The sequence below is a fragment of the Microcoleus sp. MOSTC5 genome (genome assembly GCF_036701825.1).
Classification (GTDB): domain Bacteria; phylum Cyanobacteriota; class Cyanobacteriia; order Cyanobacteriales; family Microcoleaceae; genus Microcoleus; species Microcoleus asticus.
Map to the genome: position 1 here is coordinate 1 of NZ_JAUBRK010000047.1, position 57,671 is coordinate 57,671.

The window sequence follows — 57,671 nt, forward strand, 5'->3', positions numbered from 1 at the left end:
AATATCTACCAAAATGGAATTATCGTGCAGTTCCGACTATTTAGCAGACGCTAAAGTTATTAAATTTTCATTCCTAAAAACGACAGCCGCACCCCCCGGATGCGAGAGAAGCAGTTCAACATAAACTCTCGCCAACATAATCCATCAATTAAGATAGGTTCATCAAGCCTTTCTAAAGTTGTTTCTAAATTGTTGTCATCCCAACCTCTCCTTACTCAATCTCATCTTAATTAGATCTGCGTTTATTGGCGCTCATCTGCCTGCATCTGCGATCGCAATCCTATCTACTTTCCCAAAGTTCCCTTGTACTCGTCCGGTACAAATTCCGTAACTACTTGACCGCCGCCACCGTCGCCTTTGACAATCACAGTTTGATTTTTCAACTCTCCGGCCGCCCTCGGTCCAGTCAAATTAAACACCGGATTTAGTTGCTTGTAAACCACATTTCCTTCTGCGTCGAAAGTCTGGTTAGTTAAATACCACGTTACTCGATCGGTATTTAATTGAGCTTGACGTTTTTCCCCGATTCCTACCACATTTCCCGTCAAATAAAAGATTTTTTTCTCTAAATCTCCCCGCCCCGTATCCCCAGTCATCGTCACCTTTTCCACGCGGTGAAATACCTTCACAGGCCCGGGCGATATCACAGATTGCGCCGGAAAATTCCAACTCATCAAACTGCTTTCTATTTGCAGCGGCGGGTCTGATGGCATCAACTGAGCATTTTTCGTCAGCGTCGCAATCTTGGTTTTTAAGTCTACATCTACTTGGTCGGCAAAACCGCTGTCTGTGACTTTTTTATCTTTGTATTTGTCAATTTGAGTCGGTTTGTCGCTGTTTACCTTTTGTTGTTCCACAAACCACACTAAGTGCTCGGTTCGCAATTGCAAAGCCGGATCTTTAACATTCGCCACCACAGATCCGAATAACTCCATCCTCTTAGCCCTACTGAAAACCCGCGCTTCCTTCGCTGAAGCCGTCACCTGTTTGTTCTCTCCCGTCAAATTGTTGCGAACAACTAAGACATCTTCCTTCGGCCGCCACTCCAACTCATTTCCCCGCAATACCACTCCATTTTTAAGGTCAGTAGCGACTATGTTACCTTTGAGAAAAACTTGATTTCCTTCCTGAAATACCTGCCCCGTTTCTCCCTGAATGTCGTAAATTTCTTTGCCGTCCTGAAACAATTTGCCCACAGGCTTCTGAATGTTAACTATCTTTTTGTCTTTGCTGTAAACGGCATTTTGCGAGTTTACTTTCCAGAACGTCTCGCCCTTTTCGTTTGCTTGCTCTAGAGTTACTTTGTTCAAAGTTAAAGTGCTGTTTGACTGTTGAGCAGTTTTGAGATCCTCAGCTAATTTGTTCTTTTGAGTTTCTTGCGGAGCCCCACAAGCACCAACCCCCAAAATCAGTGCTGCTAAAAATAGCAGCATCAATTTTGGGGATTTGAGATTGGGGATTTGGGATTTGAGATTAATCATTGGCAAATGGGAATTGGTAATAGGTAATTGGGAATTGGTAATAGGTAATTGGGAATTAATAATTGGGTCTAGAAAAACTATTAATCAAAAATTAAAAATGTGTCATGCTTTGTCTAAATTTTTAACTTTTAATTCTCAATGATTTAACCCATTAACCATCACCCATTACCCGTTATCCATTACCCATTACCCATTACGAAATCCCTATCTGTCGTCGTGTTCGTCCATCAAGCTCAGACCCGACAAAGGGCGGTAAGCATAATTAGGGCGCGATGTTTTTTGGATGTCGTCCTTAATCATTTCCAAATCGATATAGCGATCGGCTACATTAATCAAACTGTCGCTCGTCATCGATCGTAAACTCACCACCTCAACCCGCACACCGCGATAGCTCACAGCATCTACAGCATAAGCCAAATCGCCGTCACCGCTGACCAAAACCGCCGTGTCGTAAGACCCCACTAAAGCCATCATATCCACAGCGATTTCTACATCTAAATTCGCCTTCTTAGAACCGTCCGGCAACTGTACCAAATCCTTAGAAATAACCCGGTAGCCGTTGCGGCGCATCCACAGCAAAAATCCTTGCTGTTTTTCGTTAGTGCGATCGACACCCGTGTAGAAAAAAGAGCGCAGCAGCCGCGAACCCGCAGTTAAACGGCACAGCAGCTTAGTGTAATCAATCTCAATTCCTAACTGCAAAGCCGCGTAAAAAAGGTTAGAGCCGTCAATAAAAATTGCTACTCGACCCCGATTTTCTAGCACCTGTTCCGGCGTAAAAAGGTCATTGCTTTCTATTCTATTCAACATGATTCTTATGCCTCAATTTTTATGAAAGATTGGTAAGGAAATAACTGCTAATTCGTAGTCTGTCACAGCACCTCAAGCGCTGGCTGCCAACTATGAAGGTACTGTTTCAAGCAGTTCGAGCCGCTTAAAAACAGGTTGAGGTTCCCCCAGAGTTTGGTTTGCCGGCAAAGCGCCCCAGGCAGCATGATCTGCAAAATGCGCTAAACTGTTAACTGTAACCCGATCGTTAAAGTCAATTGAAAAACCTAGCTGTTGATAGATAGCGTTGCTGATATTGGGAATAATCGGCGATAAAAGGTAAGATGCTAGTCTAACAGATTCCAGAACAGAATATAGCACTTGTTCGACACTTTCTATCTGTCCCTGCTTGTACAAACTCCAAGGTGCTTGCACGTCAATAAACTTGTTCCCGGCTCGCACTAATGCAAGCACGGCTTCGCAAGCCTTGCTAAAAGCCAACTCTTCGTAAAAACCCGCTACTCGATCGCCCAAATCCAGGCTCATACCCTTGAGAAGGTTGTCGCCGTCAATGTTTTCGCCCGACACATTTGGCACGCAGCCACTGCAATATTTGCGAGCCATGTTTAACGTGCGGTTAAGCAAATTTCCCAAATCATTTGCTAGCTCAGCATTCAATATATTGATAAACCGAGTTTCGTTAAAATCGCCGTCCTCTCCGAACTCAATTTCTTTGAGGAAATAGTAACGCACTGCATCAGGGCCGTATTTCTTGACCAATTCGACGGGATCTAAAGTATTACCCTCCGTTTTCCCCATTTTTTTGCCATCTTTGGTCAAAAACCCGTGAGCGAAGACCCCGCCCGGCACCGACATACCCGCTGACAGCAGCATTGCCGGCCAGTAAACTGCGTGGAAGCGGAGAATATCTTTGCCGATCAAGTGCAGGTCAACCGGCCACCATTTAGATAAAGCATTCTCCAACGTCGGGTCGCTGTCCGGATCTACCAAGGCGGTGACGTATCCCAGCAAAGCGTCAAACCAAACGTATATGGTGTGACTGGGGTCAACCGGTATTGGCAGACCCCATGCCAGATTCACTCTAGAAATCGAAAAGTCTTGCAGTCCAGAGTTGACGAAGCTCAGCACTTCGTTGCGGCGACTTTCCGGCGCGATGAAGTCGGGACGTTCTGCGTACAAGGCCAGCAGTTGGTCTTGATACCGCGACAGGCGAAAAAAGTAATTTTCCTCGTCGCGCCACTCAACTTCCTTGCTGGTGTGGACAGAGCACCGATTTCCTGGCAACAAATCCCGTTCATCTTTGAATTCTTCGCAGGAAACGCAGTACCAGCCTTGTTGCTGGTTCAAGTAGATGTCACCGGAGTTCCAGACGCGCTGGAAAAATTCTTTGACAATGTACTCGTGGCGCCGCGAAGTTGTGCGGATGAAGCGATCGTACTGGATGTCGAGTTGCTCCCAAAGCGCCTCAAACCCAGGAACCACTATGTCGCAATGAGCTTGGGGCGATCGTCCCAAACTCTCGGCTGTCCGCTGAATTTTCTGCCCGTGTTCGTCAGTCCCCGTCACCAGTAAAACTGATTTGCCCCGCAGCCTCTCAAATCGGGCTAGGGCATCGGCTGCCATAGTCGTGTAAGCGCTGCCAACGTGAGGTAAATCGTTTACATAATACAGAGGTGTTGTGATCGCAAAGGTATTCTTAGTTTTATCGGTCGATTTCATTGAATGCTAAAAGAAAATTCCCTAAATCTCGTTTCGATCTTAACTCAGCGGTTAAATTTTTTATGAAGTGGCAATGAAGCCAAATATACTGCAAGTTATTTGCAATTGTTTAACCCGGGCTATTCCCAAAAGAAATATCGCTTTCATATCAACACTAATCTTTTTTAGTTCTTTTTGACAAACTCTCTAAAATGTCTTAATATTTTGACATTTTGCTGGATTCGGGTTCCGCGCGATCGTCGCTCCCGCGTCCTCAATTCATTTTTCGCCGCCATCCATAGAGTCGGCGATCGCGCACCCGGTTTGTACCAAAACTCCTCACTTGAGCCGCTAAACCCGCCGTTCGACTGGACGCAGAAACCGGGTTGTTTACAAAACTCTCTCGTCAAGCGCAAAGCTTTAGTTTCTTGTGTCAAAAAGAGTATAAAAGCCTAGGTTTTTTCTCACAAAACCCGGTTTATAAAGGTTGCGAGTGCGTCCACAGATAATAAAACCCCAAGCCAGTTAAGCTTGAGGCTATCAAATTAGGGTGCATCTAACAAGGGATTATCCGATCGCCCTTGCTCGCCATCAGGAAAACTAACTCGATTTCCGCCAATAGCTTCTGACAAATAATCCGCCGCAGCTTCCACCACCGCGATCGCATTTTCGTAAACCATCCGCGTCGGCCCCAAAACCCCAACGCTACCCACCGGCACCGATCCCCGGCGGTAAGTCGAAGAAATCAGAGTACAGCCACGTATTGGTTCTAAAGAATTTTCCGAACCAATACGCACTGTTACCCGCTTCCCGGGGGTGTCCAACTCAGGCGATTCAAAAATCAAAGGCCAAAGCAGTTCTTGCTCTTGTTCGAGCAGTTGCACCAGGGTTTGAACTTGCTGCAACTGCGAAAACTCAGGCAAGCGCAGCGCTTCTGCCAAACCGCCGATCAGAATCCGCGTGTAGGTTGGATTGCTTTGGCGGCTGCTCAAAGCAGTCAGCATCGTTCCCATCCACTCAGCGTACAGTTCAAAGTCCCGGTCTAACTCGCTCCAGTCTACAGTCGAGAGTTCCGAGAGCGATCGTCCCCGCAACTTGGTGTTCAAAAAATTAGACAAAATCTGCAATTGGCGATCGACGATTTCGACATCAGGCCTGTTACCTTCTGCGTCCCTTGGCAACTGCACCAAAACCGACTGAGTTTCGTAGGCATCCGTCACCACGATCAGCATCACCTTTCCCGGCTCTAGCTGCACCAGTTGCAAGTGGCGCAAGCAAGCCATATTGGTTTGCGGTATGGTGATCATCGCTATGTAACCGCTGATAGTTGCCAGGATTTGAGCAGCGCCGCGGAGTGCCGCGTCCATGCGACCATCCGACCAATTGAGCTGGTCGAGTACCTGTTCCACCTTGCGGGCCAGCGTATCAGACGGCTGAATCAACTGGTCTACGTAAATTCGGTAGCCGGAGTCAGAGGGGACTCGTCCTGCCGAAGTGTGGGGCTGATAGAGCAATCCAGCTTTTTCTAAAGTCCCCATCGCATTGCGAATTGTAGCTGGGCTGACGCTGAGGTTGAATTCGTCAGCCAAAGCTTTTGAGCCAACGGGTTCCGCTGTTGCTATGTAGTGGCGAACCGTTGCCCAAAGGATGTGTTGTTGCCGATCGGTGAGGTTAACGCGCACAGATATTTAAGCAGAATTAGTATTGAGACAATTTGCCACTATCGAGTCAGAAGCTCTGTCCTTAAGGGCGATCGGGCAGAGTTATTTATTTAAGATAACAGATTTAGGCTTCGGTGAGTTCAGCAACGGATTGTGTACGGGATTTTACGGATTGTGTACGTGATTTTACGGATCGATGTTGAGGGAATTAACAGGGAAAAATGTTTTAACTTTTAACTTGTAACTTTCTATTTGGGAAGATTCGCTTTCCCGAACCGGATCTCTGCCCAATGCCCCATTCCTCGGTTTCGCTTTACGCAATGCCCTTTAAGTGTGTTCTTTCAGGATATTTTGCAGGTAACTAGCCACTGCATCCGGCTGTTCCACCATTGCCAAATGGCCGCAATCGGGTAGCTGAAGGACATTCTCGCCGCAACCTTGGAACATCCAGTGAAAGCTAGCCAAATGCAGCACGTATTTGGGTTCCATAATTTTGTCTTTAGTGCCGGCAATAAAATAAACAGGCTGCTTTAGTTGGGACACAATTTGTGGCAAGAGGTGAATTTCCGGTTCTGTGGTCGAGTCCAATAAAGCCCCCAAAGCTGCCTCTGGATGAGCTCTCACGAAATCTCTCAAGCGCTGCCGTCCCCAGGAGCGACCGATCGAGCGGGCTACAGAATCCCGGCCAAACACGAAATCTGCTAACGGCAAGTGAGACAGCCAGCCGGGACGCATTTTCACTAGCTGCTTGCCGACCGCTCGAAACCGCTCGAATTCTTCCTTAAGATAGATGCCGCCGCCTGCATTCATGCAGACGACACCTTTAACGCGATCGGACAATTGGCTGGCTCCCCAAAGAGCGATCGTACCGCCCAGAGAATGTCCTACCAGCCAAGCACAAGAAATATCGAGTTTTTCTAATAAAATTGCCAAATCGCGAGCGTAAGCTGCGGGAGTGTAGCAGGAATTTAGCGGTTCCGAAGGCTCGGTATAGCGGCCTCCGTCTGATTGAGAATCGCCAAACCCCCGCAAATCGTAGGTTAGGCACTGATAGTTTGGTGCCAAGCGATCGGTCAAAGGTTGCCAGTAGCGACGGCTTAACAGCCAGCCGTGGACAAATACCAGAACCGGAGAAGTTGCAGTCGGAGTCGTCAAATCGTAAGCGTGCCGAACCCCTAGGATGTCGATTTTTGCCATAATTTTATTTTATCCGCTATCTAATACCTATGTAAACCTATGTAAATAAGTCAAAAAGACTCAAATCTATCGATTTACCGCTTACTTCCTGCTTCAACCCGGTCTTAAGCTGACGCTCAAGATGTTTGTCCACTTCACAGGCAATCTTGGCATAGCTTGCCATTTTATCCGAATACCCTGTAATAAATATTCCTTCAAACCAGCGTTGTATGTTTTTTGCAGCATTCAAACCTATGTCGGGTGTATTACCGGGAACATAGATAAACGCAATTTTTCAAGAGCATTTTGTGGTGATTATCTCCACAATTTTAGCATATTTGAAAACAGGAAAGCCATCTGTATATCAGTCTTAATAGAAAGCAAAATTTTGCTGTTTTTTATTATAGTTTAGTTTTGAATTTATACATTCAATACTCGGCTATTGTACCGCTAATTTGTAATTATTTAAATCGGTTTTAGTCGCTCATTTTTCTGTTTTTACTTGGTCGCGGTTTGTGGCTACGTAATACGTAAGTTTATGAGCGCATTTTTGCGGATATTTACGACTTTTGCGTGTAGTTTAGCCAGCTTATTTAATGAATTTGTACGGCGGTTATAACATCGGATTTTACGACTCACCGCCGCTGTTGGCGCTTCAACTTTTTGCTCATCTTTCGGTAAGCTTTGGGGCTACCAAATACTTGACTGTTAGAGCAAACACCGAGTTCTTTAATACCGATATAAACGCCCACAGACAGTCGTTCTACCTCGAATATGGGCGATTATATCTCATATCTTACCGCTATCAACCATCGGTCAGCGGTGCGACTAATTACGCAATTGTGTACGGTTGTAATGGGTACGTTTCGCACAGTCTAACCCAACCTATTTTATGGAGCTTGATACGCTTACCATCGTTGCTAATTCTTGGTTGAGATTTTGTACCTTGCTCTATAAAAAAAACACATTAATCAGTTAATGCTTGCTGTGATGATAGTTTTTAACTCTTGTAATACCACGGGTAAATACTTTGAATTTCAGCTACAAAACGTTTTGGTAATTTGATAGGTTTAGGAATTTTTACGGTTTTATCTGTTGCTCGCAACGCCAATACTTCTAGCATTATCCCGTTCGCCCAATTGTAAGCGTGTCTTGCTACTCTACTATGTTGACGGAATAGAGCCACCTGTTGATTATTAGGTTTTAATTCTGTCTTAAACGAAAGTTGCACTTTTTAAACTCCCGTATTGAGTTCGCACGTCTTTTGTATTATGGCGGTTCTTTGGTAGATGAGGTACGCAATCAAACTTAAAAAGCTTGACAACACGATTGTTTAGGCGTATCCCATTTTTATGAGAACCGCTATCTCTACTCGTTTGTACGAACAATCTTGCCGAGCTTTTAACCCTATGTCACTGGAAAACTTCTGCAAACTAATGTCTACTTATGTAAATTTAGTTATTTAGAACTCGGCAGCTTGCCCTAAAATCGCTCGCCCAGCAATCTTTGTCGTACCCCCTCAGCGATTTTCTGCCCCAGATACTCGGGAATTAAACTTTCATTTGGCCCCAACAAGTAGAGAATCAGGCGAGTTCGCCCCCGCCAAACCAGCAAATTAGCATTTACCACCAACAAATCTTCTTGCCAGATGGCATACATAACTTTGTAAAAAAGTCCCGGTTGATTATCTGCTTCAATGAGCAAAGCTGGCAAGTGGAAAACCGGATCGACGTAGAATTCAGTTGCCACATCTTCCAAACCTGCGTCTAAATTAAATTCAACCGCCAACATCTCTTCAACCTCAAAATGCCCCGCCAATGCCTCTCGAACGGCTCTACAGACGTTTTCTGCTGTTTTATCTGCCAGTACCTTGCCACCGCGAGATACGACCAATTTGATAAATACCAGCATGGGCGGGTAAATTTGACCGTACAGACTCAGACTGTGAATCGTGAGTCCGTAGGCCGCGAGCACTCCAAAAATATCGCTCAGTAGAAAAGACTGGTTCCGGTAAGCAAAATGCAGGGCACTTTTGTTACCTTCGGCTCGGATTTCGATGACTGCTTGCCGAGTTTTGTAAAGCTGGTAAGCTAATTTGAGGTTTTGCAACTGGATTTCGCTGCTGACAAATTGCTCATAAAACTGCGGAAACGCTCGGTTAAAGCGCTTGAGAAGTTCTAGTGTAGATGGTTTTAAACCCGAAGCCATAATTGAGGAGAAGGTGCGGGAAATATAATAGGTATTGACTCTTCCATGCCTTATGGCAATGGGATTTTCGATTCGACGATTCGACTTAAATTGTGCCCGTCTCCTCACTAAAAGCAAAAGTCAAATCTGTCTGAGAACTTATCACGAGAATGTCACCGTTGCGCCATTCCAGTGGTATTTCCCACCAAGGGTATAAGTTCCGGCGCGATCGGCGGCACTCTAAAGAAGCATTTCCCAAAATGCCTCTGTCCTGGTTCGGCAACAAATTTTACCTTAAAAGCGGGTTGTCCGGGCACTGGCTAGCAGAACTGTTCTACCAAAATTGACAGAATCAAAAAAGCGCAGACTCAATGTTGGACGACAAATCCCTGTTTTCGGCGTAAGATGAGTGTACCGTAAACTGTTCCTCAAGAGGCTACCGGCAATTGATCCTACGCCGATCGGAGTGGGCTTATCTGTCTGGTTCTCTTTCTCGTCGTCCAACTTCTACTACCTTAACCGCGCCTGCATGGGTTTTTGGAAAAACTTATTTAGTAGTTCTGAGTCTGCCTCTGTACCCCAAACAGCGGATTTTGAGGAAGATGTGGCTGTTGGGTTAGGCGATCCGCTTTCCCCAACGTTTCGCAAACCCGCCAGCGGCAACGCTCGCATCTTTTTCAGTTGCGATCGGGACATTGACCTCTACGAACTCGAAGAACTTTGTAATGCAGTGGGTTGGTCCCGCCGTCCCCTGCGTAAAGTCAAAAAAGCTATTCAGCACAGCTTCCTAGTCGTCTCTATGTGGGAGATGCGGGGCAGCCAGCGACGGCTGGTGGGTTTCGCCAGAGCGACTTCAGACCATGCTTTTAATGCCACGCTTTGGGATGTGGTAGTTCATCCTGACTACCAGGGCAAAGGCATGGGCAAGGCGCTGATGAAATACATCATTAAAAAACTCCGCAGTGAAGATATCAGCAACATTACCTTATTTGCTGACCCTCAGGTGGTGGATTTTTACCGCAATTTGGGCTTTATGTCCGATCCAGAGGGGATTAAAGGTATGTTTTGGTATCCAGATTAGCCCAGAGGTGCAGGTCGGCGTTGATTTGTTGAGGAAATACCATACAATATTAACGCTGCCAACACCGACTGCACCTGTGCGTTGCGGTCAGTTACGCTTGGATGTATCCCGGCAGCAGGGCAGTTATGAAGCTGTGCAACTATTGTCAGTCGATTTGAGATTTGAGACTTCGGCGTGAGACTTCGGCGAGACGTTCGGCGATCGCGACTCGACCGTGACCGCTGAGTCGAACTATTTGAGATTTGAGATTTATTCCACAGATGAATCTGGGAGCTTGAACAAGAGTCTAAAATTGTGGGCGGCTCACGAGAGAAGTACGTGGCACGGTATCCGTTTTTGGGTGGGGTCAAACCGCACAACCTGAAAAAAACTTCGCCTTAGCTGCATCAAGAGCTAAATATTTAAAAAAACTTGACAAGCTAGCGATTTTGTGCGTTAATTGTTAGAGGTTAGCTAACTATAACACCGGGATGTAGCGCAGCTTGGTAGCGCGCCTGCTTTGGGAGCAGGATGTCGCAGGTTCAAATCCTGTCATCCCGATCGAATAATGTTAAATAATAGATTGAAGCAAAAACTGCCTCTGATGTTTACATTTGGTCAAAATGAAAACGCAGGCAGTTTTTGCCGATCGTGTGAAAGCGCGAGTCTTTGCGTTAATGTGTTTCAGGATCGTTCCTGATGGAAAAAACATGAAATCATTAGTTCGTTTGGGCGCAATATTGGGAATTGTCGGCAGCGCTCTGCTGGGCCCCTCCCCAATTGGCAAGATGTCGGCACTGGCACTGCCGGAACCGCAAATTTTGGAAAAATTGCGATCGGTGCCGGTATTTACGATTACAGACGCTCAGGGTGCGCCCCTGATCGCTTCTGTTCCCAAGCAGGGTCAGGGTCAAACTGGTAATGCTTCCGTGGCGGGAATTTTCATCAGCCAGAAAGATGCTCAAGCTTTTGTCGATCAACTGAAAACCAAAAATCCTCAGTTGGCGGCGTCGGTGCGCGTGATGCCCGTGTCGCTGGGGGAAATTTATCAGCTCACTCAAGCAAATAAAGGCAAGCCGGAGGAGGTGCAATTTGCTTTCGTTCCGGCTCCGGTGCAGGTGCAGTCGGCTAAAACTGTACTTCAGCAGACTGGTCAACAAGTTAACGAGTTCAACGGTGTACCTCTGTTTTTGGCCAGAGGCGGCGCGGAAAATGGTTATTTGACGATTCAGCGGGGTCAACAAGAGGTGATTCCCTTGTTTTTTAACAAGGAGGATTTGCAAGGAATGGTCGATCGTTTTAAGCAGCAGCAGCCGAACGTGACTGCCGCAATTAAGATTGAGGTGGTGAACTTGGAGAGCGTTTTGGAAGCTTTGCGCACTGAGAACGACCCGTTTTTGACCCAAATGATTTTGATTCCCTCGCGGGAGTCGCTGGAATTTGTGCGATCGCTCCAACCTGCCGGTGCGGGCCAAAATCCACAGCTTGCTCCGAATCAAACTCGACCGGCTCCTGCCTCTCCGGCTCCTGCTCCGGCTCCTGCTCCGGCTCCTGCTCGACCGACTCGCTAATAGTTAGCCAGCAGTCATCAGTCATCAGTCATCAGTCTTTAGTTAGTAGGTTGGGTTTCTCGATTCAACCTACTATTTATCAATTCTACTTATTAATTAGAATTACCAATTGCCAATTAGTAATTAGCAATTACCTGTTACTAAAAAGTCCTATGTTTGTTTCTGGTTTAGAGCTTTGGCAGTGGGTGAATCAAGCTAAGGCGGAGGCAATCGCCTCTGACATTCCCCTAGCAGAAATCGACTGGCTGCTGCAAGAGCTGGCTGCTTTGGATAGGTTGGCTCTACGTTTGGAGTCGTTTAAAGATTTGCCAAAAATTGAATTAAAGTTGTCTTTATCTGAACTTACTCTATTGTGGCAGCGGCGCTTGCAGGAACGGGTGCCGGTGCAGTATTTAACGGGAGTTGCACATTGGCGGCATTTTTCGCTCAAAGTAACGCCTGCGGTGCTAATTCCGCGTCCTGAAACGGAATTGCTGATCGATTTGGCTGTAGAAGCTCTTAAAAGCTCTTGTATCAATCCAAAATCGCATTGGGTGGATTTGGGGACGGGCAGCGGGGCGATCGCGATCGGCTTGGCTGGTGCGTTGACAAATGCTCAGATTTATGCGGTAGATTGCAGTTCAGAAGCTTTGGCAGTTGCTCGACTGAATGCTGAAAATTTGGGTTTTGGATCGCGAGTTAATTTTTATCAAGGTTTGTGGTGGGAACCGTTAGCATTTCTCAAAGGTCAAGTCAGCGGCATGGTGTCTAACCCCCCTTACATCCCCAGCAGCACGGTGCTGACTCTGCAACCGGAAGTTGTCCAACACGAACCTCATCTGGCCTTAGACGGCGGTTTAGATGGGTTAGAGTGCATCCGGCATTTGGTAGAAACGGCTCCCGATTATTTAGAATCCGGGGGAGTTTGGCTGGTTGAGATGATGGCTGGACAAGCTGAGGCGGTAGCTGATATGCTGCAAAGTCACGGGAGTTACCGTGAAGTTCAGATATTTTCGGATTTAGCAGGAATCGATCGGTTTGCTTTAGCCTATCGGCGGTAGGGAGCAAGGCTAGCAAAGAGAGAATTTCTCGAGTGTGCATACTTGCTTAATTTTGAGAGATTATAGTTGGGGTAAAAACTGCGATCGCACTCAGCACCCAAGAGGTATCACTGTGAAGCTGGAATACCAGTTTACGTTCAAAGAATATTTAGAAGCTAGTAGAATGTCCCCGAAATTCGATCCTTTCGAGACACTCGAATTGTGGAGTCTTGCTGTCGTTCTTGCAGGGTGGGGAATTGTCAATATTATCGCTGGCCAACATCCCGTCTGGGGTTATTTCATTCTAGGTTTTGGCATCTGCTACATTCCTATTGTGAAGTTCCTAGAGTGGCGCAATATCAGCTCGTTCGATCGGTTTTTCTTTTGGTATATGCTTTTTTTCCCGACGATTAAATTTGTTGGCCTCGAATCTGAAATTTCAGTGGGGCCTTTTTTGTTAATATGGGCAATTTTACAACTTCTTCATTGGATATCTCAATTTTTGAGACTCCTTTTACTCTCTCCGTGGAGACAGAGAACTAATATTTGGCACGAACTTATTATTTTAAAAATAACTGAATCTGGACTGGAGTTAGAAACTGAAAAGGTTAGCATCAAACTCAAGTGGCTATTTTACTCGCACTTGTTAGAGACAAAAAGTTTGTTCGTTCTCTATCTTGAGGAGTCTTCCAATATACCGCATTTTTTTCCAAAAAAACCATTTAATCGAGAGCAGCTTCAAGGTTTTAGAGAATTGCTATACAGCAATATTCCGCCAGTTCCTCACGTTGTTGATATGAAAGCCAGGAAGTTTGAGTTTCAACTGAATTTTAAAGATTTCATAGAAGCTACTAATGGGGATACAGCACACACCTCAAAATCTATCAAGAGAAAATTAAATAGAAAATTGGTGAAAGTGGAATTACTAATAGGAGTCTACTTTTTGGTGATAGCAATTATCTTGAAACAAATCTACTTGTTAATGGTGGGCGTTGTTTTTGTAGCCCTGCTAGTCTTATTGAGTAAAATTTTAGATATTTTTTTGGTGAAGCCCGGTGGCATAAAGATAAAGATGCCGATGAGCGTCATGCAGATGAACTGGGGGGAACCTACGACGGTGGAAGTGATAGGAGATCGGCTGGCACTTAAAACTCCTAGTTGGGAAGCAAACTTTAAATGGGAAGCTTTTAAAGTATTTATTGAAACCAGAAATTTATTATTAATTTATCCTGTACCGTCTCTCTATCCTGTGTCAAAAATATCGCACTTTATACTTCCCAAGCGTGCATTTAGCGGTGAAGAGGAATTGTCTGATTTCAAAAAATTGCTGCACAACAATATCGGGAAAAGCCGCTATAATTATTTCAAGAAAATGCAGGCACAATTGCTCAATCTAAAATCTAAAATCTAAAATCTAAAATCGAATGGCTCAAGTTTCGATCGCCTCCTTGATTCAAGGGGCAATTTCAGGAGATTATATTGTAAGCTTTCCCACAGATACTGTACCCGCTTTGGCTGCACGTCCAGATCGCTCGGAGCTGATTTTTGCAGCTAAACGTCGCAGTCAAGACAAACCGCTGATTTTGATGGCAGCATCGGCCCAGGCTTTGTGGCCTTACGTGCAGGGAAGTCCAGCAGAGTTAAAATTGTGGCAGCAAGTGGCCGAATCCTATTGGCCGGGGGCGTTAACTTTGGTGCTGCCGGCTTCGCCAAAAGTCCCGGCGGCGATGAATCCCATCGACCCGAGTACAATCGGAATACGAGTACCTAACCTTCCCCTTGCCCTAAAGATTCTAGAGCAGACAGGCCCTTTGGCTACTACCAGTGCTAATTTATCCGGGCAGCCGCCTCTGGAATCGGTGGCAGAAATTGAGGCTCACTTTCCAGAAGTCTTGACATTAGTTGCTTCTGAATTAGCAACAGCGACAACAGCTTCGAGTTTGCCTTCCACTGTGGCTAAATGGACGGGCAGCGAGTGGGAAATATTGCGACAAGGCACGATCGAGTTAGAATGCTAAAAGCTAAACTCCAAGGCAAAGCAATATGGCGCCGATCGGCTGGAGCGACTTGATATATTTAGGTATGGGACTGGGGTTGGGTTTGGGAAGCAGTTGGATTTGGCGCCTGCGGCAAAAAAGGTCGCAACCGCCCGAACCTGCGCCCAAAGTGCAGCCACCTCCTCAAGAAATTCACTTAGAGAAGTTTGATGCCCTTTCCGAGCAACTTAAGCAAACTCAATTGGCTTATCAGATGGCATCGGAGATGAGCCAATTTAAGGCGGGTTTTTTGGCTCGAACTTCTCACGAGTTGCGATCGCCCCTGAGCAGTATGATTGGTACGCTGCAATTAATTCTGTCGGATCTGTGCGACGATCCTGCTGAGGAACGAGAGTTTGTCGAGCAAGCTCACCTCGCCGCACTCAAGCTGGTGAAATTGATAGATGAAATTATCTTTGTTGCTAAAACTGAACACGGCACTGAAACGATGGATATTGAGCCGATTCAGTTAGCTGCGATTTTTGATGAAGTAGATGATTTAACTTACTTGCAAGCTGCAAATCGCAGCATTCGTTTGGAGATATTACCGCCAGATCCCGGAATTTATGTATTGGCAGATTTGCCGAGGTTTAGACAAGTTTTAGTCAATTTGGTAGATACGGCTGTTGCTCAGATGGAGGAGGGGAGTATTTCTGTTTCGGCGCATTCTTCGCCGGAATCTGGATACGTTCACATTTGGGTTGACGATCAGCGTTCCGTGAGTGCTTGGAGCGAGTCTTGGGATTTGCTTAAGCACGATTTGGAGTGTGATGCTACTAAGAGCAGCGATAATTCTAAGGTGTCTTCTGGAATGAGGTTATTGATGAATCAGACTCTTTTAAGTTTGATGAACGGAAAGTTGGAGGTTCTGGCTGTGCCTTCTGAGTCCGAAGAGTCCAATTTTAACCGGACTCAGTGTTCTATTCCTTTGGCAAATTCGTGAAGAAGGAAGAAGCGAATGGATTGTTTAACGGATTAAGGGATGGAGGGAAGAAGTCAAGCGTCAAGATGAAAGAGTGAAGAAGGAAGGAAGAGGGAAATTATCGATCGGGAGTAAGGTGCGCAATGCGCACCTACATTTAAGAGATTTTGAGGCAATTTGGGTGCAAGTTTTCTGCTTATTTAACAATTAGCCTTTAGCAATTCGCCGTTGCTAATTTCTAATTCGAGATTCTCTTCTAGAAGCTGATTTTCAAGTACCATGGTGGTGCTAGCGTTTTTCTGAAAACCGATGCGCTCGTAGAAGCTTTGTTTGTAAGTTGTCATCAGATAAACTCGCTCTACTCGGCACATTCGAGGGTGACTCAAGACGGTTTGCACTAATTTGCGGCCGAGTCCTGCACCTTGGTAATCCGGGTGAATGGCGACATCCCAGATGGTGGCTCGATAGATGCCGTCTGAGGTGGCCCTGGCAAAGCCGATCGCCCGTGAGCCGTCCCACACTGTAACAATTGGTTCGCTGTTGGCGATCGCAATTTCCCAATCTTCTATCTTGCGTTCCCTCGCCCAAAAGGCGGCGGCTTTAAATAGTTCTTGGATCTGTGCGATGTCTGCGCGATCGCGACCTATACAAAATTGAATGTGACTGGAATCCCTAGTCGTTGATGTCATGCTCAATCTGCCTTCAAGTTGTATCTAAACTGTGTGACTTTTACTGTTTTACAGGAGTGAAAGTTGATTTTGCTTGGGAACGATCAATGGTTGAATTCCCCATTTACAAAACTATTTTTATTGATACATATTTTCTAAGTAATTTCGGTGATGATTAATACTTTTTGGGGTAAATTTTGTAAAAAAGTCTTTGACTCAAAATTCTCAACTTATAACTCATACCATTTGAGATTTTAGATGGGAATGACTGATTTTTTAGGGGTCTGGAGTTTGTCTGCAGAGAAACCGAGTTTTTTCATAGCAATACTTCGTTACAGCCCACTGAAACGGTAAAAACCCGGGGTTTCGAGGCGTCGTCCATCGGTAAGCGTAAGCGATAGCTTGTGTGCTACCTAATTGCTCAAAAATCATCTATCGAGAGAGGTATTGACTCCACGAGAACACCCGAAAATTGTGCTGTGGAGTCAATTCTTTAATCTCTAATTTCTAATCGAGTGAATCAGTTTTGCAGCCAGCGGGCGGCGTCTTTGGCGTGATAAGTCAAAATCAAATCAGTACCAGCACGCTTGAATCCTGTCAAAGTTTCCATCACTACTCTTTCTTCGTCTATCCAACCGTTGAGGGCGGCGGCTTTCACCATCGCATATTCTCCAGAAACGTTGTAAGCAGCAACTGGCAGATTAGTTGCTTCCTTCACGCGCCAGATGATGTCCATGTAAGCTAAAGCGGGTTTAACCATGAGCATATCTGCGCCTTCGGCAATGTCGAGAGCTATTTCTTTGAGAGCTTCCTTGCCGTTTCCAGGGTCCATTTGATAGGTGCGCCGATCGCCAAATTGCGGAGCAGAATCGGCCGCATCCCGGAACGGGCCATAATAAGCTGAGGCGTATTTTGCGGCGTAAGACATGATGGGAATATCTTCAAATCCAGCGGAGTCCAATCCTTGGCGGATTGCTCCGACAAAACCGTCCATCATTCCCGAAGGTGCGATAATATCTGCACCAGCTTTAGCTTGAGCAACTGCGGTTTTCTTCAGCAATTCTAGTGTGGGATCGTTCAAGACGCGGCCGCTTAAATCTCCGACTTCCAAATAGCCGCAGTGACCGTGACTGGTATATTCGCACAGACAAGTATCGACCATGACGATTAAATCCGGTACGGCTTTTTTAACTGCTTCCGTCGCTTGTTGGACGATGCCGCAGTCGTGCCAAGCACCTGTAGCATCTGTGTCTTTATCTGCGGGAATGCCGAATAAAATAATAGCCGGAATGCCGAGGTCGTAGACTTCTTTTGCTTCTTCTACTATTTTGTCTACCGATAGCTGGTAAACTCCCGGCATCGATGTGACTTCTTTGGCAAAAGCTTCCCCCGGTACGGCAAATAGGGGGTAAATTAAATCGCTGGTTGTCAAGATATTTTCGCGTACCATCCGGCGGAGTTGGGGATGGTTGCGGAGGCGGCGGGGGCGGTGAGTTGGAAACATAATGTTTTTTTTACGGTAGATAAATGCCTGTTTTCTAGGACTCGCGGGGTTTCTTTAAAAGTCTAGAGCTTATTGTTGGCCGATCGCCCTGTACTTAAGTAAACTTCTGTAAAACCCGCGATGTCCATTGTTCGCAGTCAGGAATGCAAGTCCTTTGTAGCCTTTCCCTTTCCCAGACACAGCCTTAACGCTGCTTCTCGGATCGGTTAGTACGGATATCTCGCTGGCTTCACACCTGCAACCAGGGTGCCCAGAAGCGAGAATAGACGGTAAATTATAAATGTATCGAATAGTAACGGTCTTATGTACAAGCAACTAATTTCAAAGATGAAACCGCTTTTGAAACCACTATTCGCGATCGGTCTGGTACTGACGCTAGCCCTCGGTAACGCTGACGGAGCTCTGGCAGCCCGCAGCGGAGGACGCATCGGCGGCGGATCTTTTAGAGCTCCGGCGCCCAGTTACTCATCGCCGAGCCGCACTTACGCGCCGTCGGGAGGCGGTTACTACCCGGGCGGTGGCTTTGGCGGCGGCTTCGGTTTCCCGTTCTTACTGCCGTTTTTTGGCTTTGGGGGCGGGTTTGGCGGCCTGTTCTCGATTTTGATTTTTATCTCGATCGCTAATTTCCTCGTCCAAAGCTTCCGCCGCGCCGGAGGCGGAACTGACGAACTGGGCAACAGCGCTCCCACTACCACCGTATCTGTCGCCCGCTTGCAAGTTGGTTTGCTAGCAGAGGCTCGCGGTTTGCAAGCCGAACTCGACTCCCTAGCGCGCAAAGCGGATACCGATACAGCGGCCGGTCGCGCTCAAGTGGTGCAAGAATCTACTCTGGCGCTGCTGCGGCATCCTGAATACTGGGTTTACGCGGGCGCTGAATCTGTGCAAACTCGCTTAGAAGCAGCCGAAGCTAAGTTTAATCAACTTTCTTTGGCAGAACGCAGTAAATTTACTGAAGAAACGCTCTCGAATTATAACAATCAGCTCCGCCAAGCAGGGAGCAGCAATATCCTGCCAGGTTCGCAGGAAAATGGCGCGCTGGTTGCTTCTGATTTGAATTCAGATCCCGGGGAATTTATTGTGGTGACGGTGCTTGTCGGTACTCAAGGCAAATTGCAATTGCCAGCAGTGAAAAACTCTGAAGATTTGCGCCAAGCTTTGCGCCAGATTGGCGGAGTATCGAGCGAGCAGTTGCTGGCGGTTGAGGTGCTGTGGACTCCTCAAGCGAACGGGGACACTCTGACTGCTGACGATATGTTGGCCGGCTATCCTGATTTGCGATCGATTTAGTGAGCAAGACTGGGCGCGGAGCATTTTCTGCCGCGCCCCATCCCGCCCCAAAACTGTGGGGGCGAACCCAATTGCCTTTGAGACGGGCATTTCGCGGGATTTTGTGGATGCCGATCGACTTAAAAAAGATTGTTTAACAAATGCTACTATTTAGAGATTATGATTCAGTTCGATCGATCTTCTGCTATGGGCAAGGCTGACCCGAGAAAAGTTTGGCGAAGAAGTTAGGCAGGATAAAAAAAACTGATTGAGTCAGGAGTTACTGCTTCGGAAGAAGTTGCAACCGGGTGTACTCTAAATTTTATATAAGAAAAAAGAAACATCGGGAGCTAAACTTATGGCCGACAGCAGCAGAAAAAAAGCACTTTTCATTTTGAGCCAGTTAAATAATGACGATATCAACTGGATCGTCCAAAAAGGCAAAAAGGAAGTTCTAGATCCGGGCGCGATTTTGATCCATGAAGGGAGACAGATCGATGCGCTATACATTGTTTTGGATGGGAGTTTAAGCGTTTTGATCGAGGCTGAGGCGACTAAAGAACTTGCTAAAATAGCCAGCGGAGAACTGGTTGGAGAAGTCTCTTTTATTGACGCTCGCCCTCCTCTGGCAACGGTGAAGGCGATCGAAGAAACTCACTTGCTGGCAATTCCCAGGCGGCAGTTAGTAATCAAACTTCAACAGGATATGGGCTTTGCTTCCCGGTTTTATTATGGAATTTCACTGTGTCTGGCAGACAGGATGCGCGGTACGATCAGACATATAGAATACGGGCGCAATATAGAATTAGATAAACCAGAATTTGAACGGGAGGATATCAATCCTAACGTCCTGGAAAATTTGGCGCTAGCTCAGGCTAAGTTTAATTGGCTGAAGGAAAATGTTAGGGCTTGAGTAATTTTAAGGCGTTTTTGAGTTTGTGCTGTGAAAACAGACCAATACAGACGGTAATTTATCGATGTAAACTCTCAAATCTAAAAACAGAAGTCTCCAGCAAGATAGGGGCGGGTTTTACCGGAAATATCGATCGATAACTGCCGGAACTATAACAACCCCCCCTTTGCTTTACAGTTGCAACCTCGCGCGCCCAAATGCAACTACCAACCACACAATCTAGATAATTCCCGGCCCTTTGCCGCGGGTGTCTTCTTCATCGGTTAGTTTTCCTTCCTCGCCTTTTTTATCTTTGACTTCTGCGAGAATTCGAGCGCGTTCTTGGGCTTCGGCTTCCTCTTTTGCTCTCAAATCGCCCGGTTCGTTGACGTACATTTCCGGTTCGATCGCGTAATTGTTAACTAGACCTTCTTTGTCTACTGTATAACCATCTGTAGTGTGAATGCTTTCGTCATCGGTTTGGTCATCAGTTTTTGCACCTTTCTGCTTCCCTTCGGTGGTAGGGTGCATGAAGTTAGCGCCTTCGCGTTCTTGCCGCGCTGCTGTCTCCGCAGGAGTAATGCCCCTGTCGTAGTGCGGGGCTTCCATATTAGCTTCGATTTGTTCGTCGGCGGGTGTTGATTTGCTAATTTCTTCGTCGGGCGGTGTTGGTTGGCGATTAGTCATGATTTATTCCTGAGTTATCTTTTCAAAAAGATGTTTGGCTTATGTTTAAATATTAAGGCCAAGCTAGCTCATTCACAAACTATCTTTGGTTATAGTTTTCGAGAACTTGCTTTTATAGCAGATGTTGAAGGAACAAGGAAGAAGCAAAAAGGTTTTAGTTATCTACGAGAAAAGGAAGAAGCAATCTTCGGCAAGGGTTTCAGGAATTAAGAACGTGCTAACCGTCAGGGCGGTTGCTATATGAAAAATACATTTATTGAGTCTTCCTCAAGACTGATAAAATTATCTCTACATTGCCGCTTTCACAGCCTGCGAGTATTTGACATCTATCTAAAGGTAGATAATTGGGAATGGGAAATTGAGAATGGGTAGTTGGGAGAATGACTGATGACTAATCATTAATGACTGATCGCTAATCACTAATGACTAATCACTAATGACTTCTTTTATGCTTCTTTATAGAAGCGGATGATTTCGCGGACGTGGTTGAGAAACTGTCCGTCATCGGTGAGTTGGGCGATCGCACTTTCTGCATCTCTTCTGAGTTTAGTGTGTTCTGCCTGATTTGTAGCTTGCAAAGATTGTAGAGATGCGGATAAATTAGTTAATTGTATTTTGATGGCCTGTTGCTCCCGATTTTGGACAGCCACCCACGAATTCGGATTGTCTGAACTTAATTGATTGCTCAAATCTCTAACTGTAGATTCTAATTCTGCAAAGCGGCTGCGGAGTTCGACAATATCTTCGCGGGGGTGCAAAAATTGGCGGCGGATAGTTGTCAGCCGCTGGACTAAATAATGATAACCTCGGATAGCTGGACGCATTACAGTTAACAGCAGTGCAGCAGCGGAACTGAGATAGCCAATAGCACTAATTCCAGCGGCGGCTAGGGCGTAAAGCGCGATCGCGCTAAACAGGTGAAGTGCGATCGCCACAAAGAGCGATCGGCTAACTAATACAGTAACGTATTTGACTTGTTCCTGATCGACAGCAATATTTTTTTTGGTAGATTCTGCAGCTTGCGCTAAAACTTCTTTAGCTTCAAAATGGATATTCCAGGGAACTGTAACTATCAGCAACAGCCATTCAAAAATAGCAATGGCAATTACCCAATCAATAAAACTGCCAGCGGAAACGTGCAGCCATTGCAGAATGGCAAAAACTAACAATAAAAATATGCCCGTCGCCGCACCGAAACCTGCAAAACTGTAATACATAACTATCGCCTTGGTAGAATCTTGTTTTGATTGTGGGTAGGTTGTTTAAGTATGGAGGAATAAACTGTGACAGTTAAGTAATCGTCCTATTAAACCCAGTTTATTCGTTATGAGTAATAGTGCGGGTCAAGGGTTGATAGGAACCAAGTTTTTTCCCACAAATACTTGCTATACCTAAATCCTGGAATGTTGTGCTGATTGTGGATAGGTTGTTTAGGTGTGCAGGAATAAGCTGTGACAGTTAAGCAATCGTCCTATTAAACCCAGTTTATTAGTGATTAGTCATATTCCGCGACACCAGGGTTTCCAGGCCCCTGCTTTGTTCCAGGAAAATACACCGGCTTTAACCCATCAATAAGAGTTAAAAGAAACGGTTTGTTTTTTGAGAGTGCGTAACTTCTCAATAATTAGTCATTGGGATTAAGTAGAGCGACACGCAAAAACTTGACCATGTAACAAAATGTAAACTAATCACAACCTGTGCGATTGCTTCATTTCACTCGCTTTTGACTACTTATGCTTTTCGCAGTTCATCTATTTAGCGATCGGGATGAAGTCAATCGATTTTAGATTTTAGATTTTAGATTTTAGATTTTAGATTAAAGAATTGAAGCATTGACCCCACGGATAAATTCGGGGGCTCCTTTATCGGATACAGGTTTTTTATTTATCCACGGATGAATGCGGGGGCTTGTATCCTAGATGCTTTCGGTCACATTCTACCCAACTCATAGCATTTGAGATTTGAGACTTGAGATGAGCAATGGCAGATTATGTATGGGTTTGCAGCTTGTCCACAGTTGCATTCATCTTTTGAACTGGTATCACTAACGGCGTTACGCGGTGCTAGTGCTAGGAACGCCGCCATCTCAAAACGCTCCCCTGTATCGATTTTTCTTTTCCAGAGCTGCTAAATCACCTGTGGCTGAGATAAACTGGTTTGGAACTACGATCGTGCGTTTTGCAAGTTGCCTCTCCATAACCGAGACACTGCTACTGCAACCTGTCATCAGCCACAGCAAAATAGGTGCCAAATTTAACTCTACAGTCTCCGATTTCCATTAACTGCGCGTCTACAATCTCAAATAAAAAGTCAGCAGGAAGGACAAACCGATGGCGAACTCAACTCTTGGCCTAGAAAATCAACTTTACGATTATCTGTTATCTATTTCTCTGCGGGAACCCGATATTCTCGCTTCCCTACGGGAAGAAACTGCTAAGCATCCTAGGGCTATGATGCAGATTGCTCCCGAACAAGGTCAGTTTATGGAGATGCTGGTGCAGCTTATGGGAGCGACCAAAACCATAGAAATAGGGGTTTTTACTGGTTATAGCTCGCTGTGCGTAGCTTTAGCGCTGCCTCCTAACGGTCAAATTATTGCTTGCGATGTCAGCGAGGAATATACTGCGATCGCGCGACGCTATTGGGAAGCTGCGGGTGTCGCCAACAAGATTTCTTTGCACTTGGGCCCAGCAATAAATACTCTTGACAAGTTAATAGCTGAAGGACAAGCAGGAACCTTTGATTTTGCCTTCATCGACGCCGATAAAGAAAATTATGAGGCTTATTTTGAGCGATCGCTGCAACTTGTACGCAATGGCGGTTTAGTTGTAATTGACAATGTTCTGTGGTCAGGACGAGTTGCTGACCCTCAAGTACAAGACGAAAGTACCCTCGCCATTCGTACTTTTAACGACAAATTGCGCAACGATCCCAGAGTTACTCTCAGTGTTGTCCCCATTGGTGACGGGCTGACTTTGGCATTGAAACGCCGCTGGGCTACTATGATGGAACCTGAACAGGATAATTAAAGAGTTGTTTGCGGTTTGCGGTTCATTTTAAATTGCCACAAACTGCTAATTATTCAAGAATATACAAGTCAGTTTTATATAGAGTCAGGTGCGCATTGCGCACCCTAGAAACTCAAAACTATAGAGTAAGGTGCGCATTGCGCACCCTACAGAATGATGTATTGTTCAGTTAATCAGAGGCGCAAATGCTGGGTTCAAATTTGCAGGTAAAATTACCGATTCACGAAACTTTTCAGTGTACTGTTCAAGGCGAAGGTTACTGGACGGGGACTTTAGTGGATTTTATCAGATTGGCAGGTTGCCCTGTGCGATGTCCTTGGTGCGACACCGGTTACGCCAATGGGGGCAAAGGTTTGCCGTCTGCGCCACAGTCGATCGCACAATTGCTAGCTCAATTGCAGTCTCCGAGAGTTGTCATTACTGGCGGCGAACCTTTTATACACCAGAATTTGCCTGAGTTAGTTGAAGCTTTGTTAGAAGCTGACAAGCAGGTGAGTATTGAAACTTCCGGTGCTTGGTGGCAGGATGTTTCGCCGCAGGCTTGGATTACTCTTTCTCCTAAGGAACACATCAACCCTAAATATCCGGTGCAAGAGCTTTTTTGGACTAGAGCTAATGAAATTAAGTTGGTGGTTAGCACTGGCGAAGAAGTTGAATTTTATCACAAGCATTTGGCAAGTAATGTGAATATTCCGGTTTTCTTGCAACCAGAATGGAACTCGAAAGATTCCGCGATTCCCATAATATTGGAATTGCTCAAACAAAATCATAGTTACAAGTTATCTTTGCAAACTCACAAGTTTATTGGCGTGCAATAATTTGAGAAGTTAGTCAGAGTTATTCGTCAGGTGGGCGGTGCAAAGTGGGAGTATATCGCCCTACAATATGTGGAAATATGTGCTAAAATTAAAGCAGAAATTTATGATAATTTGAACGTAATGGAAACAACTACGGAAACCCCAATGGGAAAAGTTATCACAACTCTAGTAATTACGAATCGGCTGGACGAAGGGAAAGCAGAAGATGGTCTGATTCCAATGGAGCAAGTCAGGTCTGTTATTCTAGAAAATGTTTTGGTAGATACGGGCGCGACAACTTTGTGTTTGCCTAAAGATGTCATTTCCCGACTGGGTTTGAAAATTCTCAAGCAAGTAGTTGTGGAAACAGCCACGGGTATTAGTGAGGCGAGGATTTTTCAAGATGCCAAGATTTCTCTGTGCGGACGCGAAGGGACTTTTGAGTGTTTGGAATTGCCAGAGGGGAAAACGCCACTTTTAGGCGTGATTCCGATGGAAGCGTTGGGAATTGAAATTGATTTGAAAAATCAAAGATTGAAGGTTTTGCCCGACGGGCCGACGGAAACCTATTGGACAATTCTTTGATATTCTTGAGTTTGGATGCCAGCTATTCGATCTGCAGCGCTAAGATGGTTAAGCACTGTTTTGCACTACTCTCATGTCCCAACGCGCCGAAACCTCAAACAGCCAGCCAAGTGCATCCCGCAACGGGCATAATGTGACGCCTTCTCACTCCAACAGCCAAAATACAATTCGGATTCGCGGTGCGAGACAGCACAACCTCAAAAATATCGATCTGGAACTGCCGCGCGATCGTCTGATAGTTTTTACGGGTGTCTCCGGTTCTGGTAAGTCTTCCCTCGCTTTCGATACAATTTTTGCCGAGGGACAGCGCCGCTACGTGGAGTCTCTCAGCGCCTACGCGCGCCAGTTTTTGGGACAGTTGGACAAACCCGATGTGGACGCGATTGAAGGCTTGAGTCCGGCTATTTCGATCGACCAAAAGTCAACGTCTCACAACCCGCGATCGACTGTTGGCACTGTTACAGAAATTTACGATTATCTCAGATTGCTCTACGGCAGAGCCGGCGAACCGCACTGTCCGATTTGCGATCGCTGCATTGCGCCGCAGACAATTGATGAAATGTGCGATCGAGTCATGGCACTTCCCGACGGCACTCGCTTTCACCTTCTGGCACCAGTTGTGCGCGGAAAAAAAGGCACTCACCGCAAATTATTGTCGAGTATAGCTGCGGAAGGATTTATCCGCGTCAAAGTTGACGGAGAAATTTTAGAACTTTCGGAAAATATCGAATTAGATAAAAATCATACGCACAATATTGAGATAGTTGTCGATCGGTTAATTAAAAAACCGGGTTTAGAAGAACGTTTAGTTGATTCTCTGGCAACTTGTTTGCGCCATTCAGAGGGAATTGCGATAATTGAAGAGTTACCGAGTGATGAAAATTCCCAACCACAGGGGCCGATCGTATTTTCCGAAAACTTTGCTTGTCCCGAACACGGCGCGGTAATGGAAGAACTTTCCCCCAGGCTATTTTCTTTTAATTCGCCCTACGGCGCGTGCCAGAACTGCCACGGTTTGGGGAGTTTGCGGACTTTTGCGCCGGAGTTGGTAGTTCCCGACGAGAAAGCACCTCTTTATTGTGCGATCGCACCTTGGTCTGACAAAGACAATTCTTATTATCTTTCTTTGCTGTGCAGTATTGCTGATACTTGCGGGTTTGATATCGACACTCCTTGGTATCGATTAAAGCCCGAACACCAGCGGGTGATTTTGTACGGCAATGAGTCCAAGGGTACCTCAGAAAGTAAGAAGCGAGAGGGCAACACCACCGATTTTAAAAGAGATTTTAAGGGCGTAATTTCCATGTTGCAGCGCCAGTACGACGATACTGGTTCCGATCTGATCAAGCAGAAGTTGGAACAGTATCGGGTCGATCGCTCTTGCGAGGTTTGTCAGGGCAAGCGCTTGAAAACAGAGGCGCTTTCGGTGCGGTTGGGACAGTACGGAATTGTGGATTTAACCAGTATTTCGATTCGCGAATGCCGCGAACGAGTAAATAATTTGGGATTGAGCGATCGGCAATTCCAAATATCCGATTTAGCCCTGAGAGAAATCAAAGCAAGGCTGCAATTTTTGCTGGATGTCGGATTAGATTACCTGACTTTAGACCGCGCAGCAATGACGCTTTCTGGCGGAGAAGCCCAGCGAATTCGGCTGGCGACTCAAATCGGTTCTGGTTTGACGGGCGTGCTCTACGTTTTGGACGAACCGAGCATCGGACTGCACCAAAGAGACAATTTCCGCCTGCTGCAAACCTTAACAAAATTGCGCGATTTAGGCAATACTTTGATTGTCGTAGAACACGATGAAGAAACCATGCGAGCGGCCGACCACATTGTCGATATCGGACCCGGTGCCGGCGTTCACGGTGGCAAAATTATATCGCAAGGAAGTTTAGAAAATTTGCTAACGGCTGAAGAATCTTTGACCGGGGCTTACTTGTCGGGAAAGCGAGTAATTGAAACCCCTAATGAAAGGAGAAAAGGCAACGGCAAAGCTCTTTCAATCACAAATGCGAGGCGCAACAATTTAAAAAATATTGATGTGGAAATTCCGCTGGGAAAACTCGTCTGCGTGACGGGGGTTTCCGGTTCGGGAAAATCAACTTTAATCAATGAATTGCTCTACCCGTCGCTGCAACACTATATCACCAAAAAAGTGCCTTTACCACCCGATATGGACGCCCTCAAAACTAAAGGCGAACGCTCTCTAGAGGATGTGATTGATAAGGTAATTGTAATTGACCAATCTCCCATCGGCCGTACTCCGCGTTCTAATCCCGCTACTTACACGGGAGTCTTTGATGTGATTCGGGATTTGTTTTCCGAAAGCATTGAAGCGAAGGCAAGAGGCTACAAAGCGGGGCAGTTTTCTTTTAACGTGAAAGGGGGAAGGTGCGAAGCTTGCGGCGGCCAAGGCGTGAACGTGATTTCGATGAATTTTCTGCCGGATGTTTACGTGCAGTGTGAGGTTTGCAAGGGTGCACGGTACAACCGGGAAACGCTGCAAGTGAAGTACAAAGGCAAGTCGATTTCGGATGTTTTGAACATGACTGTCGAGGAATCTTTGGAGATGTTTAAAAATATTCCCAGGGCTGGCGCGAGACTGCAAACTTTGGTAGATGTCGGTTTGGGTTACATTCAGTTGGGACAGCCGGCGCCGACGCTTTCTGGAGGGGAAGCGCAGCGAGTAAAATTGGCAACGGAACTGTCGCGCCGCGCTACTGGGAAGACGCTTTATTTGATCGATGAACCGACGACTGGTTTGTCGTTTTATGATGTTCACCATTTGTTAAATGTGCTGCAAAGATTGGTGGATAAAGGGAATTCTATTTTGGTAATCGAACACAATTTAGATGTGATTCGGTGCTGTGATTGGGCGATAGATTTAGGCCCGGAAGGGGGAGATAAGGGCGGCGAAATTATTGTGGCGGGGACGCCGGAGGATGTGGCGGCAAATCAGAGGTCTTATACTGGGAAGTATTTGCAAGCTGTTTTGCAGCAGCATCCTTTGGGGGAGGCTGTAGCTGTTAGTTAATACTAGCAGGAATTACGCAATTCTCATAATTAGTAAGGTGCGTCAGATATTTAAACCTCCAATAATTGTTTAAGAAACTCATCTGACGCACCCTACAATAAAAATACGGCGTATAATTGATAGAATATAGGTACGAATCCTGCGCCCCTCCGGATATATTTACCAAATTGGGATAATCGTTTATGAGTCGGAAATACTATGCTAATCGTACTGGCAAAAATCCTGAGGCGAGTCGCTACGAGCTACCCAGGTTCGTTGAACTTTTTAAAGCTGTTTATCTTGATTTTCTAAAGAACGATTATTTTTATGAAAACTCTGGAGATGTCCCAGGCAAGCTAGGTTCTGATATAGAAGCACAAATGTTTATCAAGCTCAAGAAACCTGACTTATGGCCAATTGAGGAAAAATGTAATAATTATTCAGAGGATGACTTGTTTGATGTCATCGAGTTTCTTTACGATCGTGTTTCTCAGCCGATTCATGGATACGATGAATGGAGTAATCATGGAGATTCTTATGACACCTTCGATAGGGAGACTGGTAAGCAAGAATTTAGAGATAGCATGAATCAGCTATTGCGTGACTATAGAGAGGGATATGAACTCTCCGAAAATGGTGAAATTCTAGAATCTCCAGAGCAAGGATTGGAGGAATTAGTTATTGAAAAATTGCCTCCCCACGCTCCTGAAAATGTTGAGCAGCGAGTTGAATCCGCAATTCTTAAATTTAGACGTTCTCGCTCATCTCTAGATGGAAAGCGTGATGCAATTCGAGACTTAGCTGATGTTCTTGAGTTTCTGCGTGATCAAAATAAGGAATTAAAATTAAACGCAACCGAGGGGGCTTTATTTAATATGGCCAAGGATAATTTATTTATTATAGCTAATAAGTATGGAATACGACACCACAATAAAAATCAACACCAGGATTATGACAAAGCCATTTGGTATAATTGGATGTTCTATGACTCTCTGGCAACGATACACGCTTGGGTAAGGCTAATTAAAAAGGCTGAAAGCCAGTCACCATAAGCGCTAGGGGTAACAGTTTATGGCAGCGGACGAGCAAAAACCACTGGTGATGAATTCGAGGTTATTTGTCGTCGCTGCATTTTACGGCTGATTGTCTCAATCCGTTATGACATCGGAAGCTGAATCAAGAGTTAGGAATTCCCGCTGAGATTGTCATCCAGCCCTAGGAGTCGGTACAAACTCCCGCTTAACAATAGAAGACCATATTTTGGTTGGTTGCTAATTTTCGATCGCACAGATAATGCACCCCAACTGTCACAAAGCAGAATCTGGGATTCAAAATTAACTATCTTGAATTGTCGGAGACATTGCCATATTTTGTGCTTGTTGCTGCATGAATTCAATGTCCGATCGCAACCAAGTACGAGGCCCGCTGCACTGATGAGCAATTAACAGCCCCCACAGTCCTTTTTTTGTTAAAATTGGCACGGCTAAATTGGCGCGAACTTTCAGGCTACGCAGAAAATCTCGGTGGCATTCGTGAATTGGTTCTACTTCAATGTCTGCAATTGCTCTAACTCGGCCGGCTTCGTACAAAGCAGCGTATTCGTGGTTAAAACACTCATCTGGCCCTGTTGAACCCAAGATTGAGAGTTCGATCGCACTTAACGTCTCGCAGGTAACTTGACCTTGCCACTGCCTGTAAAAATAATATAGCACAGCGCGATCGCTCTGCAAAACTTCTCGAATATCGTATAGGGATTTTTCAATTAATACGTCGCGCTTTAGACGATCTGTCAAGCGGTTAAGAATGTTTTGCAGGCGATCGCCAGACATAGTATTAACTCCTTTAATTCTTAGTACACTCGCCAGATATTAATCATTGAAATTGCACAATTACCACACCTGAAATTGTTGCGCTTCGGGATTTTCGCGCGCTTGAAAAAGAGTAATTTTTGGCTTAACCGTTGTCTGGATGCCAGCAACATTATACTATTATTTTGACAGAGATAGCAATCTTTTTAGGAAATGGGCGATGGCGTCGGGCCCCGCAAGCTACGGCTTTTTTTGCGCGAAGAACCAGCGGCGGGACGCCTGTTCCACAAATGAAGAGAAAAGGAAGAGTTTACAAGTGCTGGGTGAATTGCTAGATATGCCTAAAGTTGGTTCCTCTCAAAGAGAGTAACTGCTAGGATATCTCGAAAGCTAGAGGAAGCATCAAATATGTCTGTGCTGGAAGCTGCTTGGAAACACGAATTTATCGCTACGAACGGCATCAAACTGCACTATGTCACTCAAGGTTCTGGACCGCTGATGCTGATGCTGCACGGATTTCCGGAATTTTGGTATTCTTGGCGTCATCAAATCCCGGAATTTGCATCAGATTATAAAGTTGTCGCTGTGGATCTCAGGGGTTACAACGACAGCGACAAACCTCAGGATAAATCTGCTTACGTGATGGCAGAGTTTGTGCAAGATGTCAAGGGAATTATTCAGGGTTTGGGATACGAAAGTTGCGTCTTAGTTGGTCACGACTGGGGAGGCGCGATCGCCTGGAATTTTGCTTATGCTTACCCCCAAATGCTGGATAAATTAATTGTGATGAATCTACCGCATCCGGCAAAGTTTGCTGAAGGGTTACGCACTCCCCAACAATTGCTAAAAAGTTGGTACATCTTTTTATTTCAGTTGCCAGTTTTGCCGGAGTTGTTAATTCAGTTGGGCGACTATCAGGCAATTTCTGCTGCTTTGGAAGGTATGGCAGTTGACAAAAACACTTTTACCCCCTCAGATCTCGAAGCTTACAAAGATGCGGCTGCCAAACGGGGCGCTCTGACTGCTACTATCAATTATTACCGCAATATGGCTAGCGGATTTCTCGATCGCCCGAATTGGAGCGTGCTGCAAGTTCCGACGCTGATGATTTGGGGAGAAAATGATGCCGCCCTCGGTAAAGAGTTAACCTATGGGACAGCAGATTACGTGCGAGATTTTCAGATTGAGTATATTCCCAATTGCAGCCACTGGGTGCAGCAGGAACAGCCGCAGTTGGTGAATAGGTACATGAGAGATTTTTTGGCAAGCAAAGCTGTTTGAATTGATACAGATAGTCTAAGGTGCGTCAGTCGAAGTTTTTGCATCAACTCGAAAGTTTTTGTTTCGGACGCACCCTACCGGAGATGATGCAAGGTGTGTCCGATCGAATATACTCTGATACGCCTTTACTGTTTCTCTCTCATCTAACCCAGAAGCACAGACCGAGGTACGAATGCACATAAATTCCATCTAAATGCGCTTCCATCTCAATCTTCTCGCTGTTTCGTTCGTAGCAGAAGCTGTTGTCGGTAATCAACAGATGAAAATGCTTTGCTACCTGATAGCGATTGATGACCTTTCCCACTCTCACCCCAATTTTTTCGGCTCCTCGAAGTGGACGATTCGAGCGGTTGTCAAGCGTGACAATTTTGTCTAACTCTTTTGGCGAACTTTTTCCAGCAGTGGACTTAAGGTTGAAGCATCATTGATATTGCCTTCAAACACTTTTACGGCGATGCGACATCCGGGTCAATAAACACTTCCCCCACCGTCGGATATTCCAAGCCAGCAATAATCCGCAACAGCGTACTTTTACCGCACCCACTTCCAGAGGCAATAATCACCGTTTTCTGGGCATCGCCAATGCCGGAGTCACTTAAGTTAGTCAGTTCTAACTGTTTAGCGGCCGCGGCGGGCGGGTGTGAGTTTGGACTCTTTGTCATGGTAGCGGTAGGTTAAGACCAATTATTAAGAAAATATTAAGAAAACTGAAGACTCTAATTTGATGACTCTATACTCCTCAAAGTAACTACGCAATCTAGATAAAAATACCGTAGTTAAAGAAAAAGTATCGGTGAATCAACAACAAGTTTGGCAAAATTCAGTGACTTCGATCGTTCAGTCTCTAAAATTTGCGATCGCAGCCAGTTCCCAATTGCTGCGATTTTCAGGGCAATTTCTCAAAAGAGATCAGCATCTAGGACGCTCAGGAAAAGCGTACATCGTCTTGTTTTCACTAAGTGTAATTCTAAGTATATCAATTGCTGCTTGCTCTGGAACGAGTAGGGCTAATCAAGGCGATATCAAGCTCAACCTAGTTTCCTTCTCAGTGACGAAAGCGGCCCACGACCAAATCGTCCCTAAATTTGTAGAAAAGTGGCAGAAAGAACACAACCAAAACGTCATTTTTGAACGCAGTTATGGCGGGTCTTTAGCGCAAACCGACGAGATCGTTGCTGGCAAACAAGAAGCCGATGTAGTGCATCTGGCCCTCCCATTGGATGTCGTTCGCATCGAAGAAGCGGGTTTAATTAATTCTGGCTGGGAGGACAGAGTTCCTAGAAGGGGAGTAGTTAGTCAATCGGTGGCGGCAATTGTCACCCGAGAAGGCAATCCCAAAGATATTCAAACTTGGGCAGATTTAGCAAAAGAAGATGTAAATGTCATTACAGCGAATCCTCAAACCTCTGGTATTGGTGTTTGGCAATTTTTAGGTCTGTGGGGGTCAGTCACCCAAGAAGGAGGAGATCCTGAACAAGCCCTTGATTTTGTGGGAAAAATCTATAAAAAAATTCCCACCCTAACGAAAGATGCGCGGGAAGCCAGCGACTTATTCTTCCAACAAGGGCAGGGAGATGCCTTAGTAACCTATGAAAATGAAGTGATTTTAGCTGGAACGAACCGACCCAAAACCAGTTACTTTGTTCCTCCCCTCAATATCTCTATCGATAATCCCGTAGCGATAGTTGATAAAAACGTGGATAAGCATGGAACGAGAGAAGTGGCAGCAGCCTTTGTCGATTTTCTATATTCAGACGAAGCTCAGCAAGAATTCGCCAAATTAGGCTACCGTTCGGTCAATCCCTTTATCGCTCAAGGCACAGAGGTGCAATTTCCCCCAATTAAAACCTTGTTCAATGCTCAAGATTTAGGAGGGTGGCCTTCGATCAAAGAGAAGTTTTTTGCAAAGGATGGCATCTTTGACCAAATTAAGAGCAAGTCCTGAACCTCAACGCCTAATTCACTTTCATTTTTCCAAATTTACGCTCAAATCCTATGAAATTTTCTCGTTGGTTTTACCTAATCCCTCTCATCGTCACGGGCAACCTGATGACGAGTTGTGGCAACTCAGCAGAGAAGGAACAGCAAATCAGTATCGATGGTGGTGCTGTGGGCTTTGGCGTTTCCCTCGCCGTCGCCGAAGAATACCAAAAACTTTATCCCAATGCCCAAGTAAGCGTCGCTGCCAGTGGCACAGGGGGGGGGTTTAGCAAGTTTTGTGCTGGAACCCTGGAGATTGCGGGGGCTTCTCGCACCATCAGAGACGAAGAAATCAAAAAATGTGAGGAAAAAGGGATCGAATTTATTGAACTGCCGATGGCTCTTGATGGTCTTGCGGTAGTGGTTAATAAGGAAAATAACTTTGCCAAATGTCTAACGATTCAGGAATTAGACACAATGTGGAATTCCAAATCGGAAGGCAAGATCGCCAGTTGGAAACAAATCAATCCCGAATTTCCCGACGAAAAACTGTTGCTGTTTGCCCCTCCTTCCGATACGGGAACCTTTGATTATTTCACCCAAGCCGTAACTGGTAAAAGGAGAAATAGTCGTACCGACTTTACCCCCAGCCGCAATCAAAATACCCTCGTTCAAGGGGTGATTGGCAATAAATCTGGACTGGCTTATCTGGGAATTTCCTTCTTGCTCCAAAACCAAGACAAATTGAACGCGGTGGGGGTTAAAAATGCGGATGGAAAGTGTGTTAAACCAGTTCCTCTTGATAACGTTCTGAGAAATATCTACAGCCCCCTCTCTCGACCCCTCTTTATCTACGTCAATAAAAAAGCCCTGACAACCAATCCTTCCCTGGAAAAATTTGTGAAATTCTATCTAGAAAATTCTTGGAAATGGGTGGATGGTGTGGGCTATGTGGCGTTACCCGATGAAGCTTATGTGAAAACTCAGCAAAAATTTGAGCGGCGTGAAACCGGAACGAAATTCAAAAAAGCAAAACCCGGTGAACCCATTACTAATTTTATTTAAGGAGGAAATCTCAAGCCAATGACCCTAACTCCTAGTTCCTTTGATGACTCCCTTTTCGCTGCGGATGACTTCTTGCTTAAGAATGCTTCGGAAGATGTCCCCGAAAAGATTATTGGTGCAGTTTTATTTGCCTGTGCCTTCGTGTCCGTTGCCACCACCTTTGGTATTGTCTGGATCATTTTCCAAGAAACCTGGGGTTTTTTCCAAGAAGTGTCCTTAGCCCAGTTCTTTCTGGATACCCGATGGACTCCCCTGTTTGCCGAGGCCCATTTTGGCATCTGGCCGCTGCTGAACGGAACGTTCTTAACCTCAGCGATCGCTATGAGTGTTGCGGTTCCCTTGGGTTTATCTTCAGCTATTTACCTGAGTGAATATGCCCAACCGAAAGTGGCAGCCGTGTTACGCCCTGCTGTGGAGTTATTGGCGGGAATTCCCACAGTAGTTTACGGTTACTTTGCTTTGCTATTTGTCACTCCGGTTCTGCGGCATCTTTTCCCCTTAGAGATTTTTAATGCCCTCAGCGCTGGGTTAATGATGGGCATTATGATCACCCCCACCGTCGGTTCCATCAGCTTAGATGCAATTCGATCCGTTCCCCGTTCTCTGCGAGAAGGTTCCTATGCCTTGGGCATTACCAAACTAGAAACCATTTTTAAAGTGGTGCTTCCGGCGGCCTTGTCTGGGATTATGGCTTCGATTATTTTAGGCGTTTCCCGTGCAGTGGGAGAAACCATGACCGTTCTGATTGCGGCTGGATCGCAGCCTCGCATCACCGCCAATTTCATGGAATCTGTCGCCACCATGACCGCTTTTATGGCGGAGATTTCGGGGGGAGATAGTCCCAGGGGTAGCCTCAGTTTTAAGACTTTGTATGCGGTGGGAGCAGTTCTCTTCGTGATTACATTGTCTCTCAATATGGCCAGCTTTTGGATTTCTAATCGCTTTAAGGAAAAATACGACTGATTGCTATGGTTAAATCTTCTCCAACAAACAATTCCGTCAACACTGCCGAATTTACCGACAACATAGAACGCCGAGAAGCGATCGGTAAAGTCTTTGAGTATCTTTTCTTACTTGGATTACTCATCGGTTTATTTGTCCTCGCCTTACTGGTTCTTAATATCCTCCATGATGGACTTGGCAGATTGCTAACACCGGGGTTTCTCACGGAAACGCCTTCCCGTTTTGCCGAACGCGGAGGTATCCGTCCAGCCATTATTGGGAGTTTCTTTCTGGGAGCGATCGTCCTTCTGGTTGCGGTTCCCATTGGGGTAGGGGCTGCTTTGTACCTAGAGGAATACGCCCCTAAAAAGTGGTGGACTGCCCTGATTGAGATTAATATCGGGAATTTAGCGGGGATTCCTTCTATTGTCTATGGCTTACTGGGTTTAGGGGTCTTTAACTATTTACTAGGGTTTGGCCCGACCTTAATTTCGGGGGCATTAACCCTTGCCCTATTGTCTTTACCTGTCATTATCGTCACGGCGAGGGAGGCGATTCGGGCTGTTCCCGATTCCCTCAGAAATGCTTCCTATGGATTGGGAAGTACGAAATGGCAAACCATTCAACACCATGTCTTACCCTATGCCATTCCGGGGATTCTTACGGGGGTGATTATTTCTGTCTCCCGCGCCATTGGGGATGCTGCTTCTTTGGTGGTCGTGGGTGCTGTCAGTTTTCTCACGTTTAATCCGGGTTTATTCCAACGATTTATGGCGTTACCCATTCAAATTTTCAGCTATATCACTCGTCCTGAACCGGGGTTTGCCAGTGCAGCCGCAGCCACGATTATTGTGCTGATTCTCTTGATTTTAGCCCTCAATGCTGTCGCTATCTATCTGCGCCAACGCTATTCCAGCCATTAATTAACTTGAGTTGTCAACATTAAGGAGACCATTTCAGATGACTGACAGTAATACAGGTAAGCTCGACGCGGACAATAGCGTGTTTGAGGCAGAAGGCGTAAAGGTTTATTACAGTGGCTTTTTAGCCCTTGTCGATGTCTATATCAAAATTCCCCGTCAAAAAATTGTGGCCTTTATCGGCCCTTCAGGCTGTGGCAAAAGTACCTTATTGCGTTGCTTCAATCGCATGAACGATTTAATCCCTGGTGCCAAGGTGGAAGGGAAACTCATTTACCGCAACCGTAATATTTACGATCCGCAAGTGAATTCCGTCAAACTGCGGCGACAGGTGGGAATGGTGTTTCAAAGACCGAATCCGTTTCCCAAGAGCATTTATGAAAATATTGCCTATGCCCCCAGAACCAACGGTTATCAAGGAAATCTGGATGAATTAGTGGAATCTTCCCTCAAACAAGCCGCTATCTGGAATGAGGTCAAGGATAAACTGCAAGATAAAGGAACGGCGTTATCCGGGGGACAACAACAGAGGCTTTGTATTGCCCGCGCGATCGCGATGAAGCCCGATGTTTTATTGATGGATGAACCTTGCTCTGCTCTCGACCCCATTTCTACCCGACAGGTTGAAGAACTGTGCTTAGAACTTAAGGAACGATACACAATTATTACGGTGACTCACAATATGCAACAAGCGTCAAGAATCGCGGATTGGACGGCATTTTTCAATACAGAAACGGACGATCAAGGCAAACGACGCGGCAAATTAGTGGAGTTTGGCCCGACGGAGCAAATCTTTCATACCCCGCAGACAAAGGAAGCCGGAGAATACATTAGTGGACGCTTTGGTTAAACGCAAGTGTCAGATTTAGGCGTTACGCATTGTCAGCAATGACATTACCTTGGTCATCAGCATTAGGTTAAAAAAACAATTTATTCCTAAGACTAACCCTATAGGTTCATATTGCGATCGGCAGTTAGCCTTAACTCTTGCCTAGAGAGTTTTAGTTCATGGCGAAATTGAGGCTTATTTCAATACGGTTCAGTTAACGCTCAAACCGTGGTAAATTAGGTATTGTATCCAAAAAGGGAGAGCAAGTTAGCGTGCATCTCAAAGAATTCTCATTCGTATCTCCCAAAATCCCAAGTACGGAGATATTCAAAGCAATAGAAATGGCGAGTCGGGCTACTGCAATCTTTCCAGGCGATTACTAAAACGAAGGTTGAAGAGAAACGTCATCGTGCCTTACCAGTACAACTGGTAGTGTGTCTGGTAATCGCCATGAGTCTGTGGTCGAAAGATTCAATGCGGGATGTACTAAAAAATTTGATTGATGGTCTTAATGAAGGGTGAATAAAAATTGGTAAATATTGGCGATTTCCATGTGTATTTCGGCAATCCCTCAAGCCAGGCAAAGATTAGGGTCAGGCGTGGTGAGACAGTTGTTTCATTCTGCAAGTGCGACCAATGGCGACACTTGAAATAGTAGGAGCTTTTATCAACAAACTCAGAGTCGTAGTGATAGACGGAACCTGCTTAAATATCCCCTCTGGGTGATTAAAATTACCTGCTTTTTGGTTGTCCGGGAAGTCGTTCAGGTACAAGAGCAGCGTTTCCTTGGATCTAGATTAGTTATTTTATTAGAGGCAGGAACACATTTAATATTTGATGCCTTAATGTGTCCATATAAAATGGGAGAAAGAGTAAGAGCGTTAAAGTTATGGAGCTTAGTAACGCCGGGAATGCTGTTGATGTGGGATAGAGGCTTACATTCTTATGCGATGGTAGAAACTACAGTCACTAAAGGTTGTGAGTATTTGGGGTGAATTCCCTGCAACGTTAAATTCTTAAACGAAATACAATTAGATGATGGTTCGTATGTGAGTTGGATTTACCCCTGATAGCAAATTAAGGAAAAAAGGATTTAAGCCCATAGAGGTAAGAGTAATTGAGTACACAATTGAGAATTACGATCGCCCAGAAGTACAAATTAGATATCGTTTAATTACCAGCTTGTTGGACGCTGAAAAATTTACTGCCCAGTTACTTGCCTGTGAATATCATCAACGTTGGGAAGTCGAGAATACGATTGATGAAATCAAAGTACATTTATGAGGACTAAAAACTCATATTCGTTCTCAAAAGCCATTCATAAGTTGTGCAATCAGAAAGTATACAAAGTTCCAGCACCAGCACCCGCCGGTACATCGGCAGAAGCAGTAGCAGCAGCACATCGCGTGCTAGTAAATTTGTACCCAAAACAAACAGCAACTTGAGAAGCAGCAAAAACAGCTTTTTTGGCGAGAATCGCTGAAGGGAAATCAAAAACATATGGCGTACAATAGGGAGAGTTTGTAGCGAACAATATCTGAGAATGGCGAAAAGATGATGGTGCGACTGTCGAGGTGAAATATACTCCCGTTAATTAAACTGGTTATTAGCAGCCCATACCGCCGGATTAGAAACCAGATTCTATGCCACACTGGAAAAATGTCAAACCTTTTGCCATGACTAAATATTCGCAGTTTCAAATAGCGAATATACCGAGTTTGACGAGCGAAGAATATGCAGCATAGCTCAAAAAAATCAAAGAATTAGGAGCAAAAAATAGTAAAATTCGCACCCCCTATCAAAGTGCGATATCCAAATTTTGGCTGGACAGTGCAGGTACTGTCACTCCTCCTGGAAATTGAAATAAAATTGCTGCTGATATTGCTGTTACCCGCGGCAATACTTCGAGCAAAACGTGGGTTTATTTGCAGTGTTAAATATTGCTCTCGCCGATGCCAGCATCATCGACGGCGACCAAAAATAAACGTTCAATCGGTGGCGACTAATTACAGGAATCCAGCAAGCAGATAAAGACGGCAATCCTCAGAAAGTAGCCGATGCAAATTGGACGCCGTTACTCAATAATCCATGTTCCCCAGCTTATGTTTCGGGAAATAGTACCTTTGGCGGTGCAGCAGATGTAGTTTTGACAGCTTTCTGCGGCGATAATGTTAGTTTTACCACCGTCGCCGATGCTTCGGTAAATTTGCAGCCTCGGGCTTTTAAAAGTATTACTGAAGCTGCGGAGGAAGCCGGGATGAGCCGCATTTACGGTGGTTCTCACTGGTTATCGGACAATTGAGATGGGTTGACAGCGGGCAGGAATTTGGGCAAGTACGTTGTGAAGAAGTTTTACTAACAGGAATTACGAAAAGTTTCTTAAGAAAATTGACTTTTGACTAATAACTAATAATTTAAGTCATTAGTCATTACCAATATAAAAATTAAAATCCCAAATCTAAAATCTAAAATCTAAAATCGTATGACTACCTGCTATATTTATAGGCGTGATGTAATCATTAGTCATTACTCCCGTGTTCTTGAAAATAACTGTTCGGAATTTTACGCTCGCCATTTTAATGGCTCTCAGCCTAGCGTTGTTCAGCGGAACGACTATTTTTTCTCAAAACATCGAAACAATTAAAATTTCCGCCAATGCTGCGGGTGTTAGCACTCGCTACATCGGTGCAGTCGAGGGCAATATCAATTTCGACATCAAAGATTTGCAAGATTTGGGAATTAATACCTACCGCATTTACGGCGGGATGTCCCGATGGGAACCCGAAGACGATGATGGTAAATACGGGTGGCCGGAAATATCCCAAATTAAGGCAAATCCCAATATAATTAATTGGGCGCATTGGGATCGGATTATGACCGATCCGCCCCAGGGTAGCGATTATTGGTGGTCTGGAAAACCTGGTATAGTTTGGCAAGGCAATGCCCGGACTATTTTTAATAGTCTCAAACAAGCAAATATTCGCCCGGTTGTGAGTATTCGGAATGTTGATAATAACTGGAAGCCGAGTTGGGCGCTGCAACTGAATCCGCCGCGCCCAAAAGAAGATTGGAACGAGTGGTGGGAACACGTTTTTGCTACGGTTTATTGGCTGAATGTTCGCAATGATTACGGCGTTGATGATTGGGAAATTCACAACGAACCGGACAATCGCGCTCAGGGTTGGGGCGGGACTATGGCTGACTATTTTGAGTTGGTTAAAGTGGCAAAAGATGCGATCGACTTTGTTTACAAAACTTATTTGCCCGATCGCACTTACCGCATCCACGGCCCGAAAACCGTAGGTGGCAGCAATTGGCCGGCTAGTGCTTTGCAGGAAATACCAAATTATTTCAATACCGTCAATGTCCACAACTACGATGCAGATATTTCTAACTACACCCGCAAAGTGCGCGGCTGGATGAACGGTACTGTCCGCGCTAACTCGCAGTTTTGGGTCGGAGAATGGGGAACTTACAACATTAGCTACGGCAATTTATCTTTAGCTTTAAATTTGATTAAGAATTTGATTCGAGGTTCCCAACCGGGGGATAATTATATTTACGGCAGTCACATATTCTGTTTGTACGACTGGGGCAAGCCCGCAGTGGTGGAAGGTTTGCTAGGGGACGAGGGAAAACGGCGCGCAGGCTACTATGCTTTGCGGATGGGAATTAGGGCTTTGCAGGGCGGGAAAGCTACCTTTTTTCCTATCCCTAACAGTTCGGATATAATGGCAGTTGCAACTCTCGATGCTAGCAAGAATGTTTACTTGCTTGTTGTCAACGATCGAGCCAAATCTTACACAGTAAATGCAGATATTTCGGCTCTGATAAAAGCCGGTAAGGGCACGGTGCGGGAGTTCAGTTCTAAAAAAATGGATGAGGTTGTTGGTAGCTTAATGGTGAAGGGTGGCAATGCGAGTTTTGCGGTGGCGGGGAACAGCGCTATTCTCATCAAGTTCGATCGCCAGAATTGAAGCTCAAATCCTCGGGGTCATAATTGGGATAAGATACAATTAGTTATGATCGGAATTATTTATTTTCTGCCTGTTTAGCCCTCGAACCCTCGAACCCTCAAACCCTAGAACCCCTAATTGCACAGTAGCAATACCTAAATCGTCATGTTGTGATTCCCCTCCTGTCGCTGGTAAATTGGTAGCGTGCAGGTATCTTGCCTCAAACAGAATCCGAGCAAGAGTTCCGTTGAGGGCGAGAAAGTAAGGTGCAGTCTAGACAATAGCAGAAATTCTTGCTCGTAAACCCGCAGCAGTTACGCTAAGCGAGGAATTGCCCGCCAGCCTTCATGTCCGCCCTCTGGCAGATAGCATTGGTTCTGAAAGTCAGAACCGGCCAATTATCAGGAATTGGCACGGAATTAATTTTCAATGCCAAGATGCTGGAAGTAGGAGTGAGTCTAATCGTACAGAAACTTTGAGCGCGCTGGGAAATCTCGCGGGCAAAGCCTCTCAATCAACCTGCTGCTCGCGATCGGCTGTTTCCAACAAATATCACTTTTATGCCCCCTGATGTTTATTCCCTCCCTCAGTCAGGTCATCAACCGCAATCCCCTCACTGTCACCCCTGAGACGCCCGTAGAAAAGGCGATCGAGCTGATGAGCAGCACAGGAGCCAGTTACGTCCTCGTGGTAGAACCGCGCGGGAATTCTCAATTTGGAAATCCCACGAACGGGACTTCCCCACAATCGCGGGAACAGTTGGGTTTCTACAGCGGCGTACCGCGTGCGGTACAGGCAGGAGGCAACGGGCTGGGTCTCAACGGCTCAAAAGCTCCCTATGCGGGCGGCCAGACAGTGCTAGGGATTTTTACAACGCGAGATGTCGTACAGCTAAATTCGATCGGCGCTGCTTTGAGGGGATTTGCGATCGAGCAAATCATGATCAGAACCGTAACTGTAGCCCGAGAATCGGAAATTTCCGACTTTTTTGCCTTAGCAAATCTGCTGGAGAAAAATCATATCGGCCATTTGCCCATCGTCAGCGACACTGAAGAACTTGTCGGTATAATTAGCTCTCAAAGCTTGGTGCAAATGTTGCAGGGAAGTGGGGAATCAACACAAAAAGCAATTAGCAGCGCTTCGCCACCTGCGGCTTTCGCGTTCCCTCCGCCGCTGCCAATTCAGCATCCGAAATTAGAGCTGCCCGCGAGTTTAATTAAACTTTATCAAATCCCTCAAATCGCAGCCTCGCGAATTATTCACGCTCCTGCTACTTCTTCGGTTCGCTATTTGGCGCAACTGATGTTCCGACACAATGTTAGCTATGTATTAATCACTGAAACCCCCGAACAACACTCGACTGGTGCTGCTCAAAATTCCAAATTTACAAATCCCAACATTCACAAACTCGTTGGCGTGGTAAGTTCGCGAGACATCCTGCTGTTGCAGGCCCTGGGAAGAGACTCCAACAAAATTAAAGCGGGAGCGATTTGCAGCAGTTCGCCACCGCTGGTGCGATCGCACTCTACCCTCGAAGCAGCAGTCGCCCTGCTGCAAAAAAACTACTGCCAGTTGCCTTTATTAGTCCTCAACGAAAGCAATCACCCGATCGGGATTGTCAATCCTAAAACTATCCTTTTACAAGCGCTGGATTCAAAATCTCTTCATTCTGGCTTGATCGCTTTGCAGCGCCAGCTAGAATCTAGCAACGCTCAATACAAAAGACTCTCAGCAGAAATACAGGGGAGAGCAGCAAATAGCCACGTCGCGGCTGAAATTTCTCACAACAGTTTCGTAGAGCGGCAAAATCTCCCTCCTGCAGTCAACAATCAGGGGATCTGGGACTGGAATCTCGAAACAGATGAGTTTTTTTATTCGGCGCGGTGGCAAGAAATGCTGGGCTACCAAGAAGGGGAAATCTCGAATCGCCGATCGGAATGGTGGAGTCGCATCCACCGAGATGATATTGACTCCGTAAAAGCAGCTTTAGAAGAGCACTTCGCCCAAAAGACACCGGATTTTGCAGCAGAATATCGGATGTACTGTAAAGACGGCAGCACTCTCTGGGTGCTGAACCGGGGTCAAGTTTTGCGCGGCGCTACGGGCAAACCGCTGCGGGTAGTAGGAACTCATACAGATATTACTGCAAACAAGCAGTTAGAACTCACAAACCGCGCTCATAATCAGGAGCAATTCCAACTATTTGACTCTTTGAAAGCAACAGTAATTTTCCAGATAGATGCGGCAGGGCTTTGGACATTTCTCAACCGCGCTTGGACGGAAATTACGAGTTTTTCGGTTTCCGAAAGTTTGCAAACTAATTTTTTAGATTGGGTGCATCCAGATGAGCGCGCGCAATGTGCAAATTTATTGGAGTCTTTGCTGTCGGGCAAGTCGGAATTTGAACGACGAGAACTGCGATTTAAGTGCAAGTCGGAGTCGGGGAAAAACTCCTTGGGAATTCACAGTAATTCGGGCTTTATTTCAGTAGAAATATTTGCCCAAGTCCGGCGGAATTCCCAAGGCGAAATAGCGGGTATTTTAGGGACTTTGCACGATGTCTGCAACCGCGCCGAAGGGGTTGAGGATCTGCGGGAAAGCGAGCGGGCAATTCGATCGCTCTACGAGGTAATGGTGAGCTCGGAAGGCTCTTTTGACGATCGAACGATCCGGTTGCTGGCAATGGGTTGCAGTCAGTTTGGGATGGATATCGGGCTGTTGGGCAGGGTTTTGGGCGATCGCTACGAAGTGATCGCGGCTTATGTACCGGAAGATTTTCCCTTTGGATTTGCTAAAGGAGACGGTTTTGCTTTGAGCAGAACCTTCGAGCGAGAGGTTTTGCGATCGAGCGAACCTATTTCTGTCGAATCAGCCGGTACTACTCCGTGGCGCAACCACCCCGCTTACAGCGTGCGCAAGTTGGAGGCTTTTGTGGGGACGAGGGTAATAGTGCAAGGGCGAATTTTTGGCACTTTGAGCTTTACTTCCCGCACCACTAAATCTCCTTTAAAACCGATAAATTTTGAAATTTTAAAGTTGATGGGCAATTATATCGGCGCGGAAATTGCCCGCGAAGAGCGAGAGCGAACTTTGCAAGGTCAGTACCAGCGCGTTTTACTACTCAAACAAATTACTCAAAAAGTGCGATCGACTTTAGATACTCAAGAAATTTTTCAGACTACCGCCACCCAAATCGGTCGCGTATTTGGCGTCAATCGCTGTACAATTCACACCTATCTTTCCCAACCTTATCCGCACCTTCCTTGCGTCGCGGAATACTTAGAACCAGGTCACGAATCTGCTTTAGATTTAGAACTTTCTGTCACTTATAACCCCTACACAGAAAAACTCCTCGCTGAAGATATAGCCCTGGCATCTCCTGATGTGTTTGCCGATCCTTTGCTCGAATCTTCGGGGCCGATGTGCCGTCGCATCGGATTAAAATCTATGTTGGCGGTTCGCACTTCCTATCAAGGAGAACCGAATGGAATTATTACTTTGCACCAGTGCGATGCCACTCGCCAGTGGAATTCCGACGAAATTGAACTGTTAGAAGATGTTGCCGCTCAAGTCGGAATTACGTTAGCTCAAGCACAACTTTTAGAAACGGAAGTTCAGCGACAGCGACAGTTGGCCGAGCAAAACGAAGCTTTGGATCAAGCGCGACAAGCGGCGGAAGTTGCTAACAGAGCTAAGAGCGAATTTTTAGCGACTATGAGTCACGAAATCCGCACTCCGATGAATGCGGTAATCGGGATGACGGGTTTGTTGCTCGATATGGATCTAACTCCAGAACAGCGGGATTTTGTAGAGACAATTCGCACCAGCGGCGATGCTTTGCTGACTATTATTAACGATATCTTAGACTTTTCCAAGATTGAATCGGGAAAAATGGATTTGGAACGCAGCGCCTTCGATCTGCAAAACTGTATAGAAGAATCTCTGGAATTGCTGGCTCCGAGAGCATCAGAAAAAGGTTTAGAGCTGGCTTACTTTATTGACAGTTCTGTTCCGAAAAACATTTTAGGAGATGTCACTAGGCTGCGCCAAATCTTAGTAAACCTACTAGGAAATGCAGTTAAGTTTACCGAATCTGGAGAAATTGTCGTCTGCTGTACGGCTAGAAAAATTGAGCAGGTGGCTGCTAAGAGTTCGCCGGAAATAATCAATATTCTAGAGCCGCAACCGTTAGTAATTAACCAAAGACGGTTGGCAGATAGCAGACAATACGAGATTCAATTTGCTGTCCAAGATACGGGAATTGGCATTCCGCCAGACCGGATCGATCGCCTGTTTAAAGCTTTTTCGCAAGTGGATGCTTCGACAACGCGACATTACGGCGGCACGGGTTTGGGACTGGCTATCAGCCAGCGTTTGAGCGATCTGATGGGGGGTACAATGTGGGTTGTCAGCCAGGTTTGTCCGGGAAATTCTAAGTCTCAAGCGGCAGTTTCTGCGATCGGACAAAGTACCGCTGGCAGGTCGCCTGCAGAATTTACTTCCCCGTCGATATCGGGTTCGGGTTCGATTTTTTATTTCACGGTTATTGCTGAAGCTAATGAAATCCTGACTGAGGAAAAAAGGCCGGAATTTGCCGCTGGTAAGCACTTGTTAATTGTCGAGCATCATGCCATTAATCGGCAAGTTTTGAGCCGGCAGGCAGAGTCTTGGGGAATGATACCGGTAGCTGTAACTTCCGGTGCTGAGGCTTTGGAAATCATCAAACAAAACTCGGCGATCGATTTAGCTATTTTGGCGATGAATCTACCAGATATGGACGGTGTAGCTTTGGCTGTGCAGATTCGGAAATTTGAGCTGAGCAATTTGTCTGGCGGCGACGACCTAAATCCGAATGCCATCCAAGTTAAAAACCCTCGCAAAGTTGCGCTACCTTTGGTGCTGTTTACTTATTTAAGCAAGGCGGAAGTTTGGAAAAAACTCGAAACTACAGAAGTACATTTTTCTGCTTTTTTAACTAAGCCTCTAAAACAGTCACAGTTTTATAATGTGTTGCTGCAAGTTTTTGGATATGTTACCGGAAAAAGCAGCAGGGGAGAAGTTTCAAATGTGGTGACTTTGACTTCGGGATTGAAGTATTTTGAAAAATCTCAAGAACAGCACCGCGTGCAGCGGACGCCGGCTGTTTTGAGGCAGGTTGCTACCAATTCAGCCGGACAGGATGCAGCTAATTCTAGTCAGATTCGGATTTTGCTGGCCGAGGACAATGTGGTGAATCAAAAAGTCGCTACGCATTTGCTAGACAGGATAGGATATCGGGCTGATATTGCTGCTAATGGGTTGGAGGTTTTGGAGGCCCTGAAGCGGCAATCTTACGATGTTGTGCTGATGGATGTGCAGATGCCGAACATGGACGGGTTGGAAGCGACGCGCCGCATTTGTCAGGAATGGCCTGCTAACAAGAAGCCGAGAATTATTGCGATGACTGCTAATGCGATGCAGGGCGATCGCGAAAAGTGTCTGGAAGCAGGTATGGACGATTATATTACTAAGCCAGTGCGCCGGGAAGAGTTGGCGATCGCCTTGAGCAAGTGCTCACCTCTGGATCGGGATGAATTGGATGCCGTTACTGAGCCGAAAAATCAAGATATTTCCGATGGACTTGACAGTGATGCTGCTGGATATTCGAGCGTCAAACCGGGAGCAGATTCGCCGATTGATTTTCATGTTTTGCACAATCTCCGCGAGCTAGACGATGAGGAAGACCCGGATTTTTTGGGGGAGCTGATTAAGATATATTTGTTAGACGCACCGCAGCATTTAGAAACTATTAAGGAGGCTATTTTTCTCGGCGATGCTGATAGTTTGAAAATCGCTTCTCACACGCTGAAGTCGAGCAGCGCCAATTTAGGAGCCGTGTCTTTTTCTGAAGTTTGCAAGGAGTTGGAGTATATGGGTCGCTTGGCGGTTGAGTCGGGAGGGGAACAGGTTTTTGATGTGAGTACGGCGCGCGATCGCCTGTTGGAAGCCCAAGTGGAGTGGGAAAAGGTGCGGGCGGCTTTTGAGACGGAATTGGAAACGGGGAAGTTGCGATCGCAAATGGGGTAATTTGTTATTTGTTGGTTGTTATTGGTTATTTGTCAGTTTCAATAACCAATGCCCCATGCCCCATGCCCCATGCCCCATGCCCCATGCCCCATGCCCCATGCCCATATTTAACTTTCGCCTAAATACGCTTTGCGAACAGTTTCATTTGACTGCAAATCGCTAGCAGTACCGGCGACTACAACCTGACCTGTTTGGATGACATAGCCGCGGTGGGCTACACTTAAAGCCATGCGGGCGTTTTGCTCCACCAGTAAAATAGTTGTTCCTTCAGCATTAATATCGCGGACGATCGCAAAAATTTGACTCACTAACATCGGTGCCAATCCCATACTCGGCTCGTCCAATAATAACAAGCGTGGGCGCGACATCAAAGCCCGGGCGATCGCCAACATTTGCTGTTCGCCACCGCTGAGAGTTCCCCCTTTTTGACTAATTCTTTCTCGCAAACGGGGAAATAAATTTAATGCTTTTTCCATATCGGACTTGATACCGAGAGTATCGTTGCGAAGATAAGCACCCATCTCTAGGTTTTCTTGCACCGTCATTCGCGGAAAAATTAGCCTCCCTTCGGGACTTTGAGAAATACCCAAACGGACGATCGCCTCTGTAGATAGTGCTTCTAAAGGCTTTCCCTCAAATAATACAGTACCTTGGCGCGGGCGCAGCAGTCCTTGAATCGTGCGGAGAGTTGTTGTTTTCCCTGCCCCGTTGCTGCCGATTAATGTCACAACTTCTCCCTGCGAGACTGTTAGCGATACTCCTTTGAGAGCGTGGATATTTCCGTAGTAGGTGTGAATGTCTTTGATTTCCAACATAATTACTCTTTTTGCTTTGTGCTTTGTTATATTATCCCGGCTAATTATAAATATTTATTGCATTTATTTAAAGTTAACCATTTTTAGAGTAAATAGTAATTTTACTTAGACCGACACTCAGCCGTAGCTCCCATACCATGTATTTTTAGTAGCTGTGGCGACCAACTTTACATAATTTTTACTTAAACACAAGCTTTCTTGACAGTAGCTTTACAAAAATCTCTAAGTAAATAGGTAGTATTAATAGGTAAGCGCAACCAACCGCTACAATTTACCAATAAAAGCATTTAAAAAATTTCAAATTTCAGGACATTTACCATGAAATTAAATCACAGTACCGGAGCGATCGCATTTTTATTAGCAACTCCTTTAGTAACCGGCTTGACTGTAGGCATTGGCCCTAGCAGTGCTGCAATAATCGCAGGTTCTGCAGCAGCAGGAACCATTGACAACTTCAGTCACAGACCGACTGATAGAGGTACATCTACTAACACTTACACTCAGACAATAGCTAAGAGGGGTTCAGTTATTAGCGACGCGACTGCTGATGCAGTTTTTGTATCTAACTGTCACGAATTGCTGGCTGCAAATCTCTCGCAAAATAAAGTGCAAGGTGACGGCAATAACTATTCCGGTTTAGCCCAAAGTCAAGCAGCAGTGGTCGGCGACTTCGACATTGATGCCAAAGAAACTTTTTCCTTCAATTTCCAGACATTTTTATATCTTTTAACATCAGTTGACAACCGCCAATCCGAACGCGCCAGTGCGAATGGCAGTATATCTTTCTGGTTGATTAACACTGTTACTAACATTCTTTTAGACTCTTTTCAACTTGCCAGCGGTTTAGACTCTTCTAGTGGCTTTTATTTGAATGGGTTTGCTAGCAACAGCTTTAACCCCACAGCCATTAATTTTAATTTAATGGCTGAAGGAAGTGCAGCAACAAGCCTCCTGTATACTTCTGGGGTGTATTCGCGGACATTCGGCAGCGCTACTAGCTTAAGGTTAGTAGAAATTAAGAATAATATCGCAGAGGCAAAAGCAGAAGCAGTTCCCGAACCGAGCGCAGTATTAGGTACTGCAATATTTTTAGGATTGTTTGTCAGGGGGCGAAAACTCAATAATAAATTGTCTCAATTCAAATCAAAAGTTTAGGAAAATCCCCGAAAATCAATTCGTAGGGTGTACATTGTGCACCTCATACCTTTTCAGTTGAATTGCTCGTTATAAAATGCTGTCGTCCGGGGCGGGTTGATAAATATTATCGATAGGAATGACAGATTTTTTGTCAAACCCGCCCCTAATTTTATTGCGGTTAATTTGCCGGACATTCTATGACTTTTTCGTATGGTTCGCACTGCGCACCTCACTTATCTGTCGGCATACAATACCGATTATCCATGTCCATCTTCTTCTTTTCCCAAATAGGCTTCAATCACACGAGGATCGGCGCGAACGTCGGCAGGACTTCCCTCAGCAATTTTAGTACCGTACTCCATAACACTGACGCGATCGCTAATTCCCATAACCACCTTCATATCATGTTCAATCAGCAAAATACTCAAATCCAACTCATCGCGAATCCGGTAAATAAAGCGAGTTAAATCAGCCGTTTCGTTCGGGTTCATCCCTGCCGTCGGTTCGTCCAAAAGCAACACTTTCGGATCGGAAGCCAAAGCCCGCGCAATTTCCAATCTCCGCTGGTCGCCGTAGGAAAGATTTTTTGCCAACTCCGGCGCTTTAGCAGCACCTAAACCGACAAAATCCAGCATACTCAAGGCTTTTTTCTTAGCTTCCCGTTCCTCCAAAATCACAGCCGGAGTGCGGAGGATTGCGCCCAACAAACCTGTTTTTAATCGGCAGTGTCTACCTACTAAAACATTATCCAGCACAGTCATGTTGTTAAACAAGCGGATATTTTGAAAAGTTCTAGCAATGCCGAAAGTTGTCAGGCGATCGGGCGGTAAACCCGTTATATTCTTCTGTTCCAGGAGCAACTGACCGGCACTCGGTTTATAGATGCCCGTAAGCATATTAAAAAATGTTGTTTTGCCCGCACCGTTGGGACCAATTAAACTAGCGATCGCGCCTTTTTCCAAAGTTAAGCTGACCTGATTTACAGCAGTCAAACCCCCGAACCGCATTGTAAGTTGCTGTGCTTCTAATAATGACATTTTGGTTGTGTTTCCTAATATTTTAGAGTAGTGCGAGCGGGATGATCGCGAGCTTTCACGCACGCGAATCAATTTGGGTTGGGAGATTTTAGGACATATTCTCTAACGTACAGACAAAATAGAACTTAAAAAGATTAGATTCTAGCGAACTGCCAGGGCGATATTGTGCGTGTAAATCGGCAGTCGAAAAGTTTTCAATAACTTTGAGATGGAGTTCGTCAGCCAAAGCTGCAATCTTTTCAAACCCAGTAATCCACGGTGCATACATACTTTCGTATTTATCTATGTAATCATTGATGTCTTGGTAACCCGTGGTTCTCAAAATCACCTTTTCCGACATATAATCAAAGGACAATCGGAAATTATGAACATTGTCGCGAATTTGTTCTAATACAAATATTACCTCTTTTTTGTCAAGCAAGGTAGTGTTGCCTTCCCACAAAAAATATGTCGGTCGAGCGAAATCAAATTCACTCTGTTTCAGCAAGGAGATTAAACCGTCTTTTACGTAATCGCCGGGAAGGTAGCGAACATTGGCAGTAACTTTGTTAGCTTTGAGAGTTTCTTCTTTTAATTGAAAAGTCGTGCAGTCGTCTATTTCAAAATAAGTGACTTTTTCTCCATTAATTCTAGCAGCGCGAGTATCCAAACCAGAACCTAAAATAACTACTTGCTTGCAACCGCCTAAAATTTGGTTTGACAAAACATCATCAAAATATTTAGTCCGCAACTTAACCATTTCTTTAGCGGCGGGAGAGTTTTTAGATATCTGGCTAGCTATTTTTTTTGTTTCCTCATTCAGCCAGATTTTTACTACATTATCAGTGTAAAGAGGAATTGCCTCTTCGTTCTCTTCTGCTCTAAATTCCGCAACGATAAAAGCAGTACCAGTTACATTCTTCATGGCTAATCTTTCACCCTTACTAAGTAGTTGGTTACAAATAAACATTAGATGAAGAGGAGGGTTTTACACTCATAAAGTTCCTGGCATGGCACCCTATATTTTTAGCTAAACCCGCCTACAAAATACTATGTTTTTTTGTCCTTACCTATTTATTGACTTCTCGCATCTGCTAAAGACTCATTGCTCGCTTCAGCATCCGAATGCAGTTCAGCTTGGTGGATCTTATCAGGAATCAGCCCCTCCGGCCGCACGATCATCATGACAACAAGAGTTAGGCCGAATAGAAATAAGCGCATTTGAATCGGGTCTAAACTGGTGGCCAGAAACTCTTGCAACTGGGGAATTGCAATCCTGGGGAGTACAAAAGTATTCAGGAAACCCTTGAGGACTTGCGCTAATTGTGGCAGATAAAGTCGATCGGCAGACATGATAATGATAGCGCCCAAAATCACCCCGGTCATGTTGCCCAAACCGCCTAAAATCACCATACACAGGATGATTACCGACACCGAGAAATCGAAAACGCTGGGAAAAATCGCGCTGATATAGGCGGCGTAAAACGCGCCTGCAAAGCCCGAAAACGTCGCTCCCATCGCAAAAGCCGAAAGTTTGGTTTTGACCAGGTTAATCCCCATCGCACTAGCCGCTAATTCATCTTCGCGCATGGCATTCCACGCCCTGCCCAAGCGGGAATCTCGCAGCCGCGAAATCATGAAGTAAGCGAAGACAACTAGCAGCAAAATTAGATAGTACCAGGGAAAGTAGTTACCGGTGCTGAAAGTGCCGACGATGGGGAGAGATGGACGCCCGATCGGGTTTATTCCCGCTTCGCCGCCGGTGAGGTTAAAAGGTCGATCGCACCCAACCAGACAAAGCACCAACTCGGGTTTTCCCAACAGGGAAGCGACAATCTTCGAGACTGGTTCGTCGATGCGAATCGCGGTTAAATTCCTAAACACAACCGGGATAATTTCGCCAAAACCGAGGGTAACAATCGCCAAATAATCGCCCTTGAGCCGCAGTGTGGGAATACCCAGGATTACGCCCGCGATCGCAGCTACACCGGCGGCGATCGGCAGTACCACCCAAAAGTTCCAAGCAATATTTAACTGTCCAGAAGATAGCAAAGCCGTCGTGTAAGCGCCGATCGCAAAAAATGCCGCATATCCTAAATCCAACAAACCCGCAAAACCCACCGTAATATTCAAACCCAGCGCCAGCATAATAAAGATTTGAATCTGTACTACAGTAGCAATCCAGCCAGTTTGAGCTTGAATGTCGATAAAGGGAAACAGAATTAGAATAAAAGCTAATGTCACCAGAGTTGCCAGCCGCTGGCGTTCCCCCTGCAAACCCTGCAAAGCACCCATTAACGTAGCTGTTAGAATTGCGATCGTCAAACTGCAAATTCCGTACAGCAGCGTAGTCGGCAAAGCCACAGCCGATTGCCCAGAAAAAGGTCTAATCAAAACCCCTTCTACCACACTCGCAACTAACAGCCAAACTCCCAATCCCAATCCCGCTAAACTGCCGATAGTCGCACCCATTTTCGGGCTGTAAACCTTTGGTTCCTGACAGCTCATAAAGCCCGCCGCCGTACCCATCAGCCAGCCGATCACGGTACCGCTCCAACCCCCGAATAACAGAACAGTCAAAGAGGCGATCGCCCCTAAAATACCGCTCGATTTAATTGCTTTAATTATTTTTTTTGACATAGGAAGAAGTTATTAGTCATTAGTCAGTAGTTAGATGAAAGAATGCTAGGAATCGCAGTTATAGATACGACTGACGCGGGCAGTGCCAAATTCTGCCTCAATGAATGTGAGCGACTGCTTATCGTGGAAACGGTCGATCGGGCTAGCTACAGTTTAGAGTCTTTTGAGTTCGATTATTGCACCAAAAGTGACGAAACTTCAAATATACTGGAACTGTTACCCCAACACACTTCAAACGGGCGATCGCTATATGGTACAAGCACCTCAAAAAACTATCACCCTCGACGAGTTTTTGCAACTCCCAGAAACCAAACCCGCTAGCGAATATATCAAAGGTGCGATCGTCCAAAAACCTATGCCGCAAGGAAAACACAGCAAACTACAAGGCAGACTCGTAACAGTCGCCAACGACATCGCAGAGAAACCGCAAATTGCCCTAGCCCTACCAGAACTTCGCTGCACATTTGGCGGACGTTCTATTGTTCCCGATGTCGCGATTTTTGTTTGGAATCGCATTCCCCTAGACGCTGACGGCGAAATTGCCAATACATTTAATGCTCACCCAGACTGGACAATAGAAATTTTGTCTCCATCCCAAAGCCAAACCAAAGTTACAAACAATATTTTGCACTGTTTGAATGCCGGTTGTCAGATGGGTTGGTTGCTCGATCCGGATGAAAAAAACATTTTAGCCTATCCCGCAAGGCAGCAGCCGATTTCACTGCAAGAACCAACAGATATACTTCCGATGCCCAATTTTATGCCGAAAATGCAGTTGACTTTAGGCGAAGTTTTTGGCTGGCTCAAACCAGGGAATATTTAAAAGGTAAAACTAAAACGTAAAACGCGATCGCTTTTAGTTCCCCAACTTCTATTAAAATTCTGGGAGCTGCCTGTGCTGTTTTTTCATGTCTACTTAAATATTTATTGCGATTATTTAAACCCCGAAATTTCAAACCTTCTCCTGAACATTCTCGCCCAACAAACCCCCTGGCCTAAAAGCCAAAATCACCACCAAAACCCCAAACACCCAAGCATTAGTCCAGCGACTCGACAAATACTGATCGCTCAAAGACGAAAGCAACCCAATCAAAACCCCTCCTAACATCGCCCCCACAATATTGCCAATTCCCCCCAAAACCGCCGCCGTAAAAGCTCTCAAACCCGCCGTAAATCCCATCGTAAACACAATCGTATTGTTGTACAAACCAACCAAAATTCCCGCCGAACCCGCCAAAGCTCCACCAATCAAAAAAGTCAGAGCAATAATCTGATCTACATTAATCCCCATAATTTTAGCAGCATCGCGGCTTTGAGCAGTTGCCCGCATCGCCTTTCCCAGACGAGTGTACTGGACAAACAGATGAAGCAAAACCATCAATACCACAGCCACTACCAACACAATTAAATCTTTCGTAGTAAATACAATACTCGTTTGAATTCCCAAAAACTTGAGAATATCAACTCGCGGTAACAAATCGGGAAAACTTTTCGGCGCAGCAGAATTAGAACCCATTACCGGAATAAAAGCTTTCAATCCTCCCCAAAATAACCCCATATTTTGGAAAATAAAAGAAACTCCAATTGCTGAAATTAAAGGAGCCAAACGGGGAGCATTTCGCAAAGGTCGATAAGCATACTTTTCGACAACAATATTCAGTCCAGCACAAAACACCGAACATACAATTAAAGCGACTAACATCACCGGTATAGCAATACCTAAAGGCGCGCCGTCTTGAATGCCAAAAGCCCCGAATACAGTTAGGGAAGCAAAAGCACCCAACATATACAAATCGCCGTGAGCAAAATTGATTAACTCAATAATGCCGTAAACCATCGTGTAACCCAAAGCAATAATTGCAATAAGCGCCCCGTTGACCAAACCCACTAACAATTGTTGAATCAAAACTTCAGGACTGCTGGCTATTTCTCCTAAAATTTTCGGCAAATCAAATCCTGCGATCGGGCCTAACAACAAAACTATATAAGCTACACCTAGATATAAGAGAATACTTTTCCAGTTCTTCATGTTTTTGAGTAATTGGGAATTGGGAATTGGGAATTGAGAATTGGGAATTGGGAATTGGGCATCGGGCATAGGACATTGGAGGGAGAAGGAAAAAGGCATGATTTTTTATTATCCCTTCTTCCTTCTTCCTTCTTCCCGATATCCATTACATCCGTTATAAAATCCGTTGCCGAACTTCCCTCTTCCTTCTGATTAATTATTCCGTCTTGAGCGCATTCACGAACTCCCACTTACCGCCTTTAACAACATTTCCTGACATTGTAGTCAAGCTCGTGTCGCCGTTGGTGTCAAAACTCCAAGTGCCAAGGACGCCGTTAAAGTCTTTAGTTGCCAAGACAGCTTCGCGGATAGCAGCGCGGTCATTTTTGCAAACTTTATTAATTGCGCCGATCGCAACTTTAGCAGCTTCATAGGCGTATGCTGCATAAGCTTCCGGTTCAGCATTATATTTTGCCTTGTAACTTTCGTACCACTTCGCACCCACACCAGTCAATTCTTGAGGAGGCAAGCCGCCAAAAGTAGCATAAACTCCTTCGGCATCTTTGCCTCCGGCATCGATTAAAGCTTGATCTTTAATGCCGTCCGGCCCCATGAACTTGACTGTATCAGCCGTCATCCCGACATTTCTGATGTCTTTAATTATTTGTCCGGCGTTGCTCTGAGTAGTGCCGCCGAAGTAAATCAGGTCTGGATTTAAAGCTTTGATCTTATTCATTAACGCCTTGTAGTCGCTAGCTTTAATATCAATTCCCTCTCTTCCGAGGACTTGAATTCCCAACTTTTTAGAAGTAGCTTCAAAAACATCAGCGATGCCTTTGCCGTAGAGTTCTTGGTCGTCGAGAATGTAAACTTTTTGCACGCCTAAAGATTTTGCCCAGTTGCCAGCTACAGCTCCTTGAAGGTCGTCAGCGGGGACAACGCGGGTGAAATTGCGAGTGCCTGCGGGATAATAAACGTTGGGTTCTTTGGCTTCACCTTTTCCTGGTTTAGTCAGTCCCGGATAAGTGTTGGCCGGACTGATCATGACGATGTTAGCTTGGTTGAGCACGGGAATGGAAAGTTTGGCTGCACCGGAGTTATAGTGACCGATGGCGGCAACTACCGAACCGTCAGCAACGGCTTTGTTCGAGTTGGAGGTTACTTGGCCCGGGTCCCATTTGCCGGCGGCGGCAGTGGCATCGTCGAGCACTTCGTATTCGATTTTGATTTTGCCGTCGCAAGCTTTGGAGTCGGTTTCAGCAAGTGCTTGTTTGATGCCGTTGACCATTGTTTGAGATTGACCCAATGCGCTACCTGTCATGGGCAGCATTGAGACAATTTTGACAGTATTTGGGTCTCCGGGGCTGCTGACTGCGACGGGAGTGGCTGCGGGACTGGTTCCGGTAGTTGTGGCGGTGGGTGCTGGAGGATTTTGACAGCTAGCGCACACAGATGCTATCCCGGCGGCGAGGAGTAATGTCCGCAGCCCCCCGGTGTTGAGATTTTGTGTTGGGTTGGTTTTTGTGGGTGTGGGACTTTGGCCCCCTGACTTCTGGGAAAAGTTCATAGGTTGGTTTGTTTGTTGCTTGCGTCTTAGCATATTTTCACTCTGTAAGTCTGTAAGTCAAGAGTTAGCACAAGTTTAAAAAATTTGTGTCAACTATCAAAAACAGACCTAGAAAGGCAACATCAGGACTTAGGCCGCTCCTGTCTCAGGGGCGGCGGGGGCTGCCCGTACAATGCGTGAGTTCACGATTCCATCGCGGTTAACTAGATCCGCGATCGAAGATTTCAGTATGTGTGTTGACATTGTGTATACAAAAAATTAGCATATAAATATGCTAGGGCTACTGGCTCTAATTACTACTGTGTCTAGCCAGAGGTAACTGTTATGCACCCGCCAGCATCTGAAGAATCAGTCAGCCAGACCCGCGATGTGACAATCAACATTCGAGCTCAGCCGAATCAACGCGCTCTCATCGATCGCGCGGCCCAATTACAGGGAAAGAGCCGATCGGAGTTCATGCTTGAATCAGCTTACCAAAAAGCTCAAGATGTGATTCTAGACCGCTGTTTTTTTGGGTTAGATGAACTTAAATTTAAGCAATTTTTGGCGCTGCTGGATGCACCGCCGACGCCAAATCAGAAGCTAAACGCATTACTAAAAACAAAATCTCCGTGGGATTAGATCGAGATTTAGGCCAACTCTGCCCGCCTGAAAAACTGAACTCGTTACATCAAATTGAGACCTTTGATTCAGGCAACAGTCAGTTAGATGAATGGCTCAAGCGCCGCGCTCTGAAAAATGAGTCAGAGCGGGCTTCACGGACTTATGTTTTGTGCGATCGCCAAGCAGTGATTGCGTACTATTGTCTTGTAAATGGAGCAATAGCACAAACTGCTGCAACGGGTAAAGTCAGGCGCAATATGCCCGATCCGATTCCTGTTATGGTGATTGGACGGCTTGCAGTCGATCGCAACTGGCAAGGTTCCGGCATCGGACGCGCTTTGCTGCGGGATGCAATTCTTCGCACTTTGCAAGCTGCTGAGATTGCAGGAATACGTGCAATTCTCGTACACGCTATCTCCGAAGATGCGAAGCAGTTTTACCAGAAGTGCGGGTTTACTGTTTCGCCGATCGATCCAATGACACTCATGGTGAAAATTAGCGATGCCATTGCTTCACTTGAGCTCAAGTGACAGATCGTCATTTCAAGTTTGAGTTAAATCATCTTGTCACAACTAACGATGCTCTTTCGTCTTATCTATAAATACCTCACAAGTTTCAACAGGAGGTTCCTAGATGAGAATTTTTGTGGCAGGTGCAACGGGGGCGATCGGTCGTCCGCTACTCGCCCAATTGCACAGCGCAGGACATGATGTAGTGGCGTTGACCCGCACTCCAGAAAAAGCACGGATTTTAGCTGAACAAGGTGTGGAACCTGCGATCGCAGATGTCTTCGATGCAGATGCTGTCAAAGCTGCTGTGATTCGCGCTCAACCGGAAGTTGTAATCGAACAACTCACCTCTCTGCCTAAAACCTACACGCCTGAGACAATGCAGGCGGCAGCAGCACTGAACGATCGCATCCGTCTCCAAGGAGGTGCAAATGTCCTAGCGGCAGCGCAAGCGGCTGGTGTGCGTCGTTACATCCGGCAGTCGATCGCCTTTTGGGCGATTCCCGGTACAGGATTGGCCGATGAAGAAACACCCCTAGCCTTAG

Annotated in this window: 51 protein-coding genes, 1 tRNA gene and 1 pseudogene (1 of these 53 running past the window's edge); 31 read left to right on the forward strand and 22 right to left on the reverse strand. The window is 45.7% G+C overall.

Annotated features, from left to right (window positions below; all coding sequences use genetic code 11):
- Nucleotides 1–284: 284 nt before the first annotated feature.
- From lptC to QUA54_RS23455, 10 genes are all read right to left on the reverse strand, one after another.
- Nucleotides 285–1,481 carry an LPS export ABC transporter periplasmic protein LptC gene (lptC, locus tag QUA54_RS23410; protein ID WP_333416505.1) on the reverse strand — a complete coding sequence of 399 codons (1,197 nt, stop codon included), beginning with the start codon at nucleotides 1,479–1,481 and terminating at the stop codon, nucleotides 285–287.
- 204 nt (nucleotides 1,482–1,685) lie between these two features.
- Nucleotides 1,686–2,291, reverse strand: coding sequence for a LabA-like NYN domain-containing protein (locus QUA54_RS23415; RefSeq protein ID WP_096831201.1), 606 nt, complete (start codon nucleotides 2,289–2,291; stop codon nucleotides 1,686–1,688).
- Nucleotides 2,292–2,381: 90 nt separating this feature from the next.
- The gene (gene metG, locus QUA54_RS23420) at nucleotides 2,382–3,989 is read right to left on the reverse strand and encodes a methionine--tRNA ligase (RefSeq protein ID WP_333416506.1); all 1,608 of its coding nucleotides are present in this window, start codon (nucleotides 3,987–3,989) and stop codon (nucleotides 2,382–2,384) included.
- A gap of 164 nt (nucleotides 3,990–4,153) precedes the next feature.
- Nucleotides 4,154–4,405 carry a hypothetical protein gene (locus tag QUA54_RS23425; RefSeq protein WP_333416507.1) on the reverse strand — a complete coding sequence of 84 codons (252 nt, stop codon included), beginning with the start codon at nucleotides 4,403–4,405 and terminating at the stop codon, nucleotides 4,154–4,156.
- 108 nt (nucleotides 4,406–4,513) lie between these two features.
- On the reverse strand, nucleotides 4,514–5,656 hold the full coding sequence (gene hrcA, locus QUA54_RS23430; RefSeq protein WP_445301579.1) for a heat-inducible transcriptional repressor HrcA: 1,143 nt from the start codon (nucleotides 5,654–5,656) through the stop codon (nucleotides 4,514–4,516).
- A gap of 300 nt (nucleotides 5,657–5,956) precedes the next feature.
- Nucleotides 5,957–6,826 (reverse strand): alpha/beta hydrolase, encoded by an 870-nt coding sequence (locus QUA54_RS23435; RefSeq protein ID WP_333416509.1) that lies wholly within the window; start codon nucleotides 6,824–6,826, stop codon nucleotides 5,957–5,959.
- Between the two features lie 37 nt (nucleotides 6,827–6,863).
- A complete protein-coding gene (locus QUA54_RS23440) occupies nucleotides 6,864–7,055 on the reverse strand; it encodes a hypothetical protein (RefSeq protein ID WP_333416510.1) in 192 nt (63 codons plus the stop codon).
- Between the two features lie 750 nt (nucleotides 7,056–7,805).
- On the reverse strand, nucleotides 7,806–8,036 hold the full coding sequence (locus tag QUA54_RS23445) for a helix-turn-helix domain-containing protein (RefSeq protein WP_333416511.1): 231 nt from the start codon (nucleotides 8,034–8,036) through the stop codon (nucleotides 7,806–7,808).
- Nucleotides 8,037–8,287: 251 nt separating this feature from the next.
- Nucleotides 8,288–9,013, reverse strand: coding sequence for a hypothetical protein (locus tag QUA54_RS23450; RefSeq protein WP_006631881.1), 726 nt, complete (start codon nucleotides 9,011–9,013; stop codon nucleotides 8,288–8,290).
- Nucleotides 9,014–9,098: 85 nt separating this feature from the next.
- The gene (locus QUA54_RS23455; protein WP_333416512.1) at nucleotides 9,099–9,275 is read right to left on the reverse strand and encodes a hypothetical protein; all 177 of its coding nucleotides are present in this window, start codon (nucleotides 9,273–9,275) and stop codon (nucleotides 9,099–9,101) included.
- 246 nt (nucleotides 9,276–9,521) lie between these two features.
- Between QUA54_RS23455 and QUA54_RS23460 the strand changes: the two genes are divergently transcribed.
- From QUA54_RS23460 to QUA54_RS23490, 7 genes are all read left to right on the forward strand, one after another.
- Nucleotides 9,522–10,073 (forward strand): GNAT family N-acetyltransferase, encoded by a 552-nt coding sequence (locus QUA54_RS23460; RefSeq protein WP_172187348.1) that lies wholly within the window; start codon nucleotides 9,522–9,524, stop codon nucleotides 10,071–10,073.
- A gap of 466 nt (nucleotides 10,074–10,539) precedes the next feature.
- Nucleotides 10,540–10,613: transfer RNA gene (locus QUA54_RS23465), tRNA-Pro, on the forward strand.
- 149 nt (nucleotides 10,614–10,762) lie between these two features.
- Nucleotides 10,763–11,623 (forward strand): Tic22 family protein, encoded by an 861-nt coding sequence (locus QUA54_RS23470; protein ID WP_333416513.1) that lies wholly within the window; start codon nucleotides 10,763–10,765, stop codon nucleotides 11,621–11,623.
- A gap of 152 nt (nucleotides 11,624–11,775) precedes the next feature.
- On the forward strand, nucleotides 11,776–12,663 hold the full coding sequence (gene prmC, locus QUA54_RS23475; RefSeq protein WP_333416514.1) for a peptide chain release factor N(5)-glutamine methyltransferase: 888 nt from the start codon (nucleotides 11,776–11,778) through the stop codon (nucleotides 12,661–12,663).
- Between the two features lie 112 nt (nucleotides 12,664–12,775).
- Nucleotides 12,776–14,053, forward strand: a complete 1,278-nt coding sequence (locus QUA54_RS23480; RefSeq protein ID WP_333416515.1) for a YcxB family protein — start codon at nucleotides 12,776–12,778, stop codon at nucleotides 14,051–14,053.
- Between the two features lie 13 nt (nucleotides 14,054–14,066).
- Nucleotides 14,067–14,660, forward strand: a complete 594-nt coding sequence (locus tag QUA54_RS23485; protein WP_333416516.1) for an L-threonylcarbamoyladenylate synthase — start codon at nucleotides 14,067–14,069, stop codon at nucleotides 14,658–14,660.
- 25 nt (nucleotides 14,661–14,685) lie between these two features.
- Nucleotides 14,686–15,621, forward strand: a complete 936-nt coding sequence (locus tag QUA54_RS23490; protein WP_333416517.1) for a HAMP domain-containing sensor histidine kinase — start codon at nucleotides 14,686–14,688, stop codon at nucleotides 15,619–15,621.
- Nucleotides 15,622–15,800: 179 nt separating this feature from the next.
- Here the strand turns inward: QUA54_RS23490 and QUA54_RS23495 are convergent, their stop codons facing one another.
- Together QUA54_RS23495 and hemB are read right to left on the reverse strand one after the other, a co-directional pair.
- Nucleotides 15,801–16,289: a GNAT family N-acetyltransferase gene (locus QUA54_RS23495; protein ID WP_333416518.1), complete on the reverse strand. Its 489-nt coding sequence runs from the start codon at nucleotides 16,287–16,289 to the stop codon at nucleotides 15,801–15,803.
- Between the two features lie 499 nt (nucleotides 16,290–16,788).
- Nucleotides 16,789–17,772: a porphobilinogen synthase gene (gene hemB / locus QUA54_RS23500; RefSeq protein WP_172187314.1), complete on the reverse strand. Its 984-nt coding sequence runs from the start codon at nucleotides 17,770–17,772 to the stop codon at nucleotides 16,789–16,791.
- 303 nt (nucleotides 17,773–18,075) lie between these two features.
- Between hemB and QUA54_RS23505 the strand changes: the two genes are divergently transcribed.
- Both QUA54_RS23505 and QUA54_RS23510 read left to right on the forward strand, forming a co-directional pair.
- Nucleotides 18,076–19,059, forward strand: coding sequence for a DUF1517 domain-containing protein (locus QUA54_RS23505; RefSeq protein WP_333416519.1), 984 nt, complete (start codon nucleotides 18,076–18,078; stop codon nucleotides 19,057–19,059).
- Nucleotides 19,060–19,396: 337 nt separating this feature from the next.
- A complete protein-coding gene (locus QUA54_RS23510) occupies nucleotides 19,397–19,951 on the forward strand; it encodes a cyclic nucleotide-binding domain-containing protein (RefSeq protein WP_333185581.1) in 555 nt (184 codons plus the stop codon).
- 219 nt (nucleotides 19,952–20,170) lie between these two features.
- Here the strand turns inward: QUA54_RS23510 and QUA54_RS23515 are convergent, their stop codons facing one another.
- Nucleotides 20,171–20,617, reverse strand: coding sequence for a hypothetical protein (locus tag QUA54_RS23515; RefSeq protein WP_333416520.1), 447 nt, complete (start codon nucleotides 20,615–20,617; stop codon nucleotides 20,171–20,173).
- Nucleotides 20,618–21,063: 446 nt separating this feature from the next.
- Complete coding sequence (locus QUA54_RS23520; RefSeq protein ID WP_333416521.1) at nucleotides 21,064–21,834, reverse strand: hypothetical protein; 771 nt, start codon at nucleotides 21,832–21,834, stop codon at nucleotides 21,064–21,066.
- Nucleotides 21,835–22,947: 1,113 nt separating this feature from the next.
- Between QUA54_RS23520 and QUA54_RS23525 the strand changes: the two genes are divergently transcribed.
- From QUA54_RS23525 to QUA54_RS23545, 5 genes are all read left to right on the forward strand, one after another.
- Entirely contained in the window at nucleotides 22,948–23,646 is a 699-nt protein-coding gene (locus QUA54_RS23525; RefSeq protein WP_333416522.1) for a class I SAM-dependent methyltransferase, read from the forward strand.
- Between the two features lie 185 nt (nucleotides 23,647–23,831).
- Nucleotides 23,832–24,464: a 7-carboxy-7-deazaguanine synthase QueE gene (locus QUA54_RS23530; protein WP_333416523.1), complete on the forward strand. Its 633-nt coding sequence runs from the start codon at nucleotides 23,832–23,834 to the stop codon at nucleotides 24,462–24,464.
- Nucleotides 24,465–24,584: 120 nt separating this feature from the next.
- Nucleotides 24,585–25,028 (forward strand): retroviral-like aspartic protease family protein, encoded by a 444-nt coding sequence (locus tag QUA54_RS23535; RefSeq protein ID WP_333416555.1) that lies wholly within the window; start codon nucleotides 24,585–24,587, stop codon nucleotides 25,026–25,028.
- A gap of 73 nt (nucleotides 25,029–25,101) precedes the next feature.
- Nucleotides 25,102–28,065: an excinuclease ABC subunit UvrA gene (gene uvrA, locus QUA54_RS23540; RefSeq protein ID WP_333416524.1), complete on the forward strand. Its 2,964-nt coding sequence runs from the start codon at nucleotides 25,102–25,104 to the stop codon at nucleotides 28,063–28,065.
- A gap of 182 nt (nucleotides 28,066–28,247) precedes the next feature.
- Nucleotides 28,248–29,096 (forward strand): hypothetical protein, encoded by an 849-nt coding sequence (locus QUA54_RS23545; RefSeq protein WP_333416525.1) that lies wholly within the window; start codon nucleotides 28,248–28,250, stop codon nucleotides 29,094–29,096.
- 282 nt (nucleotides 29,097–29,378) lie between these two features.
- Here the strand turns inward: QUA54_RS23545 and QUA54_RS23550 are convergent, their stop codons facing one another.
- The gene (locus QUA54_RS23550) at nucleotides 29,379–29,873 is read right to left on the reverse strand and encodes a GAF domain-containing protein (RefSeq protein ID WP_333416526.1); all 495 of its coding nucleotides are present in this window, start codon (nucleotides 29,871–29,873) and stop codon (nucleotides 29,379–29,381) included.
- A gap of 139 nt (nucleotides 29,874–30,012) precedes the next feature.
- Here QUA54_RS23550 and QUA54_RS23555 point away from each other — a divergent pair, with 139 nt between their 5' ends.
- The gene (locus tag QUA54_RS23555; protein WP_333416527.1) at nucleotides 30,013–30,222 is read left to right on the forward strand and encodes a hypothetical protein; all 210 of its coding nucleotides are present in this window, start codon (nucleotides 30,013–30,015) and stop codon (nucleotides 30,220–30,222) included.
- Nucleotides 30,223–30,260: 38 nt separating this feature from the next.
- The gene (locus tag QUA54_RS23560) at nucleotides 30,261–31,133 is read left to right on the forward strand and encodes an alpha/beta hydrolase (protein WP_333416528.1); all 873 of its coding nucleotides are present in this window, start codon (nucleotides 30,261–30,263) and stop codon (nucleotides 31,131–31,133) included.
- A gap of 446 nt (nucleotides 31,134–31,579) precedes the next feature.
- Here the strand turns inward: QUA54_RS23560 and QUA54_RS23570 are convergent, their stop codons facing one another.
- On the reverse strand, nucleotides 31,580–31,795 hold the full coding sequence (locus tag QUA54_RS23570) for an ATP-binding cassette domain-containing protein (RefSeq protein WP_333416529.1): 216 nt from the start codon (nucleotides 31,793–31,795) through the stop codon (nucleotides 31,580–31,582).
- Nucleotides 31,796–31,926: 131 nt separating this feature from the next.
- Here QUA54_RS23570 and QUA54_RS23575 point away from each other — a divergent pair, with 131 nt between their 5' ends.
- From QUA54_RS23575 to QUA54_RS23620, 10 genes and pseudogenes are all read left to right on the forward strand, one after another.
- Nucleotides 31,927–33,078 (forward strand): sulfate ABC transporter substrate-binding protein, encoded by a 1,152-nt coding sequence (locus QUA54_RS23575; RefSeq protein ID WP_333416530.1) that lies wholly within the window; start codon nucleotides 31,927–31,929, stop codon nucleotides 33,076–33,078.
- 50 nt (nucleotides 33,079–33,128) lie between these two features.
- Entirely contained in the window at nucleotides 33,129–34,118 is a 990-nt protein-coding gene (locus QUA54_RS23580) for a PstS family phosphate ABC transporter substrate-binding protein (protein ID WP_333416531.1), read from the forward strand.
- Nucleotides 34,119–34,136: 18 nt separating this feature from the next.
- On the forward strand, nucleotides 34,137–35,081 hold the full coding sequence (pstC, locus tag QUA54_RS23585) for a phosphate ABC transporter permease subunit PstC (RefSeq protein ID WP_333416532.1): 945 nt from the start codon (nucleotides 34,137–34,139) through the stop codon (nucleotides 35,079–35,081).
- Nucleotides 35,082–35,086: 5 nt separating this feature from the next.
- The gene (gene pstA, locus QUA54_RS23590) at nucleotides 35,087–35,983 is read left to right on the forward strand and encodes a phosphate ABC transporter permease PstA (protein WP_333416533.1); all 897 of its coding nucleotides are present in this window, start codon (nucleotides 35,087–35,089) and stop codon (nucleotides 35,981–35,983) included.
- 37 nt (nucleotides 35,984–36,020) lie between these two features.
- Complete coding sequence (gene pstB / locus QUA54_RS23595; protein ID WP_333416534.1) at nucleotides 36,021–36,830, forward strand: phosphate ABC transporter ATP-binding protein PstB; 810 nt, start codon at nucleotides 36,021–36,023, stop codon at nucleotides 36,828–36,830.
- Between the two features lie 354 nt (nucleotides 36,831–37,184).
- Nucleotides 37,185–38,090, forward strand: a pseudogene (locus QUA54_RS23600) (IS4 family transposase); the annotation flags it as partial.
- Nucleotides 38,090–38,254, forward strand: coding sequence for a hypothetical protein (locus QUA54_RS23605; protein WP_333416535.1), 165 nt, complete (start codon nucleotides 38,090–38,092; stop codon nucleotides 38,252–38,254). The pseudogene QUA54_RS23600 and the gene QUA54_RS23605, both read left to right, overlap by 1 nt.
- Before the next feature lie 701 nt (nucleotides 38,255–38,955).
- Nucleotides 38,956–39,111, forward strand: coding sequence for a hypothetical protein (locus QUA54_RS23610; RefSeq protein ID WP_333416536.1), 156 nt, complete (start codon nucleotides 38,956–38,958; stop codon nucleotides 39,109–39,111).
- 277 nt (nucleotides 39,112–39,388) lie between these two features.
- Nucleotides 39,389–40,786: a hypothetical protein gene (locus QUA54_RS23615; RefSeq protein ID WP_333416537.1), complete on the forward strand. Its 1,398-nt coding sequence runs from the start codon at nucleotides 39,389–39,391 to the stop codon at nucleotides 40,784–40,786.
- A gap of 549 nt (nucleotides 40,787–41,335) precedes the next feature.
- Nucleotides 41,336–46,831 (forward strand): response regulator, encoded by a 5,496-nt coding sequence (locus QUA54_RS23620; RefSeq protein WP_333416538.1) that lies wholly within the window; start codon nucleotides 41,336–41,338, stop codon nucleotides 46,829–46,831.
- Between the two features lie 107 nt (nucleotides 46,832–46,938).
- On the opposite strand, the gene QUA54_RS23625 is transcribed toward QUA54_RS23620, so the two are convergent.
- Nucleotides 46,939–47,646, reverse strand: a complete 708-nt coding sequence (locus tag QUA54_RS23625) for an ABC transporter ATP-binding protein (RefSeq protein WP_006631855.1) — start codon at nucleotides 47,644–47,646, stop codon at nucleotides 46,939–46,941.
- A 318-nt stretch (nucleotides 47,647–47,964) separates the two neighbouring features.
- On the opposite strand from QUA54_RS23625, the gene QUA54_RS23630 reads away from it, so the two are divergent.
- Nucleotides 47,965–48,801: a PEP-CTERM sorting domain-containing protein gene (locus QUA54_RS23630; protein ID WP_333416539.1), complete on the forward strand. Its 837-nt coding sequence runs from the start codon at nucleotides 47,965–47,967 to the stop codon at nucleotides 48,799–48,801.
- A gap of 239 nt (nucleotides 48,802–49,040) precedes the next feature.
- Here QUA54_RS23630 and QUA54_RS23635 read toward each other — a convergent pair whose 3' ends face one another.
- From QUA54_RS23635 to QUA54_RS23645, 3 genes are all read right to left on the reverse strand, one after another.
- On the reverse strand, nucleotides 49,041–49,820 hold the full coding sequence (locus QUA54_RS23635; protein WP_333416540.1) for an ABC transporter ATP-binding protein: 780 nt from the start codon (nucleotides 49,818–49,820) through the stop codon (nucleotides 49,041–49,043).
- Nucleotides 49,821–49,908: 88 nt separating this feature from the next.
- Nucleotides 49,909–50,724 carry an SAM-dependent methyltransferase gene (locus QUA54_RS23640; protein WP_333416541.1) on the reverse strand — a complete coding sequence of 272 codons (816 nt, stop codon included), beginning with the start codon at nucleotides 50,722–50,724 and terminating at the stop codon, nucleotides 49,909–49,911.
- 149 nt (nucleotides 50,725–50,873) lie between these two features.
- On the reverse strand, nucleotides 50,874–52,439 hold the full coding sequence (locus QUA54_RS23645) for an ABC transporter permease subunit (RefSeq protein WP_333416542.1): 1,566 nt from the start codon (nucleotides 52,437–52,439) through the stop codon (nucleotides 50,874–50,876).
- A gap of 250 nt (nucleotides 52,440–52,689) precedes the next feature.
- Between QUA54_RS23645 and QUA54_RS23650 the strand changes: the two genes are divergently transcribed.
- Nucleotides 52,690–53,262, forward strand: a complete 573-nt coding sequence (locus QUA54_RS23650; RefSeq protein ID WP_333416543.1) for a Uma2 family endonuclease — start codon at nucleotides 52,690–52,692, stop codon at nucleotides 53,260–53,262.
- 129 nt (nucleotides 53,263–53,391) lie between these two features.
- Here QUA54_RS23650 and QUA54_RS23655 read toward each other — a convergent pair whose 3' ends face one another.
- Together QUA54_RS23655 and QUA54_RS23660 are read right to left on the reverse strand one after the other, a co-directional pair.
- Nucleotides 53,392–54,567, reverse strand: coding sequence for a branched-chain amino acid ABC transporter permease (locus tag QUA54_RS23655; protein WP_333416544.1), 1,176 nt, complete (start codon nucleotides 54,565–54,567; stop codon nucleotides 53,392–53,394).
- Nucleotides 54,568–54,664: 97 nt separating this feature from the next.
- Nucleotides 54,665–56,047 (reverse strand): branched-chain amino acid ABC transporter substrate-binding protein, encoded by a 1,383-nt coding sequence (locus QUA54_RS23660; protein WP_333416545.1) that lies wholly within the window; start codon nucleotides 56,045–56,047, stop codon nucleotides 54,665–54,667.
- Between the two features lie 291 nt (nucleotides 56,048–56,338).
- On the opposite strand from QUA54_RS23660, the gene QUA54_RS23665 reads away from it, so the two are divergent.
- From QUA54_RS23665 to QUA54_RS23675, 3 genes are all read left to right on the forward strand, one after another.
- Entirely contained in the window at nucleotides 56,339–56,635 is a 297-nt protein-coding gene (locus QUA54_RS23665) for a DUF1778 domain-containing protein (protein WP_333416546.1), read from the forward strand.
- Nucleotides 56,626–57,147 carry a GNAT family N-acetyltransferase gene (locus QUA54_RS23670; protein WP_333416547.1) on the forward strand — a complete coding sequence of 174 codons (522 nt, stop codon included), beginning with the start codon at nucleotides 56,626–56,628 and terminating at the stop codon, nucleotides 57,145–57,147. The genes QUA54_RS23665 and QUA54_RS23670 overlap by 10 nt, the downstream gene beginning before the upstream one ends.
- Before the next feature lie 103 nt (nucleotides 57,148–57,250).
- A protein-coding gene (locus QUA54_RS23675) for an NAD(P)-dependent oxidoreductase (protein WP_333416548.1) crosses the window boundary here: on the forward strand, nucleotides 57,251–57,671 show its beginning. The gene runs 527 nt beyond the window's last position; the window shows 421 of its 948 coding nt (coding positions 1–421); its start codon is at nucleotides 57,251–57,253; its stop codon lies beyond the right edge, outside the window.

What these genes read in the sequence shown, in the direction of transcription:
- QUA54_RS23485 (WP_333416516.1), top strand. Translation starts at nt 14,067, where the DNA reads ATGGCTCAAGTTTCGATCGCCTCCTTGATTCAAGGGGCAATTTCAGGA.
- QUA54_RS23450 (WP_006631881.1), bottom strand. Translation starts at nt 9,013, where the DNA reads ATGGCTTCGGGTTTAAAACCATCTACACTAGAACTTCTCAAGCGCTTT.
- QUA54_RS23555 (WP_333416527.1), top strand. Translation starts at nt 30,013, where the DNA reads ATGCCAGCAACATTATACTATTATTTTGACAGAGATAGCAATCTTTTT.
- QUA54_RS23570 (WP_333416529.1), bottom strand. Translation starts at nt 31,795, where the DNA reads ATGACAAAGAGTCCAAACTCACACCCGCCCGCCGCGGCCGCTAAACAG.
- pstA (WP_333416533.1), top strand. Translation starts at nt 35,087, where the DNA reads ATGGTTAAATCTTCTCCAACAAACAATTCCGTCAACACTGCCGAATTT.
- QUA54_RS23545 (WP_333416525.1), top strand. Translation starts at nt 28,248, where the DNA reads ATGAGTCGGAAATACTATGCTAATCGTACTGGCAAAAATCCTGAGGCG.
- QUA54_RS23510 (WP_333185581.1), top strand. Translation starts at nt 19,397, where the DNA reads ATGGCCGACAGCAGCAGAAAAAAAGCACTTTTCATTTTGAGCCAGTTA.
- hemB (WP_172187314.1), bottom strand. Translation starts at nt 17,772, where the DNA reads ATGTTTCCAACTCACCGCCCCCGCCGCCTCCGCAACCATCCCCAACTC.
- QUA54_RS23435 (WP_333416509.1), bottom strand. Translation starts at nt 6,826, where the DNA reads ATGGCAAAAATCGACATCCTAGGGGTTCGGCACGCTTACGATTTGACG.
- lptC (WP_333416505.1), bottom strand. Translation starts at nt 1,481, where the DNA reads ATGATTAATCTCAAATCCCAAATCCCCAATCTCAAATCCCCAAAATTG.
- QUA54_RS23580 (WP_333416531.1), top strand. Translation starts at nt 33,129, where the DNA reads ATGAAATTTTCTCGTTGGTTTTACCTAATCCCTCTCATCGTCACGGGC.
- metG (WP_333416506.1), bottom strand. Translation starts at nt 3,989, where the DNA reads ATGAAATCGACCGATAAAACTAAGAATACCTTTGCGATCACAACACCT.
- QUA54_RS23520 (WP_333416521.1), bottom strand. Translation starts at nt 21,834, where the DNA reads ATGTATTACAGTTTTGCAGGTTTCGGTGCGGCGACGGGCATATTTTTA.
- QUA54_RS23640 (WP_333416541.1), bottom strand. Translation starts at nt 50,724, where the DNA reads ATGAAGAATGTAACTGGTACTGCTTTTATCGTTGCGGAATTTAGAGCA.
- QUA54_RS23625 (WP_006631855.1), bottom strand. Translation starts at nt 47,646, where the DNA reads ATGTTGGAAATCAAAGACATTCACACCTACTACGGAAATATCCACGCT.
- QUA54_RS23490 (WP_333416517.1), top strand. Translation starts at nt 14,686, where the DNA reads ATGGCGCCGATCGGCTGGAGCGACTTGATATATTTAGGTATGGGACTG.
- QUA54_RS23560 (WP_333416528.1), top strand. Translation starts at nt 30,261, where the DNA reads ATGTCTGTGCTGGAAGCTGCTTGGAAACACGAATTTATCGCTACGAAC.
- QUA54_RS23535 (WP_333416555.1), top strand. Translation starts at nt 24,585, where the DNA reads ATGGAAACAACTACGGAAACCCCAATGGGAAAAGTTATCACAACTCTA.
- QUA54_RS23605 (WP_333416535.1), top strand. Translation starts at nt 38,090, where the DNA reads ATGAGGACTAAAAACTCATATTCGTTCTCAAAAGCCATTCATAAGTTG.
- QUA54_RS23615 (WP_333416537.1), top strand. Translation starts at nt 39,389, where the DNA reads ATGGCTCTCAGCCTAGCGTTGTTCAGCGGAACGACTATTTTTTCTCAA.
- QUA54_RS23630 (WP_333416539.1), top strand. Translation starts at nt 47,965, where the DNA reads ATGAAATTAAATCACAGTACCGGAGCGATCGCATTTTTATTAGCAACT.
- pstB (WP_333416534.1), top strand. Translation starts at nt 36,021, where the DNA reads ATGACTGACAGTAATACAGGTAAGCTCGACGCGGACAATAGCGTGTTT.
- uvrA (WP_333416524.1), top strand. Translation starts at nt 25,102, where the DNA reads ATGTCCCAACGCGCCGAAACCTCAAACAGCCAGCCAAGTGCATCCCGC.
- prmC (WP_333416514.1), top strand. Translation starts at nt 11,776, where the DNA reads ATGTTTGTTTCTGGTTTAGAGCTTTGGCAGTGGGTGAATCAAGCTAAG.
- QUA54_RS23505 (WP_333416519.1), top strand. Translation starts at nt 18,076, where the DNA reads ATGTACAAGCAACTAATTTCAAAGATGAAACCGCTTTTGAAACCACTA.
- QUA54_RS23550 (WP_333416526.1), bottom strand. Translation starts at nt 29,873, where the DNA reads ATGTCTGGCGATCGCCTGCAAAACATTCTTAACCGCTTGACAGATCGT.
- QUA54_RS23645 (WP_333416542.1), bottom strand. Translation starts at nt 52,439, where the DNA reads ATGTCAAAAAAAATAATTAAAGCAATTAAATCGAGCGGTATTTTAGGG.
- QUA54_RS23470 (WP_333416513.1), top strand. Translation starts at nt 10,763, where the DNA reads ATGAAATCATTAGTTCGTTTGGGCGCAATATTGGGAATTGTCGGCAGC.
- QUA54_RS23525 (WP_333416522.1), top strand. Translation starts at nt 22,948, where the DNA reads ATGGCGAACTCAACTCTTGGCCTAGAAAATCAACTTTACGATTATCTG.
- pstC (WP_333416532.1), top strand. Translation starts at nt 34,137, where the DNA reads ATGACCCTAACTCCTAGTTCCTTTGATGACTCCCTTTTCGCTGCGGAT.
- QUA54_RS23530 (WP_333416523.1), top strand. Translation starts at nt 23,832, where the DNA reads ATGCTGGGTTCAAATTTGCAGGTAAAATTACCGATTCACGAAACTTTT.
- QUA54_RS23665 (WP_333416546.1), top strand. Translation starts at nt 56,339, where the DNA reads ATGCACCCGCCAGCATCTGAAGAATCAGTCAGCCAGACCCGCGATGTG.
- QUA54_RS23650 (WP_333416543.1), top strand. Translation starts at nt 52,690, where the DNA reads ATGGTACAAGCACCTCAAAAAACTATCACCCTCGACGAGTTTTTGCAA.
- QUA54_RS23635 (WP_333416540.1), bottom strand. Translation starts at nt 49,820, where the DNA reads ATGTCATTATTAGAAGCACAGCAACTTACAATGCGGTTCGGGGGTTTG.
- QUA54_RS23495 (WP_333416518.1), bottom strand. Translation starts at nt 16,289, where the DNA reads ATGACATCAACGACTAGGGATTCCAGTCACATTCAATTTTGTATAGGT.
- QUA54_RS23620 (WP_333416538.1), top strand. Translation starts at nt 41,336, where the DNA reads ATGTTTATTCCCTCCCTCAGTCAGGTCATCAACCGCAATCCCCTCACT.
- QUA54_RS23660 (WP_333416545.1), bottom strand. Translation starts at nt 56,047, where the DNA reads ATGCTAAGACGCAAGCAACAAACAAACCAACCTATGAACTTTTCCCAG.
- QUA54_RS23460 (WP_172187348.1), top strand. Translation starts at nt 9,522, where the DNA reads ATGGGTTTTTGGAAAAACTTATTTAGTAGTTCTGAGTCTGCCTCTGTA.
- QUA54_RS23415 (WP_096831201.1), bottom strand. Translation starts at nt 2,291, where the DNA reads ATGTTGAATAGAATAGAAAGCAATGACCTTTTTACGCCGGAACAGGTG.
- QUA54_RS23515 (WP_333416520.1), bottom strand. Translation starts at nt 20,617, where the DNA reads ATGACTAATCGCCAACCAACACCGCCCGACGAAGAAATTAGCAAATCA.
- QUA54_RS23655 (WP_333416544.1), bottom strand. Translation starts at nt 54,567, where the DNA reads ATGCCTTTTTCCTTCTCCCTCCAATGTCCTATGCCCGATGCCCAATTC.